Source organism: Enterococcus malodoratus (genome assembly GCF_027659535.1).
GTDB lineage: Bacteria > Bacillota > Bacilli > Lactobacillales > Enterococcaceae > Enterococcus_A > Enterococcus_A malodoratus.
The window spans coordinates 1-57,671 of record NZ_JAQDPG010000003.1; the positions used below are offsets into that span (position 1 = coordinate 1).

A 57,671-nucleotide genomic window follows, 5' to 3' on the forward strand; every position below is an offset into this window, starting at 1 on the left:
TTTAACTTAAATAATAGAATGGACTTTCTCATTTACACAAAATATTTTACACTCTCAACCATAACAACCAGTATGAATAATCATTTCTCTTACAATAATTAACCTAGATATAGATCCCACCAATCTTGAAATTTTAACAATTCCCTATTTTGTTGTACAGTCCCTCACACCTTCTGCGAAATGTAAATTTGAAGTTTCCTTAAAGACCATATTTCTCGAAATAGAATTCTTAGATAAAGGGAGGTTCCCATGCTAAACAAAGAAAGTATTTATCAAAGCTCACTGCCTAAGATTCATGAGAACAGCATTATTGTTGCCCCGCATCAGTTGCTGCGCTCTTACATCGCGACTTATATGTTTACCAATCCTAGCACCATGCCCGATCAGCAAACGATCCTGCCAACTATCAGCTCGACCTTGGTTTGCACGTTTCAAAACGGTCAGTTCACTGCAGGATTGCGAGGTGTCAATACTCGACCTACAATGATCGCGGATTATGCGCGGCAATTTGATTTTATGTTTCTGGTAGAATTTCACGCTGCCGGACTCTTTCCCTTTATCAGGATTGATCAAAACCATTTGATGAATGAAGGGTTCTTACTTGCCGACTTAAATCAAGCGCTATATACAGAAATCGCCGAGGCCTACTACACTGCGGTAGACATTCCTGATTTGGCTGATAAATTGGATGCAATCTTTTTGACGCATTTATCGGAAAATGAAATCAATTCGACCTTTTCCTTGGCCTTTGAAAAACTGCTTGCGGCAAACGGCGCTATTCGCGTGAAGGACTTGGCTACTGAGACCTACTACAGCGAAAAACATCTGAATCGTTTGTTCATGAAATATGCTGGAACCAAAATTAAAACTTGTTCTCGGATCATTCGCATGAAAAACGCCGCTGATTTATTGAAGGCCAATTATCCGGCTGGTCACCTTTTTGAACAAACCGGACACCATGACTATGCTCATTTTGTTCATGACTTTACGACTATCTATGGCATCACGCCGAAGGAATATTTGACTAAAATGTCCCTTTTTTACAATGACCCCTATAAGCTGTGAGTGTATACTTTTCAAGTGTAGAAACGAAATCAGAAAAGGAGGTTTGATGATATGTTGATGCCTTATATTAGATTCAACGGGGATTGCGAAGAAGCTTTTTTGTGGTATGCTCGAATCTTTGGTGGTGAGATCAAGCACTTGGCGAAGTATGGCGACATCCCAGAAAATCCGGATATGCCCATGAGTGATGAACTGAAAAGAAAAGTTATGCATGCGCAAATAGTGCTACTGAATCTGGGCGAAATGAGCGGCGCTGATAGTCTTGAAACAGTTCCAAAAAGTGGGAATATTTCAATCCAAGCCCATATGCCAAAAGAAGACTTGGCCAGAAAAATATTTTCGGAATTAGCCGTTGGCGGAAATGTCCTAGGTGAACTGGCTACGAATCCCCCACCAGATGATAGCGGTATTAGCGGGTGTGTGGCAGATAAATATGGTGTAACGTGGATTGTCTCTGCGATGAAATCAGTCTAAATCAAAAGATTTCCAAAAAGATAGTTGCTAGTAAAATTTGCTGGCGGCTATCTTTTTTGCGTTCAATTGACCTATCAGGTAAATCCTGTTACACTTTTATTGACCTAATAGGTAAAGGAGTGATGACGTTGTCTGAAATCAATACGAATGACCCGAAAATCCAAAGAATCATTAATGCGGCGTTGCAGGAATTTTCTTCGCGAGGATACGATGAAGCTTCAACGAATCGAATCGCTAAGTCGGCAGGAATATCGAAGGCGCTGATGTTTCACTACGTCAAAAGCAAAGAGGATCTGTTTTTATTCTTACTGAACTATTGCAGAAAAACGATTGATAACGACTATTTAAAAAAGATGGATTTGCAGGAAAAAGATCTCTTTAAACGGCTGCTGCAATCATATTCCTTACAAATCGAATTGATGAAAAAGAATCCTTGGATTTTTGATTTTACTAACTTGTCGTTCGCAACAAAATCGGAAACGATCAATCAGAAACTAGCAGAAATGGCTGCACAAGAGCAATCAGTTTGTGCGGAGGACCTATTTCGATCAATCGATTCTACAAAGTTTCGTACAGGACTCAATGTTGAACGATGCAAACAATTGATTCTTTGGGGAAATATCGGTTTTACGAATGAAATTTTGGAGGAATTGAAGCATACGGATTATGAACAGATCGACTATCAAGCGATCAGCGATAGATTATCCCAGTATCTCGAGGATCTTCAGATGGTTTTTTATGGTGAATAATTGGGGGAACCAGTATGAAAAGAGTTCTGATTTTAGTTGGTGGTCTCCTGCTTCTATTGATTGTTATTTCGACAAATGTACACGAAAATAAGCCACAACAGAAAGAAGGTTCTGTGATGGAAAAAGCAGCAACGACGATCGCGTTTCCTCTACGCGGTGAATGGTATACGGAAACAAGCCCGGCCGATCGAGTTCCGAGTCATGGTACCGATCGCTTTGGGTTGCGCTATGCGTTTGATTTTATTCAAAAAGATCAAAACGAAGCCTCCCATACGGAACGTTCGGTTGATTATCTCTTTGGCGGAATTCCATTGGAAAAATATTATTGTTTTGGTCAACCCGTTTATGCGCCCTTTGCCGGCGAGGTGGTGACAGTGAAAAACAATACTTCTGATGGTGAGAAGGCTTCTTGGGTTCACGATCAGACAACTGCGATTCGGCATTCGCTTTTTTTCGATCAGGAACGAGATGGCTTTGAGGCGATCGCCGGAAATTATGTCGTCATCAAACAAGCCGTGGGTCTTTACGCAGCTTTTGCTCATCTGCAAAAGGATTCTTTAGCAGTTAATGAAGGCGAACATATTTCGCAGGGAACCTACCTTGGCAATGTCGGGCATTCAGGCAACTCGACTGAGCCTCATCTGCATTTCCAGCTAATGGATTCTGCTATAATCGAATCAGCAAATGGGCTGCCCTTCGTTTTTTCGGCCTATGAAAAATACAATGGGCAAACATGGGAGATCGTCAGCAACCAAATTCCCGCCGTGGGTGAACGCATCCGCTCTTTGAAAGAAAATCAGACAGAAACTAGGTGAATCCCTTGAAGATGAACAACTTATTCAAGCCGCAAGATCGTCAAGCTTTACGATTATGGCTGGCTGAAAATGCTGCAACTACAAAAGATTGCTGGGTTGTAATCGATCGCGACCAGTCAAATCTGACCTATTTAGACATCGTTGAAGAAGCCCTTTGTTTTGGTTGGATTGACAGCACCAAAAAGAAGCTTTCTGAAACGGAGGTTGCGCAGCGTCTATCGCCCAGATCAAAAAAGAGTCAATGGACCGAGTTGAATAAGGAGCGTGCACGCCGCCTGATCTACTTGGATTTAATGACTGAATTGGGACATGCCACCTTGCCGGACCTATCACCTGAAAGTTTTGTGATTGATAACCGGATTCTGAACGAAATCGAGTCTGATCAAGAAATTCAGAAAAACTTTGCGGACTTTCCTGAGCTCTATCAGCGAATCAGAATCGACAATATCCAGCGCTATGGTGCGGATGCGGAACTCTTTGAACGCCGATTGAAAAAATTGCTGCTCAACACCAAAGCCAATAAGCTTTATGGCGCTTGGGATGATGGCGGACGTCTAAGCCATTATAAAAAAGATGAATGATTGCTATTTCGGAAGTGAATCCTATTTGCTTCCTTTTTTAATTGCTTTCAGTCGCCCCTTCTTTTGTCACTCACCGTCAAGATCCGACCAGCCCTTCTAAGGGTTCTTTGATGAATTTCGTATATAATTGCTCAAGCTTTTCAGCGATATAGGTTTTGATGGGAAATAGTCGTAGCGTAAGGAACTTCCATTCCTTCTTTTCAAAATAGTCTTTGAAATAGACGTAATAACGACGTAGTGCTCGAGTTATTTTGGTTTTCATAAATAGATGACGGACAAGATCCTGCATGAAGAATGAAAAATCGGATTCAGTCAGCTCATCTCTCACCTGAAGCGCTATCATAATTTTGACTGTCTGTGCTTCATCGTGGGTCTCTTTGTAATACTTCATCGTCCGTTTTTCAAGGGTAGTACGTTTTAGCGTAAATAATTGATTGGGAGTGAATAAAATTTCTGACATGCTGTTGGCTCCTTTCGTTTTTATTTTTCAGTCGGTCTGTGATCACGCCCTGACTATAATCCTAAAATTTGGGTCCTGTCAAACAGCTTTTTTCCTCAAATTGATTTTCACAAATGGGAAGCATCAGTACTAAAGGAATCCTTCGTTGAAACAATTCATTTTGCTTGTTTTCTTTAAAAAAAAAGTAAAAAGTCCATTATTGTCCTTTTACGTACCTTACTTTTTGTTTTATTCAATAAGTAGCGTAGAATGACTCTATACTGTGATTACACACTTTTGTTAAGGAGAACTGCAATGGAAAACTATGTCATTCGAATCGATATTCCTGAAGTAGAAGAATACTTGGCGTTGCGCAAGGATTGCGGCTTGTCTCCTCGAGGCAAAGAGGCTAGTAAAATAGGATTAAGCAACAGTATCTACTCGGTCATCATTAGACAAACCAAGAATCAGAAGCTGATTGGGATGGGACGAATCATCGGCGATGGCGGTACCGCTTATCAGATCGTCGATATTGCCGTCCATCCGTCAGAGCAAGGAAACGGTCTGGCAAAAAAGATCATGGAATTATTGATGACCCATATTCACAACGAGATCGATCCGCAGGCTTACGTCAATCTAATCGCTGATTGCCCTGCGGATAACCTTTATAAGCAGTTTGGTTTTGTTGAAACGGCACCGGAAAGCTTAGGTATGTACTTGAAAAGATAAGAATATTCAAAAAAGATCAGAAAGAAATGCTCGAAAGGCATCTCTTTCTGATCTTTTTTTGGTTACTGGTAAAAACTAGTCGACATCAAAATTAATTATCAGATTTTTTACAATCCAAAAAATTTTCGGCTTTATTCATATGGGTATTCGTTTTACAATTATATTAGGTAAACAATTGTATACTCTGAACTTTCGAAAAAAATAGAGAGTAGGACAGAAAATGAATATAAAAAAAATTAAACGTTTCTGTAATCTGTTAAGTATTTTTAGTCTAGTTATGCTAATAATTGAGCTTATACCAAATACTAATCCAATTTTTACAACTTTCTTTTGGATTAGTATGTTTGCACAACTACTCCTTAGATCGGCACTTTTTTTTAAAACAGAATGATAAAAATCTGATATCAGTTACTCACCAATTCCAAATAATATACTTTTTAGAGAATTTATATATTGACCTAGTCTTTTGTCTACGAAGTTAAAAAACGGGATTTCTATCGAAGAAATCCCGTTGATTTTTATTCATTTTTATTTCGTAAAGACTACAAATCCTGGCAATTCAGGATGATCGATCACGACTCCCGTGCGTACCGAGCGGGCTCCCCAAAAGATCAATAAATCACCCGCCGCCATGAAGATGTTAAAGGCCGAAAGCAGGATTAGCTCTGTGTTTGGATATAGCAGCGCTAGGAAAAAATACCCGCCCCCGAGTATCACTACCGGCGCTAATACACCAATCTTATAAGCCTTTGCTTCCAACGCTTCTTTGCAGTGACAATACGGCATCAGCTCTTTGACATTAAAGCCGAAGCTGATGCTTTTCAGTTTGCTTTTTGCATAATTCGCCCAAGCCAATCCATGAATCACTTCATGAATTGGGAGTGACGCCACAAAAAGAAAAGAAAACAGCGGAAAATTGATTTCCCATAGTGGTGAAGCATCCGCTCCCCAGCGCCAATAATAGCCGAACACCACTAATACAATAAATGGCAGCGGCAGCAGCATTCCCTGCGTCCCCGCTTCTTTAGCCGTAAATGTATGGTCCCGCTTATGATACTCTTTTTCCCGCATCTCTCGACAAAGTGCATCGAATTCTTGGTACTCCTTAGCCTTTTTACCCTGTTTATCTGTTTCCATAACTTAACCCCCATTCTCTATGTCCGCACATAGAATACCCTTTCATTTTTTAACACACCCTACTATCATAATAAAGGGTTTATCCCCGCCGCGTCAAAGGTTGAAGGAAAATGATCGTTTTAATAAAAAGAACAGCCCGAAACCTTCCTGTAATTAGGTCTCCAGCTGTTCCATTGATGCTGCTCTCTTGCAAAAAGGACTCCTACACTACCGATTAAGACTTAAGAGATCATTGTTAACGGCCAAAGATTTATGCATTGGCAAAACCAAGCAAGTCAATGATCCGGATTAGTGTACTGGATTATGACTTCATGGTTTTCATCTCTTTCCAGATGAACGCGGAACTACCTATCAATGGTTCAACTCGGCAACAAGAAAATGGTTTTAGTGACTGTTTCCAATGCTATATAAAAACCAATCTCCCCTTACTTATATTATATACGATTGCTCACTGTTTCACTTTTCCGTTTTTTTAGATATTTTACTAAAATATTGGTTTTAAGAGCTGATTTCAGTCTGGCAATCAAGAAAAAAAGCCAGCGGTACAAGCCGCTGGCTAAATAAATGGCTATTAGAAATAGAACAGGTCTTCAAACTTTACATCTAAAGCAATACATAAAATCAACGCCAATTTTGCTGTTGGGCTAAATTGTCCGGTCTCGATCGAGCTGATCGTCGTTCGCGAGACACCTACCAGCTTGGCTAATGCTGCTTGAGAAAGCTGCTTACTTTTTCGCGTTTCTTTTAAACGGTTTTTTAAGACTAATTTTTCTTCAGACATACGGCTCACCTAGACTACTTTGGTTCCGGAGACCAGCTGAGTGATGTGCAAGACGATCAGGACGATCGTAATCACTAAGTAGATCAAACCAAAAACCAGTTCTCTGCGTCGTCTCATGTAAAAATACCTAACGAGGAAATCCGTTGTTCCATAAGCAAAAGCCACTGCGTAAAGACCGAAATTGAATCCCTTATCCATGACCAGTTGAATCACGAACAAGATGGTCGATAATAAAACCACCACCACACCGCTGAAAGAACTGGAGCGTCGTTGAATCTCCGCTTGGTAAGGATCATTTTTTCGATTTTCTTCTCGGCTTTTAGCCAGTATCTCTTCTTTTTTCACAGGTGACCCCCACTTTCTAATTCACTATTATAGCGAACTTTCCGCAGAATGGACAGCTTTAGCCGACAAGCCATTAATCAGATTCCATGCCGCGCTTTTTGTAGGCTAAGATAAAAATCACGATTTCTAAAATGAACCAAATCGCAACAGTCACTAAATCGCGGCTATTTAGCGCATAGCCTTCTTTGCTGAAAATACCATCCACATAACTCGCGATCACACCAGAATAAGTATAACTTGAGACCTTCTCAATTGTAGAGCTGAAAAATCTGAGCTGCGGCAGCATGGTGAAAACTAAAAGGATCGGTGTACAAATCACACCCGATTGCGTCTGATCCTTCGTCAAAATCCCGATGACAAAGCCGATAATAATACTGATCAATGTCCCACTAGCAGTAATCAGAAGAAACGTTGGCAGATGGATCGCCGAATAAGAAATCCCGCTGGCTGGAATCAGCAATAGATTCACGATCATAATGATGCTGAAGGTAGGAATCAGCGACCCGATCAAATACTCATTACTTTTTACAGAAGAAGTCATCAAGACTCGCAACGTGTTCTTCTCCTTCTCTTCGGCGATAGAGGTACTGCTGATCAACAGACCGCCAGAGACGATATTCATGATCAGACCCAATCCTAGCAAAAAGGCATCCACCCGAAACGCACCACTGCCTGCGGCAGATTTGCCATTACTTTCCGAAAAACGATTACTAGAAACAAAGCGATCAGCGGATTGCTCATCATACTGAGATTGCTGATTATTGTTTGAAATTTTAACCCGGTGATCGCATTGATCCGTTTTACTGTGCTGCTCATACTAAGTTCCTCCCTGTCGCTTCCAAAAAGACTTTTTCTAAGGTTGGTTCACATGAATGGATCGTCTCCACCTGATCGGCGGCGATCCATTTTTCGATGAGTTTCGCTGAATCAACCGATTGCTCCAAGAAAACCTCCGTGTGATCCGTCAATTGAATCATGAACCGTTTTTGCTTATTAAATTTAAGCCGTAAATTTTCTGGTGTATCTAGTTCAGCGATCTGTCCCTCATTCAGTAAGGCCACACGATCACACAATTTATCGGCCTCCTCCATATTATGAGTTGTTAAGAAGATCGATGTTCCATCTGCCCGCAGTTCTTCCATCATCTTGTGAACCGAAAGTGCAGAGACCGGATCTAATCCGCTCGTCGGTTCATCTAAAAAGAGTAATTTAGGCCTATGCAAAATCGCCCGAATCAGGACTAGCCGCTGTTTCATTCCCTTTGAAAGTTTTTCAGCTGGCTTTTGACGATGCTCATATAAATCGAATCGTTTTAACAGTTCATCGATAGTCGCTGGATCAACGTCTAATAACTTCGCAAAAAATTTCAAGTTTTGATACACCGTTAATTTTTCATAAAAACCGCTCATATCAGAAACGATTCCAATTTTCTTATAAATATCTTCATCAACCTTTTCCACGGGAATCCCCAAAATACTCGCTTGTCCCGAGGTTTGTTTCAGCTGACCAGTTAATATCTTGATCGTAGTCGTCTTGCCTGCTCCTGATGGTCCTAGGAAGCCAAAGATTTCTCCTTCATAAACACTAAAATCCAATTTTTTGATTGCCTCATAGCCTTTAAACTGCTTGGATATGTCCTTTGCTTCAATTAAAACTTTTCGTTCCATACTCTGTCTCCTCTATTTTGATAAGTTTACTTGTCAACCGTATGTAAAAAAAATAGTCCTATTTTTCAGTATCTGCCAACATCGGTTTGCCATCCTGATCCACCAATACTGCCATGCCTGAACCCATATTCGGTACGATCGCCAATAGGTACTGCACACCTGAATGTTTGTCGGTCACAACCGTCGTGATCCCTGATCCGCTTGTTTCAATCGTCTTTACATCGAATCTTTTTTCCTTCGCCATTTCCATACACTCCCTTTTTGACAAGTTTTATTGTCAAACACAGTATAAGACTGACAAGTAAACTTGTCAACACAAAAATACTCACACCTACAAAAAAAGCCAGCAATCTAAATCACTGACTTCCCAATAAACCTATTCTAGCGCAGTTTTTGATTGATCTGCTGAATATCTCGTTTGTACTTTAAGTAATAAAAGATCCAAATGGCAAAGAAGATCAAGAAAAATGACAGAGAGGCGGACACGATCACCTGCCATTTGAAGGGGAACCAGTCATTCACTCCCGCCGTGATCAAGAAGGCGATGAAGCTGCCGCCCATATGAATCAGCGTTTGCGCCAACATCGGCAAACGTTTTACGCTATAAATCATTCCTAATAAACCAATTACTACCGATAGCAATACAAAGCTCGCGACGATTTTTCTTACATCGTTGTCCGCAAAGATAAAGGCAAACAACATGCAGATCGTACTGCCGATCCCGATCGCTTGTCCTAAACGCTTAATTACTTTTTTCATTTCAATTCCTCCTTTAATCATTCTAACGAAAAACTTTCCACGATTTTCCTATCCGACCATGCCTAAATGACGTTTCAACTGGTCGACGAATCGGCGAGAGACCGTGATCTTCTGGCCATTTTTCAAGTAAGCATATAAGCTGCCGGAAAAGGCGACCTCCAGCCTTTGAATTTCCCTGGTATTCACTAGTGCCGATTTTGAAACCTGTAAAAAAGCTTCGTCGGAAAGCTCTTCTTTTAACGCGATCAATGATTTGCGAAAAGAATACTGTTGATTAGCAGTGTAGAGCGTCACGATTTTATTGAATACTTCTAAATAAATAATTTCTGATTTTTTTAATAGGATAAACTCATCCTTCAGCTTAATAACTAATTGATCCTCTCGATCGTCTTCCAGCCGACTGGCGATTTGGTCGCCCAACAGTTCTTCCGCCGCCCGAATCCGAACCTCTGGCTTCGTCCACTTTTTCCCAATCTCCATTTGAATTTTCAACCCTTTAAACATCTGCCACGCCTCCATCTGTATCCTTATAGTAAGTCATTTCTCACTAAGAAAGTAGCCTTTTTTCCTTTCCGGTAAGCTGGGTGTCCTAAGCGGTTTTACCAATTGATCTCTTGTACGATTCCAGCAATACTGTTTTAGCGCAACAAAAAAAAGAGACCTTTTTAAAGGTCTCTGAGTTCACATTATTCTTGCACCATCTTAACACCAGCGGGTTCAGTTTCGTACTCGCACTCGCTGTCTGTTTCGATCGGTCTTTCTCTTAATTCAATGTCCAATTGGTGCTGCTGCATCGTACCAATCTTCTCTGTGATCAACACTAAGAGCTGTTTCAAGCTTTCTTCAGAGTTGATTTTATTCTCAACAATCGCCTGACACAGGTATTCGACTTGATGACTTTGTTCAAACAGTTCCAAATAGCTCTCACTGTAGCTGTCAACATCACGAATAATCTGCCAATCGGTATCATGATAATAGGTGTCATACATGATGAAATCCAACCGATATACCGCTAAAACAAATAGATCCCGCACTTTTTGATTTTCTTTCAATAACCTTGCCAGCTCAGTCGAGCCGTTTGCGATCTCTCCGCCTAAATCGATTAGAACCGAATAATTGTTTTCGTATTCCTTCTTCAACTTAGTGAATAGGCGTGCTGTTTTATGAACTTCCTTCTGCTTCTCACGATATTTCAAAAATTGAAACATCAAAAGCGCTGCTAAAAATGAAAAGAAGCAGCCAAAGAAAGCCGTCGATGCATTGACAAATGTTCGGATGATATCGAGGTGACTCCCGAAGAATTCTCGATTAAAATAAATCAGACCGATACTTATCACCGCAATAACTTCACCGACCAATAAAACGGACAAGGAAACAATCGCTAGTTTTTGTTTTTCTGAAATCATTTTTCACCACGCATTCAGAATGAATGCTTCTCCTTATATTTTTTCTCCCAAACCCCTAAAAATAAGTTCATTCGCCTCCTTAATCCACTTAATAAGCGTTTCAAACACTCTAAAAACTATTTTTTGTATATTTTCTCAACTAAATTAACATTTTTATAATAAATAATGTATTTTAGTTATTCGATAACGTGGTTTATTATATCATTTATTGATTCTTCAATAAAGAGTTCTCAAACATTTTGAATAAAAAATTACTTTATAAATTTTATTCAAAATGAATTTGAGACGTTCATTGCTGGGCGGCATCTATAAATAAGCATCATTAGTCGTTTCATAGATAATTTTCCCCGAGATAATATGCCGCAAAAAATCTACTCACGGAATCCATAAGTAGATAACCAATTCATAAAAAAACTCGAAACGTCGGACGATCAGCGTTTCGATCAAATATCTATTATTTTTCAACCAATCCTTCGACTTGCGGCAGCCCAATCCCTGCCGTATAAACTTCGACTAAGCCTGACGGCAGCTCAAGATCATCGGTATGACCTTTGACATTCATATGGATCGTATCCTCTTTGTCCGCCAAGATTTTTTCTTTAAAATCCGGATCGGACAATGCCGCCACACCCATTGAAGCAACATCGCCATATTTCAGCGCATCTAGTGCTTCATCGGCAGAACGAATCGTTCCTGAAATGACTACTGGAACTCTGCCAGCGACAAAATTCTTAATCACTAAGCTGACTGGTTCCGTATAGTTCCCTTTTTGCGGCATCGCTTTGTAGGCGTCTTTGCCAAAATTACCGCCGGCTGCTGAAGAAAGATCAAGGAAATCCAGATCTTGTTCTAATAGCTTATCGATCAGCTTCAACGAATCATCCAAGTCATAGCCAACCATTTCGCCATGAATTTCTTCTGGAGAGATCCGATAACCCACGATCGCTTCGGGATTTTCCACACGTGCGACTTTTAATACTTCCTTCGTCACCTCCATCGCAAAATTCATGCGCTTCTCAAACGATCCACCCCAATAATCCTCGCGCCGATTCGAATAGCTGGAGAAGAATTGCTGGATCAGATAATGATTCGCACCATGAATCTCGACACCATCAAAGCCAGCCTTCAAAAGACGCTGCGCCGCCAAACCGAAATCCTTCACGATTTGCCAGACTTCATCTTCGGTCAATTCCGTCACCTTGTATTGTAAAAACGGAAACTCAATCGCACTCGGCGCATAAGCTTTCCCCGTCACATAACAGCCATAGGCCCCTTCACGACCGGGATGCTGAATCTGACCAACTGCTTTACTGCCGTTGCTCTTCATTGCCGCGGCCAACTTGCTATAAGCTTCGATCGCGTCATCATTGTAAAGCGCCAATTGTTTCGGGTGACCTTGGATATTTTCTTGAACCGTGATTGCTCCGGTTAAAAGTAAATCCGCAAACTTGCTGCGGCGTTCAAAATACTTGATGTCTTCCTCTGTCGGCTTTCCCGTTGCCGGATCAGCCGCAAATACCACCATCGGACACATGCCGAAACGATTTCTCAAACGCCCACCGTGCTTCAACTCGATCGGTTCAAATAATGGTGCATATTTTTCCTTCATTTCGATTCCTCCCTTTCGATTAAACTCTCGCGTGTGTCGTATACCAGCCGCCATCGATTGTGATCGTCGCACCAGTAATGAAGCTGGCTTTTGCTGAAGCTAGAAAGGCAAATAATTTTGCCGGCTCCCAATCCTCCCCGATTCGACGACTGGGGATCGCCTTCAATGCGGCTTCCGTTCCTAGCATTTCCCATGCTTGATCCGGCATCAAATTCGTGCGGATCAACCCCGGACAAACGGCATTTACCCGAATAAACGTGTTGTCGCCTTCATCGATTTCCGTCACTGCTTTTGGCCGGCCAAACATATCCGCTGGGTTATTATTTAGGAGTGCCGCCGCACTTTGTCGCGTATAATTCAGCAACGCCGCTTTTAATACATTGTAAGGAATCGAATCACCGATCATGAACGAAGCCACCGATGCCGTATGAGTGATACTCGGATTCTTTGACTTGCGCAAAAGCGGCACACAATACTTGGTAAACATCGCCGCATGCAATACATAGAGCTGAAACGCTCGTTCAAATTCGTCAGCATCAACAATTTCAACTGTTCCAACGATCGCGGAACCCGCATTACATATCAGACTGTCCAGTCTGCCAAATTTCTCTTGCGCAAAAGCCACCGCCGCTTTGATCTGCTCCTCATCCGTCACATCACATTTGAAAGGTAAAAAGTTTTCTCCTAAATCCTTCGTCCGACTAAAATTCCGCCCGATCCCGATCACCGTCGCGCCCTGATTCAGAAACTCCTTTGTCGTTGCCAAGCCGATGCCGGAAGTCGCGCCAGTAATCAATACGATATAATCCTTTAACATGTTTAATCCTCCTTATCTACCTCATTTTAGTGAGTTTTAGTTTCGTCTCGCATACCATTCCACTAAACGTTTTTCTTTAAAACAAACTGCGAAAAGTGGAACTGGCATCAGTTACTGACCGTCATCAAGCCGCCATCAATTAACACATCGGCGCCGTTGATATACTGTGCATCCGTCGAGGCTAGAAACGCGATCAAGTCGGCCACTTCTTCTGGTTTTCCTGTTCGCCCACAAGTGACCTTTGCCATCCGGTCATACATCGCCAACACATCAGCTTCTTCCATATTGACACCCTCACGCTGGAAAATCGGTGTCTGGATAAAGCCCGGCGACACACTATTGCAGCGCACACCAATAAAGCCCATAGCTTGCTGCTTGGTATACAGCACCACGGCGTTCTTCGCTAAATTATAAAGAGGATTTTCAGAGCTGACAGTTCGACTGGCTGCAGAAGCGGTGTTGATGATACTTGCGTTGTTTTTCGGAGCGTTTACTAAAAGAGGATACAATTCTTTGGCAAAAAGCATCGGTGCCCGCAGCAAAAGATTGAAACTACGATCAAATTGATCAACGGTCACATCTCGAATCGTGGTATTTTCACCAAAACCTGCATTGTTTACAAACACATCCAGCTCATTGTCAAAGGTTTCTTTGATAAATTCACAGGTCTTCACGATCTCATCGGCATCCCGCACATCACAGGTCCGAGGAATAAACCGATCGCCTAGATCCTTCGTCTTGCTAAAATTCCGTCCGATCCCAATGACCGTCGCACCTTCGTTGATAAACAGTCGAGCCGTGGCCAAACCAATACCCGAGGTCGCACCAGTAATAACGACTTTGTAATCTTGGAACATCGTTCTACCTCCTAAATTATTTTCAAAAATAGGCAGTCGAATTTGTTCAAATGAGTTGCAGTTTGTGGATTTTGATTGCATACAGGTGTCAGGATGACACAAATAAAGATTGAGGATTTTTCTACGATGCTAGGTTAATCATATCATTAAATCACCCAGTTAGAAAACGCCTTCACAAAAAAAAGCATATTTTGTATGAGATATATCAAACAATTCTTAACGCTAGCAAATGGCACCCACAAAAAAGCCAGTGACATAGGTCATTGGCTTTAAAAATAATGGGTTGGATTTTACATAACAATCACTTCGCTAATACTTTCAATCTATTCATAACTAATCTTAAATACGATTCTACCCTCATAACTCCCAGCCTGGATCTGCTTCGGCTCTTTCAAAGAAATGACCCCCGCTTCCTGAACGACTCCATTACCTGAAGGAATAAATAAAACTGGGGAATCAGGGTCTGAAGTAGATCCATTCCAGCTCAATTGGCTCAGGCTTTCAATTGAAGAGTCGCTCTTATGTTTTAGAATTAATTGATTATCATCGGAGATTGACGTTTCATTCTTATTGATCCTAACTGACAAATCTCCATTCCCACGATTTAATCCGCTGATCGCAACTTCAGTTTGACTGTTCAAAGAAATCCTCGCTGGAATGTTCACGGTGTAATTTTCAACCCATTTCGCATAAATAGTCCGCGAATCTGTTGCTGGCTGACTAAAATCAAAAGGTTCAGTACACTCTCTATCGATGTACCAGCCATCAAACTGAAAATTTGCCTTTGTGGGAGGAGCTGGTTTGGCCCAATGAGAATTGACCACTGCTTGTTGAGGCAATATCTCACTACCCCCATTTGTTTCAAAAGATAGATCGTAAACGGCTAATACATTGACTACTACATCTCTTACTAAGTTCTCGTAATAGTATCTGATATCCCAGCTCCCAGGTCTGGATGTATCTACCTCATCGTTTGATAGATAGACATGTTCGTGCTTATCGACAGAATTACCATACTTGTCCGTAACAAAAGAAATGTTTTCATAGAGGTCCAAATTAGTATACTGAGGAATTTCTATATAGTGTTCTTTTATTTCAAACGCCGTTTCATCCATATCATAATCTACAGAGTAGACTCCGCTATAATTAATTCTATTTCCGTCAATAATTGTAGTGAGTGCAAAATTAAATGTGAATGGCTCCCGTCTGCTCCCTATTGTAAAAATCCCAGTACTAGCATTGTAGGTAACATGACTACTCGAAATATTCGAAACAGCTATGGCCGAATTTCCTCCACCTGTGGACATCGCTGTTTGAACGACCTGATTATCACTAAACAAAGATTGCAGAGAGATCATCTCACTAGGGGAAAACTCTTTCGAAAACTTTTGATTTCTAAAAGCATTTATGTCTATACTGTCCAATGTCTTACCGAAAGAAAGGTTTTTGATTTGATTTCCTGAGAACGCGTCACTTTCTATTCTTAAAACATTTGCGCCTAAAATTTGCACTGAGGTAATTTCGTTATTCATAAAAATCGCTCTTCTATATCTGCGCATCAGTGATCCACCGCTAACAGAAGTAATCCCTTTATTGGCAAACACCATTTCATCAATATCTGCTAAAGCCATAGCATTAGCATACGTTGGTAAATTAATATCAGTCACTTTCCCTGGAGTAAAGGACGTAATTTTATAAGAAGACATATAAGTCATAGACATTCCGCTATCCTCAGCAGACACATACCCCCCGCTTGAATATCCGATTCCCGTATTCTGATCAACAAAGTCATAATATGGCGCCACGCTCTCAATACTGTCTTCACTAGCTTGGTTAATTAAATCCGCCCCATCATGTAATTTTACTTCATCGTCAATCAATTGGTCACTATCCAACTCATCTTCTTCAATAAGCTTAACGCTTTCTCTCACTTCGCTTGAATGATCAGCCACAGTTTTCACAGGTACCATCACCCCTAATAACATCATAGATAGTATACCTATCGATATCACTTTTCCAGTTCTCATGGAAACGCCCCCTCAAATGATTATTTAAAAAGCATAACAAAAATATCCTGCTTCATTTGTCGACTTATTTTAAATAATTAAAATCTTGGAACACTGCATCAGAGAGGTTGATCAAAAGGAATACAGTAAAAGAGTAAAAAGTCGAAGAATATGAAAAAAGCTAGAAACCTATACGTCAAGGTTTCTAGCTTATAAACAAGTATTACCCCACAGAACCTTCCATATTGGAATCGACTTCTCAATCAGTGTCATGCATTGTCAAATTAAACAATTAAGATGATTCATAGTAGTTCAATGAGTCAATAATTATAATTGATTGTCAAATTAAGATGGTCAAAATCTGGTCAATTTTGTATATGTTATTGGGAGCAATACTTAATGTAAAGTCAGTCTGCTAAGATTGACTTTTTTTATTAACTTGAAAATCTTTTCCCATGTAAATTTTTGGCGTAAAATTATTTTCCAATACAGTCAAAGTATTCTGTTAATATATCTGTCTGATAATCCAATACGCCCTTTATTTTCTTTTTCTTGTAGTCTTCATACATTTCTTGTGGGCTACTAAAAATAACTTCATCTTCATCTTCAAAAACAAAACCTTGGCATAAGACAACTCTTAACTTTTTATCAACATTTCTGTAATTAAACTATTTAATATTCTTAAATCAACTTATTCACTAGGATAAAATTATATTCTTAGTTAATAAATTTAACATTTTTTCTTGAGGTAAATTAGTTTCTCTATCAAATTCTTCTTTCAAAGAATTTAGAACATTGATAAAATCTTTGTCTTGCAAAGGAACAATCAAATTTTTATTGTCATCATAATAATCTGAACATCTTTTAAATAAAGCCTTTTCATTATTACAATCTCTAAATACCATGAATCCCATTTTTCCACGATTAGGTGAGAAACGTCCATTTAATTGATCAAGCTCTGGATTAGCAATGTCTTTCGTATAATTTTTACATTCTACAAATATATATCCTGAAGGAATATCCTTCACAGTAGAAAGGTTAAAGAAATAGCCATTTTCAGCAGCATTATCATAAACTAAATCTATGCGTTTTCTTCCATCATGAATTTCTAGCTCTTTTACTGGATTTATGAGGTTGGGATAAAAAAGAAAAGTCATTGTAGCAATTATATGTTCATGAAATCTGTTAGCATCTTTAGCTCCTTTTCCTATTTTACTAAAACCATCAATTAAATTATCGATTATCCGCAAGTAAAAATCGTCACTATAATTATTTATAATTTCTTCATTTGTTAATGAAGCTATTTTCATTTTTGTATTATTCTTAAAGTCATCATAAAACTCTGGATGATCACTGGTAAAATTTCTTAAAAATTCTTTTCTGTAAGCACCATATTTAGAGGCTACATCTTCTTTGTTTATTGTCCTTTTTATATTACCATCTTTCAATTTCTTCTCATTTACTAAACTTGTATTCATCCGAAGTTCTTCACTAACTAAAAAATTCAAAACAAAATGCCTTGCATATTGAGCAGAATCATATACATAGCCTTTTTTTCTGCATACCACAGATTTTGGAACTAACAAAATAGGTTTATCATTAATTACAAGCATATCTTCGTAACTGTTAACCCAATCTCTTTTCTGTATATCCCAGTATTCCCTAGTGGCTATTGACTTGGTGAGCTCTATTCCATGAAGAGTGCATTGATCTTGAGTGTACTGAATTAAATGCTTTCTAATAATATTGGTGGTTAAATCAGAAATTTTATCATGAGATATGTTGTCAACAAATATTTTTATGTCATTAACATGTGAGATAAGCCCGTTATCCATTGCTCCACTTTCAACAATATATTCAAACAGTTTTGTTGCATCATTGTCTCCAAGACTTTTTCCTAGTGTTCCAGATTTTGATAATCCTAAACATGTTTCATTTGGCTCTGAAAATCTAAAATTTCTCCTTGCTTCTTCTATTTTTTTATCTCTAAATAGATTCAACATATATTGGAAAAAGTTTTCAAGAGTTCTATGTGCTGATATAGACCATCTGTCTGTTTTGATTGAAAGGAAGTACGGATCTAAAAATAAAGGCATATCATTTTCAGTATCGATATCTACAAAATCAAGTTCATTTTGCGTTCTCCCTAGTCCATATATTTCACTTATCTTCATAAAACTACCTCTTCTCTAATTATTCTCTATCTAGGTTGATTGCAAAACATATGTTCATATATCAAACACATCCGTAAACTAATCTAGATAGCCCAACTTCTTACTCAATATTAAAATGAAGCCTTCATTCTTGTGATTTCAAAATAAAAAAACTATAACTGTTTTATGAAATAAAAACATTATTTTTTATATAACCGTTAATTAGTTTTGATTAATCATTGCTATTATCGGCTGAACCGCTGGAGCTATCGTAACTATAGCAGCTAGCAATTCTATAGCACTAATCCCTTTTTCTTTTATCACTTTTCCAAATCCTTTCTTCATTATTTTTTTATCTACCGAGCTTAATTCACTAATTTGAGCTTTCATATTTTCTACTAATTTGTCTTGACTTATGTTTTCATCTAATGAAATAACCAATTCAATAAAGTATTCCACTCTAATTTGTAGTAATTTAGAATTGAGTTGCCTCTCTATAAATAGTCCTCTTTGTTCAATATGATTTTCAATTTCAATTTGTAAATTAGGGTCTGGTATATTCATTATTATTTTTTTAGTTTGCTCATCATATTGAGCAAAACTTATTAAATTTAAAAATTGTTCTTTCCAATTATAATTCTGTTCAGGATACACAAGTTCTTTTTTTATTTTGAGATTTCTTACTCTGCTTTGCGTTATCCCCAACTCTTTACTTAAAAGATAATCTGAATCCGCATTGAAATCACCACTTTTTTTCTTTTAAGTTTATTTTGATAGAAAAATTTGAACATTAGTAAATCCATCTCAGATTTTGATGTTAAACCAAAATTTTTTCGATAGTACTTTTCGCATATCTCGTCAAAATACTTTATTTTTTCTTCTTCTGAAAATTCACTATTCATAATTATTCAACACTCCTCTTTTTATTAGTACCTTTACTCTTTTCTATAGTATACTTCTCACCATTCTTCTTAATCTTATTCTTTATAATCTCTTCAACACTCAGACCTAAATCATCAGCTAACATCAAGCAATAAATCATCACGTCAGCAATCTCATCTTTAATATTTTCTAAATCATCAGCTATTGCTTCTTCACTCGACTTCCATTGAAAGTTTTCCAGTAATTCTGAAGCTTCAAGAGAAACTGATAATGCTAGGTCTTTAGCATTATGAAATTGTCTCCAATCTCTGTCATCTCTAAATTGGTTAATTTCTTTTATTAAGTCTTCCATAATGCATTCCTCCTATAAGCCCACTCGTTCTTTAAATAGTTTTTCTACGTTCTTATCTTCAAAATAAACAGCACAACCATCAATCCCCCTTGAAAGTAGTACATAGTAAATATTTAATATATACTCTGTTAATTCAGATAAGTTAAACCCCTCTTTTAGAGGTGTACCGCCAATATCTTTGTAGTTTTCTGGCACCGCCACAATTTTTCCATCTTTGACTGTTAAATCATTACCAACAATAACTCCGGAATAGTTTAGATCATATCCTTGAATAGCATGAATAGAGCCGATTTCTTTATTTGAGTTTGTTTTTTTTACCCAATCTTCATATGTTGAGTTCCATCTTTTTCTAATGCTATCTATGTTCCAATCGTATGGTAATTCTTCAAATTTTTTACCTTTATTTTCTTTTTTCCCAGTATTTGATACCCACTCTCTGCAGTAACCAGCAATCAGTCTATTGGTTGTTTCTGGATAAGCGTGAGAATAATCATCAACATAGTCAATAACTTCTTTAAAAGTGGCTACAATTTTAAAATAGTCATCTTTAAAAACTTTAGAATTAAAACTTTTGTCATTACTTAATTGAAAACCGTATAATATGCCTTTTAAAAAATCTTCTCCTGAGAAATCTCTATCTCCTCCGATTCTAAACTGTTGCATTAAACGAACTTTTTTATAATCACTCGTAAGGCTTCTTATTTCTGCAGGTCTAATATTCTGAGGTTTAATACCTTGATATGGATCATATAACAGAACTAATCCATCTGTTAATTTTTCAAGAATAGTGATCTCATCATCACCTTCATCAAGATGTCTTCTTGCATTCGGATGTCCTTTTCTATAGTATTTTTTCAATTTATGAGCTTCATCTACAATAATAATATCGTATTTTTGCTCATTTTTCTTTGCATCCATTATTAGTTGAGAACCTGTTTTTACTATTAATCTATTGTTCAGACCGATCGACTTAAATATCAAATTAAATTGTTTAGTTAAATTTCCTGTTGTTATCAAACCTATTCTTAAATCAGGATATACTTCAGCTAAGGAAAAAGCTAAGTTTGTAAATAGAACTGACTTACCAGAACCTGCTGGTGCTTCAATTAAATATTTTTTTGTTATGTTTTTTTCAATTTCATTAACTATTTCTTTTTGCTTAAATGATAGCTGTTTAAAAGGAGAGTACTTAAACAGAAGTCTTTCTCTTAACTCTTCAAGATTAGGATTATCTACTAACCCCAGTGTATACAATTCATTATTCCATAATTTATTAAAAACTTCTGTTAATATTTCTTCCTTATTTTTATATACCAACTCAGTTTGTCCATTATTTCCATTAGCTAATACAAATTTTGTCATATCAGATTCAGCAATCATATAGTTCAATATTAATGATTCCAAATCCAGAATGGACGATTTATCAAATAGACTGGAGTATATGACTAAGCAATTTGTATAATCTCTATAATCCACTTTTGGATTGCTTTCAATCAGATGCTCATAGTGTCTTCTAATGAAGCCATTAGTCTCTCCAACATAAATTTTTTTAGTTTTAAGATTATAGTAAACATAGGTGACTGGATTATTCTCTAATACATTAACATGAATTTTTTCCAATTTATTCGATATTTCCCCATTTTTAAATATTAAATTCATGACTCTGTAACTTGACATTTTATTCACTCCAATTGTTAATTTCCTATCTATAATAAATAGTATCATACTAAGCATAAGATATATAATTAATTATTTAAGTGTATTAAATAAAAAAATAGAAGTGACCTATCTCTATATTAAAATATCTCCTAAAGCCCCAATTCATGAGTAGCTTATTCTGCATCTACTCAATCAATTAACAATAAAAACTTATAGATATTAAACATTGTACAAATATTTCATATGAGTATTACAACCTGAAATAATTGTAGGTCTATTTCATCTGCAATAACTGCCACAACTATGTAATACTTTTTAAGGATTTTTAACCAAAAACTATTTTTTGTTTCATTTACATATGAAACACAGAAACCCTAGTATATCAATGTCTATAAAGCCGTGTTTCATTTCGTTTCATGTATCAAAACTTATTAACCTTTTGCAAAAGCCAAAAAAAGAGTACCCCCAGTGAGCCATGTAGCTCATTTAAAGGGTACCCTTAGTACGGTCAAATAATAACGAGGTGGGGTTCTCTATCCTATTCATTCAATTCCTTGTATCATTCTACCAAAGGTATGATTAGCTTGAGTTGGTTGTCCATCAATTAGAGTAAGAGTGTACTCCGTTTCCAGTGGCTCTTTTAAACTTACTGTTATACCTTCTTCCACCTTCTGCTGAACAGATAGGCTAATTGTTTTCAGATGTTCAATTGCTTCTGATATAGCTTGCTTATCATTTGGAATAGACTCATCAACATAATAAGTAATCCTTGTGCCAGTGCCATCATTTTCAGTCGTTAGATAACCTTTATAAGGCAATTGACCATAGTTACTGATAAAGTAGCTGAGTTGCTCATCTTTGGTAAAATTTGATTTAACAGCATCAAAAGTTACACTACTATTCACAATATTATTAAAACCATCTCTAAGCTCTTTGTTCTCTGTTTCTTTAAAGTATAAGTAATTATTCGGATTCCCTTGATTCTGACTAGTTATTAACACTTTGGGTACTCCTGAATTAATAGTAAAAAAGTAAACATGCTTCGATAAATAATCTTGTGCCTCTGCATCCGAATAAACAGCTACTAAAGAATAACCTGATTCTTCTTCACCACTTTCTGACCAGTTTAAAACTATTGGCGTATTACCAATAACCGCCTGCCACTTATTGCTATTCAGAACCGAGTCAGGGAGTTGCAAACCGTATAAATCAACATTATTATTCGGACTGTATTGTTTATACGCCTGATTCATGGTTTGTCCCCAAGTATTCATGAAGTCATTAAGCTTTTTATCCTTATCAGCACTCCATAACATTTCATCAACTAGCTTATCTTCTGTCGAAGAATTACTGACAGAGCTCTCTTTTACAAAACTAAGTCTGTCAGTAGTTTCACTACAGGTAGATGAGTTAGGTTGTTCTTTTTTATTTTGACAGGATGCCATCAAAATAGTGGGTAGTAGAGCTAATAACACCAATGCTTTTTTCATTCTGTTACTCCTTATTAAACTTATCTGGATTTTTATCTATATAATCATTGTAAAGCACAGTTGTCATAGAAACAATCGTTTGCCCTGCTTGAATTTTTTCGATATCCTGCTCCAATATCCCTGTTCTTATTTTATCTACGCCCTCATAAAGAGTTTCATGAGTATCCTTAATCTCTTTAGGTAAAGCACTTGGAGGTTTGATGTCCTTCAATTTTTTCATTTGTTTACCTAAATAGTCTGCTGTATCCTGCATATCTTCATCAGAATAGACATCTGTCTGCTTGATTTTCACATCACTATCAACGACTATGTTCACAACTTCTTTTACGTATTCTTTTTCTGATAGACCATCCGAACTAAATAGCATTGAAAAACAACTCAATAATAGCAAGCCCCCCACTATCAGTATTATTCTTCTATCTTTGGGATGATGATGCGTTTTGAGAAGCTTTCTTATTGCAATTGCGAAAAAAATAAGACCTATTCCACCTAATATTTTTGTCATCTCTTGACCTCCTCAGTATCCAGATGATAAGCCCAGAAGTGTTCCGAGAATACCACCTGCTACTCCTGCAATCATTAAAATAGTCCCATGCTTTTCATCATACTCTCTATACAAATATCCCATAATAACTCCAATAGCACCAAATAACACAGGAATAAATAGGAGTGAGATGGCAACTGAAACCCACCCAGCAATCTTATAAAGATTTCCACTTTGCTTTCCCTTACTAATCTGGGTTTTAACTTCACTGAGCGATTTTTCTATCTTAGGGCTTATTTGTTCTGTGTATAACTCCTTATTTTCCTGAGATGCGCCACAAGATGGGCAAAACTTTGCTGATTCCTCCATTTGACTTCCACAATTTCTACAATACATTTGTTTTTTCCTCCCTATTTACATTAAAAATATCATAAAAGAGCTCATCCATATCAACTTCTAACACTTGCGATAATAGCTTCATTTGGTGAGGTTTAGGTACTGTCCTACCAGTTTCCCATGAACTAATTGACTGCTGAGTGACAGACATTTTCTCAGCTATTTCAATTTGAGAATACCCTTTTGCTTCTCTGTACAAACTAAGTCTTCTTTTCTCTTTCATAATCTTCCTCCTCCTCACAAACATTATATACATCATTTTGTAGTATTTCAACAATTTTATGTGATTAAACACCATTTTTAACAGGAATAAACAACAGTTCGTTGTATAGTATAAGTATCGGAGGGATAGACCAAATGAAACAATATGCTAAAACCATACGAGAAAGCAGAAAAAAACTAGGTTGGACTCAAAAACAACTTGCTCAGAAAATCCATGCCTCTCAGCAAGCTATTGCTCGTTGGGAAAACGAAGTTACTGAACCTAGAACTGAAAATTTACAAGCACTCTCAGAGGCTCTAGGAGTCCCCCTAAGCCATTTTATTGACAGGCAAACAGAGATAGCAGATGACGATTTCAACGCTTTGTATCGCTCCTTATCATCCGAAGATAAGGTTAAAACCTTAGAATATATGATGTTATTAAAGAGGCAAGAAATGGAACGTAATGAGTTCAAATAGAAACACCCCTCCGATTAGGAAGGGTGTTTTTTGTTCTCTATATTAAACTGGTAAATAAACCTATCACCAGTAGTTTCAATTTTAGTTAACTCTTCTTTACTATATAGATCATTCATTACCTTCACTAGATTAAGAGGCTCATCAGAATTGTATGCAATCCCCTTACCCTCAACAATATCCAGTTCTCCTAAAGTCATCTTATAGTAATTAGGAAGCCAATTTCCTCCCTTAAATACTCTGGAAGATATCACTTTAACAAAGCCCATTTTCTCTAGTGATCTGATGTTCTTAGCACTTCTTCCAGTATTACTATCATTGCCCATGTCAGCTAAAGTTGCGTGAGTACAATAAAATACTCCATCACTGCCACTATATTTTTTAGAATGACACAGTAAACTAAAGAGAAGATATCTTAGATTTTTTCTTTGAATAGATAAGATAATATCTAACTCTTGTCTATAGAAAGTAACGTCACTAGACTTCATGCTAAACGAATAATCACCATCATAAACTGTCTCAATTACACGCTGTGTTTCATCTTTCAATTCTCGCAAGTTCCATCTCTGATCTAAGAATTTTCTTGTCTCAGAGTTTTCAAACGTATTTTGGATTACATTGAAGACCATTTGGTATGTAGCCTCTATGTCATTTCCCTGATACTTTAAGATGCGAGATGCGTGAAACGTAAAATAATTTCTACTACTTGGTTCTGACAAGCATCCATCTTCAAGAATTTTTTTTACGTAAGTATAAACACTTTGGTTATTTTGCTCCTTAGCACTGATATTTTTACGATTTACGTTCTTTTTCTTCTCAGTTGTTAACCGATGTTTAGTCATAGCTGAACAATCTTTCAAGACATTTTCTTTGAACTCATTCAAAGACTGGGGTTCTATAGACAAAAAATAATCAATAGGCAATGGTTCTAACGTCCGATTGTCAACATAGTAACAAAATTCTTCTGTTTTCAAATGAATACCCAAAGGTAATTTGACTCCAAGTCCAGTAGTGGGTCTTCTTTCAATGCGATGAATTGTTTCTCCCATCTGGGAAAGGACTTCATAATAGAAGTTTTCAAGTTCTTGTTCTCGAATAAATCCATCAAAATAAAGATCAACATGATATCCCTTTAATCCTGAATACCAAACATGAATGTCTTTCATAGGAATGCCATAATAAGAATGGAGTGTGTCTATCAATTCTATAGTTGTCCACCTTCTATCTCCCTCATCTATAATATCGACATCAAAACACATAAATTTAGTCAAGCCACCAGAACCTAATTTTATTCCTAATGTGTATTCTCCATTTAAATGTTTTCTAACTCTCCATTCGTTTAACTGAACCTTTTTATCAGTAGTTGTCCGAAATACAACATCTTCTCCTTCTCTCACTTGGAAAAGATATTCCTTTCTATAACTAATTAACAGTCTATCCATTTGCTTTACTACTTTATCCTCTATCTGCTTTCTATATTTAGTTTCCATACTTATCCTCCTATAATTTTTAATAGTTTTGTTTTAATTTATCTTACTAGTAATAAATAAAGATACTTGTAAGACATAGTCAACATTGCCTACTAAGCATAAATTCATCTAAATCTGATTTTTTTATACGCTTAGTGCCTTCTATTATTGTTATAGGTAAATCATACTCGTTGATGTATTTAGCTAGAGTATTTCTAGATACTGACAGATAGTCACAAGCATCTTTCATAGTTAAATAACCTGAGAAATGATTGTTAGGATTAGATAAAGTAGCTAACAGACTTTTTAATTCTATAAGCTCTCTATTTAAAACTTCTTGGATTGTTCTCTCAAGCAGACTATCCAGAGTAATTTCTTCTATACTATTCATGGAATGTCCTCCCTTCTATCGTTTGATCATAGTTATCACCGCCTCTCTTAATTGATATACGTAGTATAGCATATACTCACAAAAAAACAACACTCAATTGTGATTTTTTTAAATAAATATTTATTTAGGTATTTACAAAATCACAAATAAGTGATATTATATTTTTAGAAAGAGGTGATGGCTATGGAAGAAAATAGTAACTTGAAGGTTGGATTTGCTCTTAAGCGTATTAGACAGATGAAATCTATTGAAGGAAAAAAATATACTCAAGCGATGATGGCTAAAGACTTAGGAGTCGGACAGTCATATATCGGAGGTCTTGAAAACAACACACGAACTCCATCATTCAAGACTTTGATAAAGATTTCAGATGCTTTGGGTATCAGTCTCCGAAATTTAATTGATCTATGTGAATACCAACGTCTTACAGAACTATATTGCCAACCAAGTAAAGATGGAACGCACGACCTATTATCTTCAGAAGAATTATCCAACATAGGTACACCTGAAGCATTTGCCTTTAGAGATGTTAGTAAATCTTTCGATTACGAAAATCTTAATTTTAAATTAGGAGAATTTTTAGATAATGTTGATGTTAAAAAGAAGATTTATGAAGGAGAAAACGTTCCTTATATAGACTCAACTAATTTATCAGATATCATATCTAAGGGAATTAATAAACAAAAGAACATTTTCTTTAATAATCAAAAATTGACCGATGGACAGATACTAGGTCTTAATCAATATTTAGAAGCAATTACAAATCAGAATAATGGAGGTGTATAAGATGGAGCGATACTAAGCGTAACATCTTAAAATAAACAGAAACAAAATCTTAGATTTACTCCTACTATTGCTCCCAATAGACTATATCTATTGACCGATATCTAGGAGGAAAGAAAATGGCAAAAATATCAAAGTACAAGAAGAATAACGGTCAAGTAGCATGGATGTTCAAAGGACATGTAGCCACTGATCCACGAACTGGAGAAAAAGTAAATACCACACGTAGAGGCTTTAAAACTAGGCAAGATGCAAAAAAATCACTTGATGAACTAGCATACGAGATAAAGTACGGGGTCAAGAAGAAAGCTTCTGATATGACTTTCGAGGACTTGTATGAAGAATGGATAACCCATCAACGATCAAGTGTTAAACCTTCGACAGTAGCTATATCTGTTAGGTTTGCTAAAAATCAAATACTACCTGAGTTTGGTAAGTTGAAGTTAACGGATATTTCTGTCCCATACTGCCAGAAAGTCTTAAGCAAATGGCATGCAAAATATAAGATGTGGGATTCTATTCGAAAACAGACTGGACAGATTTTAGCCTATGGCGTTTCTATGGAATATATTGATAGTAACCCTATGAGAAAAACAATGCGTCCTAAGCATAAAGAGTATGAGGAAAAACGAAAGTTCTATACTAAGGATGAATTGAATACCTTGCTAAATGCATTCAAGGACTTTGGAAACACTAAGCAATATGCTTTCTTCAGATTACTAGCATATACTGGGATGAGAAAAAGCGAAGTTCTTGCATTACAGTGGAAAGATATTGATATGTTTAATAAAGAACTGTATGTTAACAAAACAGTTGCGATTGATGAACATAAGAATATCATAATCCAAACGCCTAAAACCAAAGCCTCAAGAAGAACGATTTCTCTTGATAAAGGGACTTTAGCAATCTTAAACGACTGGAAGATGCAACAAAGAGCTGAATATCTTAAACTAGGCTATAATACGAGCTCAGAAGAGCAATATGTTTTTACAACACTTAAAAACACTCTATACATTCCAAATACTGTGAATGATTGGTTAAGATATATTTTGAAAAAGTATAACTTACCTCGTATTACGCCTCATGGGTTCAGACATACCCATGCTAGTTTGTTATTAGAAGCTGGAGAATCTGTTAAGGTAGTTCAACAACGATTAGGGCATGAAAATAGTAAAGTAACATTAGACATCTATGCACACATTACAAACAACGCACCTAAGAAAACTGGTCAAGAGTTTGCTGATATGATGGCTCATCAGTAAAAAAGCTGGTCAAAAGCTGGTCATTTCTACTATCAAGGCAAAATAAAAAAGCTAGAATCCTTATATATCAAGGGTTCTAGCTCCTATAACAGGTTTATCCAACACTGCCTTCCATCTCATACTGAATCAGACGGTTCAATTCCACAGCGTATTCCATTGGTAATTCCTTCGTAAATGGTTCCACAAATCCCATAACGATCATCTCAGTCGCTTCTTGTTCGGAGATACCGCGACTCATTAGATAGTAGAGTTGTTCTTCAGAGATTTTTGAAACTTTCGCTTCGTGCTCTAAAGAAACATTCCCATTCAAAATTTCGTTGTACGGGATCGTATCTGAACTTGATTGATCATCCATGATGATCGTGTCGCACTCGATGTGGCTGAATGATCCGGCACTGTTCCGTCCGAAGCGTACAGTACCGCGGTAGTCTACCGCGCCGCCATCTTTAGCGATGGATTTTGAAACGATCGAGCTGGATGTGTTTGGTGCGTTATGAATCATACGGGCACCGTTATCTAGCACGATGTTTTTGCCGGCTACAGCGATCGATAGCATTGTACCGCGTGCGCCTTTGCCTTCCATGTAAACACTTGGGTATTTCATGGTTACTTTTGAACCTAAGTTTCCGTCGACCCATTCCATTGTCGCGTTTTCTTGGGCTTGCCCACGTTTCGTTTCCAAACTGTAAACGTTGTTTGACCAGTTTTGAATCGTGGTGTAACGGCAATAGCCGTCTTTTTTAACGAAAACTTCTACGACTGCGGCATGCAAACTATCAGAAGAATACGTTGGAGCTGTACAGCCTTCTACATAGTTGATACTTGCGCCTTCGTCTACGATGATCAACGTACGTTCGAATTGTCCCGTATTCGCTGAGTTGATTCGGAAGTAAGACTGGATCGGAATTTCCGTTTGTACACCTTTTGGTACATAGATGAAGGTTCCGCCTGACCAAGCAGCTGAATTCAGTGCTGCCAATTTGTTATCTGATGGTGGCACCAATGTTCCAAAGTATTCTTTAAATAATTCAGGATATTCTTTCAACGCTGAGTCGGTATCAGTAAAGACGATTCCTAGTTTGGTAAACTCGTCTTTCATGTTGTGGTACACCACTTCTGATTCGTATTGGGCAGAAGCACCGGCTAAGTAAGCCCGTTCTGCTTCGGGAATTCCTAAGCGTTCAAAAGTCGTTTTGATTTCTTCTGGTACATCCTCCCAATCGCGGGCTGGTTTGTCGCTTGAACGGATGAAGTAGTTGATTTTATCGTAATCCAGTTCGGCCAAATCTGGTCCGTAACCGGGCATGTCTAATTTTCTGAATGTTTCTAGGGACTTCAAACGGAAATCCAACATCCATTCTGGTTCTCCTTTTGCGCGGGAGATTTCGCGAATGACTTCTTCCGATAGACCTTCGCCAGTCGTAAAGACGGGTTCGATGTCATCGTGGAAGCCAAATTGATATTCCTCTTGCATTTCAGGTACACTCATGTAATCCCGCTCCTTATTCGTCTTAATGTATTCATTTTTCAAGAGTGAAAAATGAGTCTGATTCTCATGCCGTATATCATTCTACTAAATCTGCTAAAGCAGAAAGTAGAACTGACATCCTTAATCATACTAATGTATTTATTTTTCTTTTCAGAAAAATATTTTGATGTTCATGCCGTATGCAATCAGTAAAATTCGCAACGGACATTTTTAATCTTTATGATACTGTCCCTCGCGTGCTTTGCCTTGTTCGTTGGTCAAGGCTTTGCCTAATGCTTTCCATGCTAATGTGGAGCATTTGATGCGAGCTGGGAATTTTGCGACACCGCTGAGCATCGCCGCGTCTCCCAAGGCTTCTTCATCTTTTTCAGGGATCTCATTACCTTGCACCATTTGGGCAAAAATCACTGCTAAATGTTCTGCTTCAGAGACTGGCTTGCCGACGACAGCGTCCGTCATCATGGATGCACTCGCTGTTGAGATCGAACAGCCGCTGCCGGAAAACGCGATATCTGTGATTATGTCGTCTTTGACGATCAATTCAAGTTCGATCACGTCGCCACAGGTCGGATTGTTCATCTCGATCGTTTGCGTGGAATCACTCAACTTGCCCCGATGATGCGGATGAGAGGAATGATCCAAGATCACTTGCCGATATAAATTGTCTAATTTAGATAGCGCCATCTTTGAAAAACTCCTTCGTCGCCTGAATTGCTTCGATCAAACGGTCCGCGTCTTCTTTCGTATTATAGAAATAGAAGCTGGCCCGCGCCGTCGCTGGCAGATTCAAATAATTCATTAATGGTTGTGCACAATGATGTCCTGCTCGCACAGCGACACCTTCCATATCTAAAGCGGTCGCCACATCATGCGGATGGATCGCATCCAGATTAAAGGCAATTACGCCGGTATGATGTTCAGGATCTTGTGGTCCGTAAGTGGTGATCCCGCCGATTTCATGTAATTTCGGTAAGACGTAAGCAACTAATTCTTGTTCGTAACGGTGGATGTTCTCCATGCCGATCTCGTTCAAGTAATCGATCGCGCCGCCCAAAGCAATCGCACCTGCGATGTTTGGTGTGCCAGCTTCGAATTTCCATGGCAATTCTTTCCATGTACTATCGTAGAGATTCACGAAATCGATCATCTCGCCGCCGAATTCGACTGGTTCCATCTGCTCTAGCCATTTACGTTTTCCATATAATACACCGATTCCTGTTGGTCCGCACATCTTATGCCCGCTAAAGGCGAAGAAGTCCGCATCCAACGCTTGGACATCGACCACCATATGCGGTGCTGCTTGTGCACCATCCACGATCATTACCGCATCATTGGCATGAGCCATTTCCGCGAATTCTTTTATCGGATTGATAACCCCAAGGACATTAGAGACATACGCCAATGAGACGATCGCTGTTTTTTCGTTGATGATCTCTTTTGCGGCAGTCATATCAATGAAGCCTTCATCCGTTAATGGCAAATAACGCAGTGTTGCACCTTTACGCTCGGCAAGCTGCTGCCACGGAATGATATTGGAATGATGCTCCATATAAGAAATCACAATCTCGTCGCCTTCCTTAATAAAAGCATCGCCATAGCTGCGGGCTAACCAGTTCAACCCAGTTGTTGTTCCGCGAGTAAACAGAACTTCAGCCGTTTCTTTGGCATTGATGAATACACGGACTTTTTCGCGACTATTTTCATAATCTTCGGTCGCCCGTTCAGCCAACGTATGCACACCGCGATGAACGTTGGCATTATCGTTTTCATAGTAATGGCGCAGCACGTCCAAGACTTGCGTCGGTTTTTGTGTTGTCGCCGCATTATCTAAATAAACAAGTGGTTCATCATTTACTTCTTGGAAAAGAATCGGAAAATCTTTTCTAATAGTAGAAAAATCCCTCATTATTTACTCAACTTCCCTTCGATCGTTGCGATCAATTGCTCTTGGGTGGCTTTGACTGGAATTGCCGTAATCACTGGCCCTAAGAATCCGCGGATAACCAAACGTTCAGCAGCCGCTCTTTCTAACCCGCGACTCATCAAGTAGAAGAGTTCATCAGGATCGACCCGGCCAACACTGGCCGCGTGTCCGGCAGTTACTTCGTTTTCATCGATCAATAGAATCGGATTGGCATCTCCGCGCGATTTTTCAGACAGCATCAATACACGACTTTCTTGTTGTGCATCGGCCCCCTTCGCTCCTTTTAAGATATGCCCGATTCCGTTGAAGGTCAAGGTTGATTTTTCAAGAATAACACCATGCTGCAAAATGTGTCCGATCGTATGAGGGGCTTTATTGGTTACCCGGGTATCGATTCCTTGAATTTGTTTGCCATCGCTGATCGCCACGATCTTCACTTCTGAATGCGAGCCTTCGCCAACTAAGTCAGAATCAAAATCTGCGATCACATTACCGTCGTTCATGATACCGATCGCCCAATCAATCATGGAGTCACGCATCAAGTAGCCGCGGCGGTTCATGTAAGTCGCGATGTTCGCACCTAATGAATCGACCGCTGAGAATTTCACGCGAGCACCTGGTTTGGTGATCACTTCGACAACCACGTTACCAGAAAGTTTCTTCGCCGCATCGCCGTGTGATTCAAAGCGTTCCAAGTATGAAAATTCACTATTATCCTCCGCCACGATCAAGACGTGTTTGAAGAAATGTGCATCGTCATCGCCATTATGCAAGAACAGACTTTCAAGCGGTTCTTCGATCACGACATTTTTTGGTACATATAAGAAGACCCCGTTGTTCATGAAGGCCGCATGCAGTGCCGTCAATGAATTTTCTTCAACTGGTACGGCTTTTTGCATGTAATATTCTTTGACTAGTTCAGGATGTTCTTGCATCGCTGTGACTAAGTCTGTGAAGATCACGCCTTGGTCAGCTAGTTTTGGTGAAATTTGTTCGAACACCGTTGTTTCACCAGCTTGCACAACCATCGGATTGTCTTTCATTTGATCAAAGCTGGGAATCGTTCCCACTGCTTCTTGATGTTCAGGTTTTACATTATAGAGATTCCAACGAGCAAATTTTACTTTTTCAATCACTGGTAACGGCAGCTCGTCGATCTTGTTTAGCGCATTAATACGCAAATCAGTCATCCATTGAGGTTCGGCCCATTCGGCTGAGTAAGCTTTGACGGCCTCAAGATATTCTGTCCATTTTTTCATCTATCTTGCCCTCCTAAACTTCTTCTTTGTAATCGATACCTAATTCAGCAGAAATCCCTGCGTAGCCTTCAGCTTCTAAACGTTTCGCTAGTTCTGCGTCACCAGTCAAGACTACACGACCATCCATCATAATATGCACCACATCTGGAACGATGTAGTTCAATAGACGTTGGTAGTGAGTGATGATCAAGGCACCGAAGCCTTCGCCGCGCATTTCATTGATCCCTTTTGCTACGACTTTCAACGCGTCGATATCTAAACCTGAGTCGATTTCATCTAAGATCGCGAAAGTTGGTTCGATCATTAATAATTGCAGGATTTCATTGCGTTTCTTTTCCCCGCCTGAGAAGCCTTCATTCAAATAGCGTTCAGCCATTTCTTCCGGCATGTTCAATAGATCCATTTTCTTATCTAATTTTTTCAAGAATTGCATCACAGAAATTTTTTCATCTTCTTCACGACGAGCGTTGATTGCCGCGCGCATGAATTCTGCATTACTGATCCCTGGAATTTCACTTGGATATTGCATCGCTAGGAACAAGCCTAGACGTGCACGTTCGTCGACTTCCAAGTCTAAAATATTTTTACCATCAAAAAGAACTTCGCCTTTAGTGACTTCATAGTTTGGGTTGCCCATGATCGCTGCGGACAAGGTGGATTTACCTGTACCGTTTGGCCCCATGATGGCATGGATTTCTCCCGTCTTCATTACTAAATTGACGCCCTTTAGGATTTCTTTATCTTCAATGGCAACGTGTAAGTCTTTAACTTCTAAAACTGACATGAAAGTACCTCCAAATATTTTTTCTCGTTCTCACATATTTTAATCTAAATGAGAATGGAATACAAACCGATTCACCGAATTTCTTCTAAGAAACAACCCTTTATTTAGAATAATTATAAATTTGTTCGGTCGTACCGCCTTACTCTGAATCATTAAAAAGTTTTTGTAAAAAGGCTTCTTCCGTTAATTTTTCCGTCGCTTCCTGATAATGGAAGAACGCCGGCTTCTGATCATAAAATATTTCTCCTACTAATTTTGCTTGGTCGATCTCATCAAACAAGCCCGCAGGAAAATAATATTCATCATCCGCCAAGCTATGATAGAACAAACTGCTGCCGCAGGTCTTGCATGAACCACGCTCCGCCCATTCAGAAGACATGAAGCGTTGAATTTGTTCTTCTCCGCGCAAAGAGAAATCTTTTGGTAAAACACCCGCTAATGACAAAAATGGCCCGCCGAAAAACTTTTGACACATATGGCAATGACAGACGGTAATTTCTTCTGCTATCTGAGGAATATTAATTTTTACCGCTCCGCATAAACAGCTTCCTTTTACTTTCATATAAAAACTTCCTTCCTATATAATGACGTTTTTTGGGAAAACATTACGTTCGTTCAGTCTATTTTCTACTCTTCTAGTTTAGCAATAAAACTATTCTTAGGATATTTGTTTTTCAAATAGACAAAAAAAACGTTGAAAGGAACGACCCCTCCAACGTCGCAGATAGCTTCAATACAAACATTTGATATGATGATGATTTAACTTAGCCATTTTTTCAGCTGACACAGGATTTTCGGTGATCAGGTAATCGATCTCGTGACAAGCAATGGCCTGATACATGTATTTATGATCCAGCTTATCTTCCGTAGCCAATACGACTAAATGATTGGCTTGTCTGCGAAAGGCTTTTTTGATCAACGCTTCGCCTTCATGTGTCTCGGTAACACCATGATTGAAGTCCAATCCGCGACAGCCGATAAACGCAATATCCGCATTATAGGTTAGGATATCGTTATAGGCCTTTGAGCCATTGATCGTTGCTCGTTTTGGAACGATCGAACCGCCTAATATCGAGACATGAGCTGTAGTAAACTCACTCAACATCGCCGCTGTGAGGACGCCATTCGTAATCACTTGTAACCCATCAAATTTGCTTAAATTCTTGATCAGGTGCAAACTCGTTGTACTGGAATCTAAAAAGATAACCATATCGTCCTTTACTAACGTTTCGGCGACGTCAGCAATATATTGTTTATTGTCCTCTTCATTCAAACGAGTGACTTTCATCAAGTATGGTACATCAATCTTTTTATTATCAATGATCATTGCGCCGCCGCGCGTTCTCCGAATCAGTCCATTTTCCTCAAGCAAAACCAAATCTCTTTTGACTGTGGCTTCACTATAATTAACCAGATCAATCAAATCCGCGACAGTCGCAAACTGATTGACCTTTAAATAATTGACAATCTGCTGTTGCCGATCTTCAATCGCACTTAGCATCTCTTCCCCTACTTTCCTCTGCATTTTATCTAATTATAACTTTTCTAAAGGAAAAGAAGACAGCCCTTCCAAAGAATTTGAAAGTTCTGCCTTTTTTCATTAATATAACTCAGCTTTTCCGATCGTATTTAGCACACTCAACTTATGTCTGACAACCTCTTTTACCTTGTTGTTAGCCTCTGGAAAAACATCTCCCGGCTCATACATTTCGGGATTTTTATTTAGAATATCACGTAGAGCATCAAAGAACACACTCTTGAGGTCGGAGCTCAAATTGACCTTTGCAACCCCGTATTTAACTGCTTCGCTCACTTCAGAATCTGGATTTCCCGAACCGCCATGTAATACAAATGGGATGTCGAGCCGCTCATTCAATTCTTTCAGTAATTCGATATTTAATTTTGGCGTCATATCTTTAGGATACAGTCCATGAGCTGTCCCAATCGCTACAGCAAGTGTATCGATACCTGTTTCCTTCACAAATTCTTCTGCTTGGTTTGGATCGGTGTAAATGATATTGGCTGAACCATTGTTTCCGATTGTGCCTAACTCAGCTTCAACGGACACATTCACGTCATGAGCTAACGTAACGACTTCTTTGGTCAGCTTCATATTATCCTCATAACTCTGTGTCGAAGCATCGATCATTACAGAAGTATAACCATTACGAATCGCTCGCATCACATCTTTCACCGAACCGCCATGATCCATATGAATCACGACAGGAACTTTGCTATTGTGGGCATATTCCTTGGCCGCCGCCACGAATTCGTCATTTAAATACGCGATCTCATCAGGATGTATTTCTAAAATCACCGGAGCGTTTTGTGTTTCAACTTCTTCCATAATGGCTTTCATCATATCGTAACTGCAAATGTTGAAGGCTGGTACGGCAAATTTGTTTTCTTTAGCGACTTTCAATAAATCCTTCATTGTATATAACATTATGCTTCCACCTCATTGATCATTTTTTTATCTTCAACAGTAATCGGTTTTTTTAACAACCCAACTGCTATTGCTGTAACTAACGTACCTGCGACGATCGCTAAGAGATACATCGGCAAGTTGTTCATAACATTTGGAATGAGCATCACCCAGATACCGCCATGAGGAGCCATGGAAGTAACGCCCGCTGCCATTGATATTCCCGCTGCGGTAGCCGAGCCAAGCATCAAACTAGGAATCACTCGAATCGGGTCTGCCACTGCAAACGGAATGGCCCCTTCAGTAATGTAGGAAGCCCCTAAGATCCAACAAGATTGTCCTGATGTTCGTTCTTCTTTAGTAAATTTATTTTTAAATAGAAGCGTTGCTAAGGCCAAGCCCAATGGCGGCGTCATTCCTGCCGCCATACAAGCAGCAATTGGTGCATTGACACCCGCAGACATTAAACCGATTGAAAAAGTCGAAATCGATTTGTTTATCGGTCCGCCCATATCAGCGGCCATCATAATACCGATCAATAATCCAAACATCAGCCCAGAAGTATTCCCCAAGCCGTTCAACCAGCCAGTCAGCGCATCCAATACCCAAGCAATCGGCTTATCTATTAAGAAAACCATCGCTAGCCCAATGATTAAAATGGAAACCAATGGAACGACGATCAATTGATAAATTGCTGCAAGTTGCTGCTTAACATTGATTTTATTGGCTAAAATATCAGTCAAATATCCTGCTAACAGTCCCCCGATCATCCCGCCTAAGAAACCTGAACCACCATTCGCTGCCAACAGTCCGGCAACGATTCCTGGAGCAAAACCGGCTTTTCCGGCAATCGAACTAGCAATCCCTGCACCTAATGCTGGTACCATCATTGCAAAAGCAGTTCCGCCGCCAATCGTTGATAGAGCTCCCGCAAGCGCATTGTAATCATCTGATTTGGGATCAGATGCTGTTATTCCGAAGGCAAAACTTAAAGCGATAATAATCCCGCCTGCGATAACAAATGGCAGCATATAATTGACGCCGTTCATAAAATGATTGTAGATGCCGCTTTTACGTTCCTGTGAATCATTTTTCTTATCTGCTGAAATTTCAATTGTACCTACATTTGCCAGAGTTTCTTCAATTACCTTCTCCGGTTCTTTAATCGCTCTACTAGTCGAAACACGTTTAATCTTCCGACCAGCAAAGCGGCTGGTATCAATATCCTTATCGACAGCTAGAATGATCGCATCCGCCGACTTGATTTCTTCAGCCGTTAATACATTTTCCGTTCTTGCGCCTTGGGTCTCGAACTTGGCTTCATAACCTAAATCTCTGGCCGTTACCTCCAGCTTTTCAGCAGACATATACGTATGGGCGATCCCAGTGGGACAGGCGGTGATTCCGATTATTTTCATGATGATTCCTCCTTGCTTATGATTTCCAATACTTCTATCGCATTGTCAGCTTCTTTCAACTGACTTCTAAACGTCTGATTCATTAATCTTCGTGACAAATTACTCAATATTTCCAAATGGATATTTGAAGTCTTTTTAGGTACTAAAATTGCAAAAACCCATTCAATCATTTGACCGTCTATTCCGACATAATCGGAAATTTTACCTGTGCGTACGAAACAAATGGTCGGTTGTAAAACAGCTTTGCTTTGTGCATGAGGGATTCCAAAACCATCCTCTATTCCGGTTGAAGTCTCCGCTTCTCTTTGATATAAATCTTTGATTACTTTCTTTGCTTTCGTTACCCGTTGCTTTTCTTCAAGTAATTGACCAAGTGTTTCAAACAGTGCCTCTTTTGAACGTATTGACTCATCAAATATAACTAAATCGTTCATCATTAAATCAATTAGCTTCACTCTAAAAACCTACTTTCACAACTAGGATAGCGCTTTCCTGTTTATGGTGATACTATAGCATCGCTATCCAAACCGTTCAATATTTTGACTGATTTTCGGTTTAAAACTCTTTTATCACTAAAAAAGTTCACTAATCATGAGCTATACAGATCATAATTAGTAAACCTTTTAGGATTTCATACAAAAAAATCCTCAATACAAATGTATTGAGGATAAACGCTAAAATTTATTTATCAACGGGTTTTACTGAACCGTCCCATTTTTTCAAGATCCAGTCTTGAACGTCTTTTTCGTGTAATACTTTAACTAATTTCTTGATGCGTGCATCGTCTTTATCTGCTGTACGAACGGCAAGGATGTTCGCGTAAGGTGATGTGTCTTTTTCAAGCAGAACAGCATCTTTGACTGGATTCAAGCCAGCACCATAAGCAAAGTTGGCATTGATCGCTACTAGATCGCCTTCGTTATTGTTATAAGTCGTTGCTAACAAGGCTGGATCGATTGAATGTTCGAATTTCAATTTCTTAGGATTTTCTGCAATGTCATCAAATGTCGCAGTTTCTAAATCAACACCGTCTTTGACTTTAACTAAGCCAGCGTCTTGCAAGATTGTGATGATACGGCCCCAGTCTGATTCAGAGCTTGAAGTAATCACTGTCGCGCCTTCTTTTAAATCCTTAACATCTTTGATTTTCTTAGAGTATAAGCCCATTGGTTCGATATGGATCGCACCGGCATCGGTAAATTTGTAGTCATTTTCTTTGACTGCCTTTTCAAAGAACGGTTTGTGTTGGAAGTAATTGGCATCGATATCTTTATCTGCTAACGCTTTGTTAGGCAATACGTAGTCATCGAATTTTTTGATTTCCAGCTTCACGCCTTCTTTTTCAAGCAATGGTTTTACGTGCTCCAAGATCTCAGCATGAGGTGTTGGTGACGCGCCTACCACTAATGTATCGCTTTTTTCTTTACTGCTGCTGTCAGAAGATCCTGAACTGCTGCTTCCGCAAGCTGCCAATCCTACTGTTAATAATGCCACTGCCGCAAAACCTAAAATTTTCTTTTTCATTGATGGTTCCCCCTAAATAATTTTAATGGATGTATTTTTAAGAATAATAGATATTCTGTTGCTAACGTTTGTCTGTACGTTTCGTCAAGAAATCGCCGACGCCTTGAACGATGAAAACAATGATCAAGATAATAACTGTGGCTACTAAAGTCACGGTGTAATTGCCGCGTTGATAGCCTTCTTGCCAAGCTAAGGCTCCAAGACCACCTGCTCCGATCGCACCAGCCATTGCGGTGAAACCGATCATCGAAACTGAGGTAACCGTCAAACCTGAAATCAATGCTGGCAAACTTTCTGGAATCAACACTTTATAGATTGTTTGGAAATAGCTGGCCCCCATTGAATCAGCTGCCTCCAATACTCCTGAATCGACTTCACGAAAGGCGATTTCAACCAGCCGCGCATAAAACGGTGCCGCTGATAATACCAAGGCGGGAATCGCCGCTTTGGCTCCCAGCATCGTTCCGACTAAAGCTTTCGTAAACGGAATGATCAAAACCATCAAGATCATAAATGGTGTTGATCGGAAGATGTTGCTGAGAATGGAGACTAATCCGTACAAAATGCTGCGGGCTGCGGAATGCTTGCGTCCCAATGAATAGAGCAGCAGACCCAGCAATAATCCTAAAACAAATACGATCAACATTGAAATAATCGTCATGAACAAGGTATCATTAATGGCCTCTTTCAAGGTATCCCAAGTTACTTGTTGAAAATTTAAGTATGTCTCTGAAAAACTCTTATCCACGGTGCAGCACCTCCACTCCAACTTGTTGGCTTTCAATAAAGCTGATAGCCTGATCAACTTCCCGCGGATCGCCGGTCAACTGAACGGTCAGAGTTCCAAACGAGCTGCCTGTCGCCCGCTCAATATTGCCGTATACGATACTGATGTTGACTGGGAATTTGCGAATCGCTTGTGAGACCACTGGCTCATTGGCATTGTTTTCCAAGAAATGCAACGTGGCCAATGTTCCAGTTGGATTCTCCTTAACAAACTCTTCCAATAATTCAGAAGGATCTGCTTTTGGTTCGAGATCCTGTTGAACGAAAATCTTAGTCACTTCCTGTTGTGGATGGCGGAAGACTTCGCGGACAGAACCTTCTTCCACGATTTTTCCTAATTCCATCACAGCGACCTTGTTGCAGATTTTGCGGATCACATTCATCTCATGGGTGATCAGTACGATCGTCAAACCAAGCTGTTGATTGATATTTGCTAATAACTCTAAAACTTCCTCGGTCGTTTGCGGGTCCAGCGCGCTGGTCGCTTCATCACAAAGCAGGATATCTGGATCATTCGCTAATGCCCGTGCAATGCCGACTCGTTGTTTTTGTCCGCCGGATAATTGAGAAGGATACGCATCCCCTCGGCCATCCAGACCAACTAAGTGCAGTAATTCTTCCGCCTTCTTGCGGCGCTGCTCTTTTGCCACACCTGCTAATTCCAATGGCAATTGAATATTTTCGATCACTGTCCGTGACCATAATAGATTGAAATGTTGGAAGATCATTCCAACTTTTTTACGAAATGTACGTAATGCCGCGCCTTGAAGCTTCGCAACATCCTCTCCGTTCACAAGGACCTGTCCATTCGTTGGTGCCTCTAATCCATTTAATAAACGAACCAATGTACTCTTCCCTGCGCCTGAATAACCGACGATGCCATAGACATCCTTTTCTTCGATTGCTAAGTTGATTCCATTGACTGCGTGGATCGGTCCCGTTTTGCCGGCAAAACTTTTCCCCACTTGATTTAACTCAATCAATGCCATGCTTCTTACTCCCTTTCTGACTAACTTCCTTGATCGGTTCTTTTACAAACCTGTAACAGCTGAAGTTTTTTCAAACAAAAAAAGCTTCCGTCCATAAAATGTACAACTGTACACTTAGGACGAAAGCTTTGACTTCCGTGTTACCACCTAAAATTTGTTACGACCTTGCGATCATAACCTCTGCCAGTACTTGCAATGCTGCGTATACTGAGGTGCTGTAACGGGCACTCCCGTGATAGACTTGACTATGCTTTTCTGCCATCTCGTCTATCCCGCTCAAAGACCATTTTCCATCTCATTGCCATAACTCCTTTTCAGCGTACCGGAGCTCTCTTTGTACTTTAATCAGATGTACTTTTCTTTTCATCGCTTTCTCATGTGTATGAAAGGATTATATCAGGCTGATTTTATCCTGTCAAACAACAAGTGAAAATTTCTTTATAACTTTTCAAACTCGTCTACATCGACCTCGCGTAATGATAAGATCCATGCATCTAATTCTTCCTTCACGTTCAATGCCGCAGGATCAGCTGCAACTTTTTCGCTGACTGAAGAAACAACACCGCTCAATGGACTTTTGAATTCTTGGACTGCCTTTTCTGCTTCGATCTCCACCAAGGGTTCGCCTGCTTTGACGACTTGGCCGATTTTCGGTAATGAGATAAAGGTCACTTCTCCTAATGTTTCCGCCATCTCTGCTGTCAGACCCATGCAATAATCTTTATCGTTGTGTAAAATCCATAGGCCGTCATTTTTTTTCAAGTAACTCATTTATTTAAAACGCTCCTTCGTAAGTTGTCTCTTTAAAACCATTCATTAAAAATTGATCATTTTTGATCAGTAATGGGCGCTTCACCAGCATCCCGTCACTTGCTAATAATTCGCTGGCTTCCTTCACTGATAGATCCGCCATTTTGTCCTTCAATCCCAGATCACGATACTTCATACCGCTCGTGTTGAAAAATTTGCGTACAGGCTGTTCACTAGCTGTCAGCCACTTTTCAAAAGTGGCTGCTGAAGGTGTCTCTTGAATCAAATCAATTGTTTCATAGTCCACCCCCGCTTGATCTAACCAAGCTTTGGCTTTCCGACAAGTCGAACATTTTGGGTACCAATAAAATTTAAGCACTACGGGTCCTCCTAATAGGTTTCTTATTCGCACTTTGATAACGCATAGATAGGATCAAGCCGATTCCGATCATATTTCCTAAGATCGATGAACCCCCTTGACTGATAAACGGCAGCGGAATCCCGGTCAATGGCAACAGTCCAATGTTCGCACCAATGTTTTCGAAAACATGGAACAGCATCATCATGACGATTCCCGATGCGATATAGGCATAAAATTCATTATTCATTTCAAAGCATAACCGAATCATTCGATAAATCAAAATAAAATAGAGCAAAACCACAAATGCGCCGCCGACAAAACCAAAGTTCTCACCGATAACCGTAAAGATCATATCCGATTCACGTACTGGCACATAGACATTGCTGACATTGTAGCCCGTTCCCAGCATGCCGCCAGAGCCGATTGCCATTAAGGCGTGAGCCAACTGGAAGCTTTTTCCTTGAGGATCATGGAACGGTTCCAGCCAAGAGTCAATCCGAGCAAATTGATAATTCTTAAAGCCGATATGGGTAAGCAGTTCTCGTCCTGTATCTGTCGTGACTAAGAAAATCAACGTACCGCCTAGAACGGCTGCCACTATCAGTGCCGGAATCAAAATCAACCATGAGATTCCCGACATCAAAAACATTCCCGCAAAAATGGCTAAGAAGACTAGCATCGTCCCAAAATCCTTTTGCGCTAAAACTAAACCAATTACTGGAATCGTAACTAACAACATCTTGCCGATCATAAAGGCATCCGTCTTTAACGTATGAACCTTATTGGCTACATTATGTTTGGTAATAATCAGCGCCATCATCAAAATATAGGCGATCTTCATGAGCTCAGAAGGCTGAAAGGTCAAGGTACCAAATTTGAACCAGTTTTTCGAACCCGTTGAGGCCGCGAGCGTTGGATCATAGAATTTGAGTAAGGCCAGCATAACCGCCAAACCGATCACATATAAAAACGGCGTCAAGCGCCATAAGAGCTTCGCATCAAAATGAATGATGATCACAACAGCTAATGCGCCCACCACATACCACACCGATTGCATCGCAAGACCGCGAAAAACATTCGGATTCCTTGGATCTTGAGTCAATGCGACATACAGGGACAACAGCCCTATCAAACATAATATAAAAACAGGTAAAATAACGCCGTAATCAATCCGGCTGTCATCATTATTATTTTTTAATCTATCCATTGTTCATCTCTTTTCCACCAGTATACTCGCTTTATTATAGACGCTTCTTTGCTTAATGAAAAGCAGGCATCGCTGACTTTGCAAAAACTTTATTCTTCTCCGGCATCCTGCTGCAAAAAATAAATCAAGCCCCAAATCCCCAGCTGTAAAATACTGAACATCAGAACAAATTGAACTTTCCCTGCACTCCAGTTTCCTACCAATAATTCTAACACACGCCACGGATGGACCAATAATTCAATCGAATGAACACGATCAAAACGGCCAATGTAGACGGCAATACTAGAAAGAATCGCTAAAATAGCCAAGCCGCCAATCTTTTGCGGCAACCGCCATTTCCATTTGACTGCGGAAAATAACTTGAATACTTGGGCCATCCCGATAAATACCATCAACAATGCCGGCAGTAACAATAAAAGATACGACCACCAGCCGCTGGAATTGTTTAAGAAATGTCCGCCCCTGCGATAGATATCCAAGCTTGCGAAATGAAACAAATCGGTCATCAAATAAGGAACATTGGGAAAAAACAGCAGCCACAGCGGTGCAAAAAGCCATTGCCATTTACTTCTCAATTTCAGAAAAAGCTGCGCAAAAAGAATCGGCAGCCATGCCAAAAAGACATTCAGCCCCATAAAGGAAAACGTCGTTTGGGTAAAATGCATGAATAAAATATAAATCAAAACACTAAAATGGAACACATAGATTTTTTTCATATTTCTCCTATGATTAACTTTATTACGTACTAATTATAACTAAAGAAAACACCACCGCATTCTTAGCCTAGGCTTTGAAACGATGGTGTTTTCATAAATGATGCCAGCTGCAGGATTTGAACCTGTGACCTACGCGTTACGAGTGCGTTGCTCTACCAACTGAGCTAAGCTGGCGAATCGTACAAATGAAATTATAGAAAACTTCTGCGAAAAAGTAAAGTAAGATTCCTCTTAAAAAGCGATTACATGAAAAAAACTTGAAAATATGCTAAAATAGAGACAGTGATAAAAGGAGGCGTTTGATACAAATGGCTACATTTGGCAAAATAGAGACACACGTTGATCCTTCCGAAGCTGGGAAAGACTTCCCCGTAAAGACACACGTCATGTTCACTATTCGCGGTCAATCCCAAACTGGGATCATCGCTAAACAATTGAAGAACGCAGCAGTCATTGAAATTGATGAGAAGCAAGACAACGAAGACTTGATCAATCATTCCAATGGTGTTGTCGTCATCAATTATAAACAAATGCGAAAGATTTAGTTTCCAAAATAAAAAGCGAACCGCTCAACGCGGCTCGCTTTTTTTATTTTGTTCCGAATAAACGGTCGCCTGCGTCTCCTAGACCAGGAACGATGTAACCAAGTTCATTCAATTGTTCATCAAGTGCAGCAGTATAGATGTCAACATCTGGATGCGCTTCTTGTAAAGCCTTCACGCCTTCAGGTGCCGCAACTAAGCAAACAAATTTCATGTTTGACGCGCCGCGTTTTTTCAATGAATCAATCGCCATGATTGCTGAACCGCCGGTTGCTAACATTGGGTCAACGATGAATAATTGACGGCTGTCGATATCTTCTGGCATTTTGAAGAAGTATTCATGTGGTTCCAATGTTTCTTCATCACGGAACATCCCGATATGTCCGACTTTTGCAGCCGGGATCAATTCTAAAATACCATCTACCATGCCGATACCAGCGCGTAGAATCGGTACGATCGCAACTTTCTTCCCAGATAACGTTTTTTGCGTTGATAAAGTGATCGGTGTTTCGATCTCGATATCTTCTAATGGCATATCGCGAGAAACTTCGTACGCCATCAACATCGCGATTTCATTCACGACTTCACGGAAAACTTTTGTTCCACAATTTTTATCACGAATAATCGTTAATTTGTGTTGGATCAGTGGATGATCAATTACTTGAAACTTGCCCATAATAAATTGCTCCTTATTCATTTTAAAGTATTCATTTTTCTAAACGAAAAATGCGTTCGGTCAGCATGCCGTCTGCCACTTCTCAAAATCCCATACTGGAAACTGCTTTTTCGTTGGATTTCCTGCGAAACAAGCAGTTAGAATATGACAGTCTTTATTCTGCATTTCTCCTAATTATAAGACAACTGCAGAAAGAAAACTAGTCTAATTCTGCTTGAATTGGATGAGATTCTGTTAATTCTAATACAGCTTTGCGAATCTCCGCCAATCGCTCGTCGTCTCCTTTAGAACGTAAGGTCTCGATGATCAATTCAGCTACTCGTTTAGCATCTTCTTCTTTGAACCCGCGACTGGTGATGGCCGGCGTTCCGATTCGAATCCCACTGGTTTCTTTGAAGCTCTTTGACTCGAAAGGAATCGAATTTTTATTGACCGTAATATGCACCGTATCCAATAATTCTTCCGCTTCACGTCCAGTCACATCAAAGCCGGTCACTTCTAATAGAAGCAGATGATTGTCGCTGGCACCAGAGATTACTCGCGTTTCTGGCGCTTGGTTGAAGGCTTTAACCATTGCTTGAGCATTCTTCAGCACTTGTTCACTGTAAACTTTAAACTCTGGCGCCAAGGCTTCCTTGAAGGCTACGGCTTTCCCCGCAATCACGTGTTCCAATGGTCCACCTTGCAAGCCTGGGAAAACTGCGCTATTAATTTTTTTCGCCAAGTCCGCATCGTTGGTCAAAATCAGACCGCCGCGAGGACCGCGCAACGTTTTATGTGTCGTTGACGTAACGACATCTGCATAAGGTACTGGGTTAGGATGTAAACCCGTGGCTACAAGTCCGGCGATATGAGCCATATCAACCATTAATTTTGCGTCAACTTCATCCGCAATTTCACGGAAACGGGCAAAATCGATTGTCCGACTGTAGGCACTTGCGCCTGCCACGATCAATTTAGGCTGATGTTTCCTCGCCAAAATACGAACGACTTCATAGTCGATCGTCTCTGTATGAGGATCAACGCCATAGCTGACAAAGTTGTATAATTTGCCGCTGACATTTACTGGTGAGCCATGAGTTAAATGGCCACCCGCTGATAGATCCATTCCTAAAACGGTATCGCCAGGATTGATTAATGAAAAGTAAGCTGCTTGATTGGCCTGTGAGCCCGAATGCGCTTGGACATTTGCAAATTTTGCATCAAATAATTCTTTTGCGCGATCAATTGCCAAATTTTCTACCACATCGACAAATTCACAACCGCCGTAATAACGTCGCCCAGGATAGCCTTCCGCGTATTTATTCGTCAAGACGCTCCCTTGTGCCATCTGTACTGCTGCTGATACGATGTTTTCTGAGGCGATCAACTCGATATTCTGCTCTTGCCGCTCCGCCTCATTTTCAATTGCTCCCCATAGTTCGGGATCTAGTGCTTTGTAATCCATCCCAACGCCACCTTTCAAATTTTCTGTTTTAAGTATACGAAAGATTCAGCAGATAATCGAATCTTTTGTTTACTTTTCTGCAAAATAGTTTTGTGCCGCCGCTTTCTTCAAACGATTCATATAAGCCAAGCCTAAATGATCATCAGGAAAGACCTCCGCAAAAATGATATCTGCCTTTTGGGCTTCATCCAGCGCACGTAACCCGCTGAATAGACCGCGTGTCGCAGCTTCAATCGTATCGTCCGCAAAAACAAAACGATCTGCTGAACGATATTGATCCGCAATTTTCGGGGTCGTTAACAAGCCGACTTTCTTGTTGTTCATTTCGGCCCAAGCGATTGCTTGCTTCCAATCAGCCGGTTTGATCATTAATACCGGTGTATCCGGTGAATAATGTTTATACTTCATGCCAGGAGCTTTCGGTGTCTCGCTCTCTGTGACTAAATGCTTGTCCAGCGGAACCTCGATACCTAGAACTTCTTCCAATTTCTCTTTAGTGACCGCTCCAGGACGCAAAATCGTTGGCACCTCGCCGCTCAAATCCAAGACCGTTGACTCCACTCCGATTTGAGTTGCGCCATCATCTAAAATCCCCGCGATTTTGCCTTTTAAATCATGATAAACATGCAATGCGGTCGTCGGACTTGGTTTGCCTGAGGTATTGGCACTAGGACCAACCAACGGCGCACCGGTTTCTTCAATTAAAGATAATGTTTTTTTATTATCTGGCATTCGAAATGCCGCTGTGGATAAGCCCCCCGTCACAACTGGGCTCAAACTTCCTGTTTTGATTGAAAAGATCAATGTTAGTGGGCCCGGCCAGAAATGCTGCACGATTTTTTCGGTCAGCGGATGATAGCTTTCCACATACTCTTTAGTCATCGAAAAGTCCGTGACATGGACGATCAGCGGATTATCGCTGGGACGTCCTTTGACCGAAAAAACTTGCTTCACTGACTCTGGCAAAAGCGCATTAGCGCCTAATCCGTAGACTGTCTCCGTAGGAAATGCCACCAATTCTCCTTGACGTAATAACGCCGCCGCCTGATTTATTTGATCCGATTGAAAAATTTTCGTTTCCACAGCTTCTCCACAGCTCCTTTTTTCGTTTTTCCTAATATAAAAACTTTTGTTTCCGAGTTATCCTCAACTTGTTGATATCTCTGTTGTCAAGTGTGTATAACTATGTTGATAACTTTTTGACGTTTTAAACATTGCTGTATCAGTGTTCTTTTATTATTTTTAAAGCTAAAAATAATTTTCAACTAATGACGACCATCCGATCATTTCCCGACATGTCCTGGTGAACAGTCACTTTTTTTTCTGGAAAGACTGTGCTGAAAATTTCTTGTACTTTACGCCCCTGCTGAAATCCGATCTCTAAAAAAATCATGCCATTTGGTTGTAAAAGCGCTTGGCTTTCTGCCGCAATTTTTTGGTAGACAGCTAGTCCGTCGTTATCAGCAAATAATGCTGTCTTTGGTTCATAGGTTCGTACGCTCTCATCCATCAAGTCCCATTCACTTTGACTGATGTATGGCGGATTACTGATAATGATATCCTGTTTTTCGGTGATTGCTGACAGCACATCGCTTTGTTTAAAACAAATCTCTGCCTTTAAGTCGGCCGCATTTTTCTCGGCAACTTTCAGTGCTTCCGCCGATATATCGACCGCGGTCACTTGCCAGTTTGGACGTTTCAGCTTCAGACTGATAGCGATAGCACCTGTGCCAGTCCCAATATCGACCACCTTTTTAGGCTCAGTATCATTCAGCGACAAACACAGCGCGACGAGCTCTTCCGTTTCTGGACGAGGAATCAAGGTGTCTTCCGTTACTTTAAAACGGTGCTCAAAGAAATATTCATAGCCTAATAAATATTGCGGCGGGATATTCTCCATTAAGCTCGCCAAATCCTTTTCGATCACAGTTTCGTCTTCCGGCGAAATTTCTTCTCGCATGTGCAACAGCCATTGCGTTTTATCCCAATGCTTGCGCGCGAGAAAAAGATATTCGATCGCATAACCTTCTTTGCCAGCTGCTTCTAAAAAAGAAGAAGCCCCTGACAGGACTTCTACATAAGTTTTAGCCATTTTGCATATCTTCCAATTTCTTGGTTTGATCATACATAATCAAGGCATCGATAATCTCATCCAGCTTACCTGCTAGGATCTGATCTAATTTTTGAATCGTTAAGCCGATTCGGTGATCGGTCACACGATTTTGCGGGAAGTTGTATGTCCGGATGCGTTCAGAGCGATCCCCAGTTCCCACCGCCGATTTACGACTCGCATCGTATTCGCTTTGGGCTTCTTGTTGAATCTTATCATACACTCGAGCACGCAAGATCTTCATCGCTTTTTCGCGGTTCTTGATCTGCGAACGTTCATCCTGCATCGCTACTGCAATACCCGTTGGAATATGCGTCAAACGGACAGCAGACGCTGTCTTGTTGACGTGCTGTCCACCAGCACCTGATGCGTGGTAGATATCTGTCCGAATGTCTTTGTCGGCTAAATCAATTTCAACTTCTTCAGCTTCGGGCATGACTACGACCGTCGCTGTTGAAGTGTGAATGCGGCCTTGTGATTCCGTTGAAGGCACACGTTGTACGCGGTGCGCGCCGCTTTCATATTTTAGTTTTGAATAGACGTTATCACCAGTGATCATCATGATGACTTCTTTGTATCCGCCGATACCTGTTACGTTGGCTTCCATGACTTCTGTCTTCCAGCCTTGAGCTTCCGCATATTTCTGATACATAGTAAAAAGATCGCCAGCAAATAACGCTGCTTCATCGCCACCTGCGGCTCCGCGAATTTCCATGATGATGTTTTTATCATCGTTCGGGTCTTTTGGTAATAGCAGAATCTTGATTTCATCTTCTAAAGCTTCTTTTTCTTTTTTGAGATCTGACAATTCTTCTTTGGCCATTTCCGCCATTTCCGCGTCTAAGTTTTCACCTAATAATTCTTCCGCGTCACTGATACCTTCCACCACTTTTTTATAGCGGCGATACGTTGCGACTGTATCACGAGTACTAGCCTCTTCTTTTGACAGCTGCATGAAGCGCTGCGTATCAGTGATGACTTCCGGGTCACTCAATAATTCGCCAAGCTCCTCATAACGATCTTCGATAGCTTGCAGTTGATCGTACATTGGTTAAATTCCTCCTAATTTCGTTATTCCTTCTACATTTAAAGTACTCATCTTTCTATAGAAAAATGGGTCATTTTCATTACGCCTATCATTCCGTTAAAGCGTTAATTAGCGGAATGGTCAATTTCTGGATGTAAGTAATGCTTGCGACAAACAGGATAATAAGCTTCATTGCCCCCGATTTGCACTTGATCGCCTTCATAAACAGGGCGGCCATTAATATAATGCAGGTTCATCGTAGCCTTTTTATGGCAAAACCAGCAGATCGTTTTTAACTCTTCTAATTTGTCCGCATAAAGCAGCAAATATTTTGAGCCTTCGAACATTTCATTTCGAAAATCATTTTTCAAACCAAACGCCATCACTGGAATATCTAAGTCATCCACGACTTGCGCCAATTGCACAACATGAGCCTTTGATAAAAATTGCGATTCATCGATCAATATACAATAAGGTTTGTAATCGAGACCTTCAATAAAATCAAAAATATTCGTTTCCGAAAAAATTGGCACGGCAGGCCGGCTCAATCCGATCCGACTGGAGATCGTCCCCACACCTTCGCGTGTATCTAATCCGCTAGTCATCAAGACCACCGGTTTATTCTGTTCCTCATAGTTATGGGCGACTTTCAAAATCTCGATCGTCTTCCCGCTGTTCATTGCACCGTATTTAAAAAAAAGCTGGGCCATTTCATGTCACCTTTCCCTTTTGTTCCTATCGTATTATAGCGGAAAAGCCAGATTATTTACAGTAATAATTTTCATAGAATCACCTTCTTAGAAGAATCAATGACTATTTTCAACAAAGTCACAGGCTAATTTTTTAAGAATATAAGCCTCGGATGCTAAACTTTAGCAGTAATTATTTTAAATTTTTATTAATAGGGGGCTTTCTCATGGAACAATCAGTTAAAAAGAAACGACGTAGTTTTCCATCCGCGTACACCGTCATCATTATCGTCCTGATTCTCGTTCAAGCATTGACCTTTTTCATCCCTTCAGGCAAGTACAGCACGTTATCGTATGACAGCGGAAAAGATCAATTCGCCATCACTGATGCACATGACAAAACAATCATGGAGCCGGCAACGCAAAAAACATTAGATAAATATGACATTCATATCAAAGTCGGCAAGTTTCGCGATGGCACGATTTACCGCCCAGCCGCGATTCCGAACTCGTATGAAGCAATCAAAAAACCGAAACGCGGCATTACAGGTACGATTACTCAGTTTTTGAGATCTCAGGTTCAAGGGATTACTGAGAGTGTCGATATCATGATCTTTATTTTGATCTTAGGGGGCGTGATCGGTATCGTAAATGCTACAGGCGCGATGGATGCTGGTATGATGCGTCTCTCAGAAAAATTGAAAGGCAAACAAAAATGGCTGATCGTCATCGTGACAACGTTAATCGCGATTGGCGGAACGACCTTTGGCTTGGCGGAAGAAACCATTGCCTTCTATCCAATCTTGATTCCGATTTTCTTGCTAGCGGGGTATGATACGCTGACGGCGGTCGCCACGATCTATCTCGGGACCGCGATCGGAACGATGAGTTCCACGATCAATCCGTTCTCGACAGTCATTGCTTCCAATGCTGCGGGCATCAGTTTTACCGACGGCATGCCGCTGCGCATCTTGATGTGGATCACCGCAGTCGGTATCTCCATTCTTTATACGATTCGCTATGCGGAAAAGGTTCGGTTAAATCCAGCCGCTTCGCTCGTTGCTGATCAAGCAGAAAGTGACCGCGAGCGTTTCTTAGGCAGCCACGATCGCGAGAAAAATGCGAACTTCAGCAAACGACAAAAATTCTCGTTGATCGTCTTCGCTTTGGGTTTTGTGGTAATGATTTATGGCGTTCAACAACTCGGCTGGTACTTCACCGAAATCGCCGTTGTATTCTTAGCTGTAACCTATGTACTGGCTTTTGTCTCTGGTTTAGGTGAAAAGAAATTCATCGACAGCTTCGTTACCGGAGCGGCCGATCTTTTAGGTGTCGCCTTAATCGTCGGATTGGCCCGTTCTGTTGGGATCGTTATGGAGAATAGTTTTATCAGCGATACCATCATGAATTTCTTTAGTAATGCCATCAGCGGGATGAACAATGTCATCTTCATTTGGTTCATGTTCCTGGTTTATGTCATTTTAGGATTCTTTATTCAATCCTCCTCTGGTTTGGCTGTGCTGTCCATGCCTATCATGGCACCACTAGCTGACGTTGTGGGCATCGACCGTGCACTGATTGTTGATGCTTATAACTGGGGCCAAGGCTTGATTGGATTAGTCGCCCCAACAGGTTTGATCCTCGTTTCGCTGTCAGTAGTAAACGTTGGCTTTGATAAATGGATCAAGTTCGTTACCAAATTACTGGTTACCATTATCATCTTGATCCTCGCCTTCTTAGCGGTAGGCGTATTGATTTCTTAACAAAAAACAGGAGACACCCTCAGAATTTGAAGGTGTCTCCTGTTTTTTATCGATAGTAATGCACTGAAAAATTACTCGCTTACTTTATTTTCTTTCCTTTTTCCTTTGTTACTAAATCCTTTTCCAAATCAATCACGACAGGTATAGGGTCGGCAATGACTACCATGACTTCTTGATCATACTTGTTCTTGCCCATTTTAACTTCGATATTTTATCGCTGCTGATCCTCTATCGAAGTCTTTTGAGCCGCCTGTTGAGTACTAGTGACCGGGTCAATAAAATCAGCAGGTTGGAGCGGCGGGACAATCTCCTCTTCCAGCACTGTGATTCCCTCCAAAAGTGTTTTATAAAAACAACTTTACACGCCTTTCTTTCATCTATCAATCCAATTTTTTGCACGTAAGAAATCCCGTAATTTGTGCAGAACAAATAAACCTTCGTGCTGAGGCCATTTCAATTGCTGGCCGCACCAAAGAAACGTTTCAAATTATTGTAAATTCAGACTTATTTTTTCTTCCTTTTCCGCGAATCACTTTTGCCCTTCTTGGTTTTTTTCAGCAGGCTTTCCTCATATTCCCGCTCCTTTTGCTTCTTACTTTTCGGCTTTTGATAATTTACATAGGGTCTTTTCTTTGCTGCGGAAAGTGCCATCGGTTTCTGTACAGCGGGTTTCTTGGCTTCGGTTTTTGGCGGTTCTTTGACAGCGGAGGCTGTTGATCCGCTAGTTGATTCAGCTTTTGGGGCTGTAGCGGTAATGGACTGTTCTGGCGTACTATTACTACTCACCTTTTTAGCTGAAACGTCATCCTTTAATTCTTCCATGCGAGTATCGGTTAAAACAATGCCTTCAGGTAGAAGGTATTTTACTAATTCCAGTTTTTCTTCCTCACTTAGATCATCCAAATCAGCTTCTGGCGACATTCCTGTTCCAGGTTGACCTTCATCGACTGGATCAGTATTCTCCACGATTTCTCCATTTCTGATTTTGATATCACGAGTACAGTTATCGATCTCAGAATTCACTACTTTGACAAACCGTCGAACATCATCCTTTTCAAAAATGGTCAAAGTGGACATCAGCTCTAGTACAGAATCTATTTTTATTGCCGAGGATTTCGGGTCGGCATCCCGTAAACTCCATGTATGCACTTTGCCAATCGCATCTTCAAAGGTCGAGACAATTTTATATTGCTGACCTTCTAATTCTTCAACTGGGGTGGTTTTTTCGCGTAAATATCGCTTGCTTTCACCTAAACGATTGTTGTAGCGATGGTATTGTTTCGTATTTTTATATAAACGTTTAAGAACTTGGTCCCACTCTTTGCCGCTTTTAAAGGCATGGCGAAACAGCGGGCAAAATTTGCGCATCACCTCTGTCGGCTCCGCAAATAGAAAGATTTCTCTGATTAAATCGCTGCAGATTCCCGCAAAGTCGCTTACGCATAAACATTGGCGAATCAGCACAGCCACAAGGTATTGAACGATGATATCTGGATCGGGCGTTTCTGTTTGCGCTTTCAAAATACGTTTCTCAAGATTTGTTTTTCCCATGGTAAAAAGTGTGATTTGCGTCAAAATTTTTGGCATAAGTGTACTCTCCTTTTATTCAAAAAATGGGCCCCATCTTTTGGTTTATTGTTTTTGGCTATACTTTAATATACTCCAAAAATAAGCGAATAATTTACTCTGTTTTTTTCATTTTTATTAAAAGATCAAATATAACATGCCATTAAATCGACCCTCCTTTAGAAAATAAAAGAACTTGAATCCGCTTAAGATTCAAGTTCTTTTGCCTCTAAATACTTTTGGTGCCACTTATCATCGACTTGGCGGGTACCTTCTTTAAAGAAGATTTTTTCCGTTTGCGCCTCATTGGCTGTTTGATAATACCACTTTTTCCATCGTAGAAAATCGAGCTGCGCTTGCAAATCATGAATTTTTCTCTCCAAAACGGCTTCTTGTTCCACCATAAAGGCGTAGCGCTGAGGCAATGATTTGTCACCCTCGACACACCAATCCATGAATTTTGCGATTTCTTTGACTGGAATCCCTGAGCGTTTCAAACAATCGATCACTTCGATATAGCCCAGATCATCCTCCGTGAAGACTCTGCGTCCTGCCTGATTTTTTTTAACAAACGGCAGCAACCCCGCTTTATCATAGTACCTCAAGGTATCCTGCGAGATACCGTACATCTCTGTAATATCACCGATCAAAAATTTTTTCATCTTTTCCAAACTTCTCTCTTGACTTGGAGTTAGCTCCAGGTAGTACAGTTAGTTTATCATAAATTTGAAAGAAGGCAATTTAAATGGAAAAATCTTTAGTCGTAATTACAGGTGCAAGTTCAGGTTTTGGTGCGGAGATCGCCAAACTTTTTAATCAAGCAGGGTTCCCATTACTTTTGTTAGGACGGCGTGTGGAAAAAATCGAGGCCTTGCCTTTAAACTTTGACAATGTCATGATCGAAAAAGTCGACGTGACAGATCAAAAAGTCTTTGCGGCAAGTATCAAAAAAGCCGAAGCCGTTTATGGCCCGGTCGATTTATTAGTCAACAATGCTGGTGTAATGTTGTTAGGAAATGTTTTGACTCAAGATCCAGCAGAATGGCAAACTATGATGAATACCAACGTGATGGGTGTATTGAATGGTATGCAAATCGTGCTGCCTGGCATGAAAGAACGTAATCATGGAACTGTCATCAACATGTCTTCACTTGCAGGTAAGAAAACCTTCACCAACCACGCAGCTTATGTGGCTTCAAAATTTGGTGTACATGGCTTGAGCGAAACAATCCGTGAAGAAGTTTCTGGTTCAAACGTCCGAGTTTCATTAGTTGCACCAGGGGCTGCTGAAACAGAATTATTAACGCACGTTACTGATCAAAGCGCGTTGACTGACTATGAAGCTTGGAAGGAAAGCATGGGCGGCATCACGCTGAACCCTGTTCATGTTGCAGAAAGTGTCAAATTCATCTACGACATGCCTCAAGAAGTAAATATTCGTGAAATCGATATTGCCGCGACTGCCCAAGATGCTTAATCATTAGCGAAAATCAGCCTGTTAACTCCTGCCAGAACGGTGGGAGTTTTTTTTATGGAAGCATGCTATACTATCTCTATTGTTAAAAATTTTCGTACAGACATTTGAAGGAGTCTTCCATGAATTTTGATCGACGGATAAGTTTCTTTAGAAAAAATTGGCGCAAATTAAATAATCGCTTCTCTTCGATTCAGATCATCGTCTTCTATTATTTAGCTATGACGATTCTCTCATTGATTTTATTCAGTTTGCCGATCTTTCGGGAACCAGGTTCGCATGTTTCCTTTCTTGATCTGGTCTTTATGGCTATTTCAACAATTTCAGTGACTGGTTTAACTACTTTTGACATCAACTCGGTCTTCAATGATGCGGGTGTGTTGATGCTGGAAGTTCTATTCCACATCGGCGGTTTGGGGATCATGATGATCACTACCTTCTTTTTTATTGTCTCCAAACGACGGATTACCTTAAAGCAACGACAACTAATCATGACAGATATGAATCAGCCGCGGCTCAGCGGGATCGTCAATTTGATTCGGATCACCTTTACGATGCTGCTGGCGATTGAAGTCCTCTTTGGGACGATTTTCTCAATTTATTTCTATCTGGCAGGCTACTATCACAAGATCTCTGAAGCCGTCTTTTTTGGATTTTATCAAGCGATCTCGGCGGTGACCAACTCCGGCTTTGATGTCACCGGAGAATCGATCATTCCGTTTTCTCATGATATCTTTTTCCTCACCACGATCATGGTGCTAATTTTTATCGGCGGAATCGGGTTTCCAGTCTTGATGGACTTTCACGGTTGGATCTATCATAAAAAAGCGAAAGCACGGCTGCCCTTTCGGTTTAGTCTCTTTTCTAAAATAGCGTTACTGGCCTTTTTCGTGCTTTTTATCGGCGGTGCAGTAGCGATTTGGTTATTAGAGAAAGATCATAGTTTCGGCGATATGAACCTCTTTGATCAGTGGTTCAACTCCGCCTTTTACTCCATGACCACACGGAATGCCGGCCTGCAAATCCATGATTTGAATATCTTTCAAAATACGACCCTGATCATCTTCTCTTTGTTGATGTTCATTGGGTGTTCGCCTAGTTCGGTCGGCGGCGGGATTCGAACCACGACTATCGCAATCATAGGTTTGTACTTGTACTCTTTCTTGAAAAATGAGAATGACATCAATATTTTTGGCCGTAAAATCGCGCCAGAAGATGTCCGAAAATCAGTAGTCGTCTTTATGCTCTCCGCTGGAATGTGTCTGTTTAGTATTCTCTTTTTGACCGCAACAGAGGATCATTCCTTGATTTCGATCATCGTCGAAGTCACCTCGGCCTTCGGAACAACCGGACTTTCTTTGGGTATCACCGATGACCTCTCTAGTACTGGTAAAATCATGATCGCTATCTTGATGTTCATCGGTCGTGTCGGCATGCTGTATACCTTGATGCTCTTCGTACCGAAAGAAACCCAAGACTTAGGCTATGAATTTCCTGAAGAAAAGATTATTATTGGCTAGGAGCGAAACTTTGCTCCAGTCTTTTTTTGTGAGATTTTTCAGCAGGTTTAGTGGCATCAGCTGCGAAAAATCTTAAGAAAAAGGAAACCTGTTTAAACTTTTTTTTCAAGTGTGATAAGATAAATTAAATTTGTTACAGACATGGAGGATGGATGATGGGGTTACGAAGTCAACTGGCAATCTCTGCCGGCAAGACCGCCCAATGGGTATTAAAAACGTTCTTTAAAGGTGGATCAAGCTATCCCGGTCAACTGGCCTTGAAGCTGGATCCAAAAATTTTAGACACATTAGTCAAAGACTATAAAGTGGTCGTAGTGACAGGAACCAATGGGAAAACATTGACGACTGCCTTGACCGTTAATATTTTGAAGCAGGAGTTTGATTACGTCCTAACGAATCCTACGGGCGCCAATATGGTCCAAGGGATCGTGTCGACTTTCTTGAATGCTAAAGGAAAAAAGGGCGGCAAAAAGATCGCTGTTTTAGAAATCGATGAAGCCAGCTTAAGTAAAGTAACAGAGTATATCAAGCCGGAGCTTTTCCTATTTACCAATATTTTCCGCGATCAAATGGATCGTTATGGTGAAATCTATACGACTTACAAATTGATCGTTGACGGTGCAGCGAAATCACCGAGTGCACCGATTCTGTGCAACGGCGACTCACCAATTTTTAATTCCTTAGAAACGGTCAATCCGCGAAAATATTACGGCTTCGATCATTTACCGGATAAAGAACAAGACGCGCACTACAATACAGACGGTCTGCTTTGTCCAAACTGTCAGCACATTTTAAAATACAAGATGATCACTTATGCCAATCTTGGAAAATATTACTGTCCAAACTGCGGTTTCCACCGTCCTGAATTGGATTATAAATTAACCGAAATGAAGGCCATGGACAATAAATCTTCTGAATTTGTCATTGATGGGCAAGATTATAAAATTGAAGTCGGCGGCATGTACAATGTTTACAATGCACTGGCTGCAA

Annotated in this window: 63 protein-coding genes, 1 tRNA gene and 1 other annotated feature (1 of these 65 running past the window's edge); of the genes, 14 read left to right on the top strand and 50 right to left on the bottom strand. The window is 39.8% G+C overall.

The annotated features are described in order from the left end of the window. The first annotated feature begins 249 nt into the window (after positions 1–249). The 5 genes from PGP85_RS05845 (at position 250) to PGP85_RS05865 (ending at position 3,684) form a co-directional block, all read left to right on the top strand. Complete coding sequence (locus tag PGP85_RS05845; RefSeq protein ID WP_270326502.1) at positions 250–1,065, top strand: helix-turn-helix domain-containing protein; 816 nt, start codon at positions 250–252, stop codon at positions 1,063–1,065. A gap of 51 nt (positions 1,066–1,116) precedes the next feature. Further along, positions 1,117–1,539 (top strand): VOC family protein, encoded by a 423-nt coding sequence (locus PGP85_RS05850; RefSeq protein WP_270326505.1) that lies wholly within the window; start codon positions 1,117–1,119, stop codon positions 1,537–1,539. Positions 1,540–1,661: 122 nt separating this feature from the next. Beyond that, on the top strand, positions 1,662–2,288 hold the full coding sequence (locus PGP85_RS05855; RefSeq protein WP_270326507.1) for a TetR/AcrR family transcriptional regulator: 627 nt from the start codon (positions 1,662–1,664) through the stop codon (positions 2,286–2,288). A gap of 14 nt (positions 2,289–2,302) precedes the next feature. Further along, on the top strand, positions 2,303–3,103 hold the full coding sequence (locus PGP85_RS05860) for a M23 family metallopeptidase (RefSeq protein ID WP_270326509.1): 801 nt from the start codon (positions 2,303–2,305) through the stop codon (positions 3,101–3,103). A gap of 11 nt (positions 3,104–3,114) precedes the next feature. Next, positions 3,115–3,684: a YdeI/OmpD-associated family protein gene (locus PGP85_RS05865; protein ID WP_270326512.1), complete on the top strand. Its 570-nt coding sequence runs from the start codon at positions 3,115–3,117 to the stop codon at positions 3,682–3,684. 76 nt (positions 3,685–3,760) lie between these two features. Here PGP85_RS05865 and PGP85_RS05870 read toward each other — a convergent pair whose 3' ends face one another. Further along, a complete protein-coding gene (locus tag PGP85_RS05870) occupies positions 3,761–4,144 on the bottom strand; it encodes a hypothetical protein (protein WP_010740536.1) in 384 nt (127 codons plus the stop codon). A gap of 294 nt (positions 4,145–4,438) precedes the next feature. On the opposite strand from PGP85_RS05870, the gene PGP85_RS05875 reads away from it, so the two are divergent. Then, complete coding sequence (locus PGP85_RS05875) at positions 4,439–4,852, top strand: GNAT family N-acetyltransferase (protein WP_270326515.1); 414 nt, start codon at positions 4,439–4,441, stop codon at positions 4,850–4,852. 528 nt (positions 4,853–5,380) lie between these two features. On the opposite strand, the gene PGP85_RS05880 is transcribed toward PGP85_RS05875, so the two are convergent. The 21 genes from PGP85_RS05880 to PGP85_RS05980 all read right to left on the bottom strand — a co-directional run bounded on the left by PGP85_RS05880 (position 5,381) and on the right by PGP85_RS05980 (position 23,875). Next, positions 5,381–5,989, bottom strand: a complete 609-nt coding sequence (locus PGP85_RS05880; protein WP_270326518.1) for a DUF3267 domain-containing protein — start codon at positions 5,987–5,989, stop codon at positions 5,381–5,383. Positions 5,990–6,560: 571 nt separating this feature from the next. Then, a complete protein-coding gene (locus tag PGP85_RS05885) occupies positions 6,561–6,770 on the bottom strand; it encodes a helix-turn-helix transcriptional regulator (RefSeq protein ID WP_010740540.1) in 210 nt (69 codons plus the stop codon). Between the two features lie 9 nt (positions 6,771–6,779). Further along, positions 6,780–7,115: a DUF6442 family protein gene (locus PGP85_RS05890; RefSeq protein ID WP_010740541.1), complete on the bottom strand. Its 336-nt coding sequence runs from the start codon at positions 7,113–7,115 to the stop codon at positions 6,780–6,782. 73 nt (positions 7,116–7,188) lie between these two features. Beyond that, on the bottom strand, positions 7,189–7,887 hold the full coding sequence (locus tag PGP85_RS05895) for an ABC transporter permease (protein WP_270326876.1): 699 nt from the start codon (positions 7,885–7,887) through the stop codon (positions 7,189–7,191). Between the two features lie 40 nt (positions 7,888–7,927). After that, complete coding sequence (locus PGP85_RS05900) at positions 7,928–8,782, bottom strand: ABC transporter ATP-binding protein (protein ID WP_270326522.1); 855 nt, start codon at positions 8,780–8,782, stop codon at positions 7,928–7,930. Positions 8,783–8,840: 58 nt separating this feature from the next. Further along, the gene (locus tag PGP85_RS05905) at positions 8,841–9,026 is read right to left on the bottom strand and encodes a DUF6440 family protein (RefSeq protein ID WP_010740544.1); all 186 of its coding nucleotides are present in this window, start codon (positions 9,024–9,026) and stop codon (positions 8,841–8,843) included. A 137-nt stretch (positions 9,027–9,163) separates the two neighbouring features. Then, on the bottom strand, positions 9,164–9,541 hold the full coding sequence (locus tag PGP85_RS05910; RefSeq protein ID WP_270326526.1) for a DUF3021 domain-containing protein: 378 nt from the start codon (positions 9,539–9,541) through the stop codon (positions 9,164–9,166). A 48-nt stretch (positions 9,542–9,589) separates the two neighbouring features. After that, positions 9,590–10,045, bottom strand: a complete 456-nt coding sequence (locus PGP85_RS05915) for a LytTR family DNA-binding domain-containing protein (RefSeq protein WP_270326527.1) — start codon at positions 10,043–10,045, stop codon at positions 9,590–9,592. A 182-nt stretch (positions 10,046–10,227) separates the two neighbouring features. Then, positions 10,228–10,947, bottom strand: coding sequence for a hypothetical protein (locus tag PGP85_RS05920; protein ID WP_090401927.1), 720 nt, complete (start codon positions 10,945–10,947; stop codon positions 10,228–10,230). A 454-nt stretch (positions 10,948–11,401) separates the two neighbouring features. Beyond that, positions 11,402–12,556, bottom strand: coding sequence for an oxidoreductase (locus PGP85_RS05925; protein WP_270326531.1), 1,155 nt, complete (start codon positions 12,554–12,556; stop codon positions 11,402–11,404). A 19-nt stretch (positions 12,557–12,575) separates the two neighbouring features. Continuing rightward, positions 12,576–13,373 (bottom strand): SDR family NAD(P)-dependent oxidoreductase, encoded by a 798-nt coding sequence (locus PGP85_RS05930; RefSeq protein WP_270326532.1) that lies wholly within the window; start codon positions 13,371–13,373, stop codon positions 12,576–12,578. A 107-nt stretch (positions 13,374–13,480) separates the two neighbouring features. Next, positions 13,481–14,230: an SDR family NAD(P)-dependent oxidoreductase gene (locus PGP85_RS05935; protein ID WP_178981832.1), complete on the bottom strand. Its 750-nt coding sequence runs from the start codon at positions 14,228–14,230 to the stop codon at positions 13,481–13,483. A gap of 323 nt (positions 14,231–14,553) precedes the next feature. Continuing rightward, positions 14,554–16,257 carry an InlB B-repeat-containing protein gene (locus tag PGP85_RS05940; protein WP_270326533.1) on the bottom strand — a complete coding sequence of 568 codons (1,704 nt, stop codon included), beginning with the start codon at positions 16,255–16,257 and terminating at the stop codon, positions 14,554–14,556. A gap of 677 nt (positions 16,258–16,934) precedes the next feature. Then, positions 16,935–18,410: a hypothetical protein gene (locus PGP85_RS05945; protein ID WP_270326534.1), complete on the bottom strand. Its 1,476-nt coding sequence runs from the start codon at positions 18,408–18,410 to the stop codon at positions 16,935–16,937. A gap of 201 nt (positions 18,411–18,611) precedes the next feature. After that, entirely contained in the window at positions 18,612–19,094 is a 483-nt protein-coding gene (locus tag PGP85_RS05950; protein WP_270326535.1) for a hypothetical protein, read from the bottom strand. A gap of 199 nt (positions 19,095–19,293) precedes the next feature. Continuing rightward, positions 19,294–19,623, bottom strand: a complete 330-nt coding sequence (locus PGP85_RS05955; RefSeq protein ID WP_070702946.1) for a nucleotide pyrophosphohydrolase — start codon at positions 19,621–19,623, stop codon at positions 19,294–19,296. Positions 19,624–19,635: 12 nt separating this feature from the next. Then, positions 19,636–21,300, bottom strand: a complete 1,665-nt coding sequence (locus tag PGP85_RS05960) for a DNA/RNA helicase domain-containing protein (RefSeq protein ID WP_270326538.1) — start codon at positions 21,298–21,300, stop codon at positions 19,636–19,638. 524 nt (positions 21,301–21,824) lie between these two features. Then, positions 21,825–22,772 (bottom strand): DUF4767 domain-containing protein, encoded by a 948-nt coding sequence (locus PGP85_RS05965; protein ID WP_270326540.1) that lies wholly within the window; start codon positions 22,770–22,772, stop codon positions 21,825–21,827. A gap of 4 nt (positions 22,773–22,776) precedes the next feature. Beyond that, positions 22,777–23,277 carry a hypothetical protein gene (locus PGP85_RS05970; RefSeq protein ID WP_270326541.1) on the bottom strand — a complete coding sequence of 167 codons (501 nt, stop codon included), beginning with the start codon at positions 23,275–23,277 and terminating at the stop codon, positions 22,777–22,779. Positions 23,278–23,289: 12 nt separating this feature from the next. Continuing rightward, positions 23,290–23,652, bottom strand: coding sequence for a zinc-ribbon domain-containing protein (locus tag PGP85_RS05975; protein ID WP_270326542.1), 363 nt, complete (start codon positions 23,650–23,652; stop codon positions 23,290–23,292). Beyond that, a complete protein-coding gene (locus tag PGP85_RS05980; protein WP_101698822.1) occupies positions 23,642–23,875 on the bottom strand; it encodes a helix-turn-helix transcriptional regulator in 234 nt (77 codons plus the stop codon). The genes PGP85_RS05975 and PGP85_RS05980 overlap by 11 nt, the downstream gene beginning before the upstream one ends. A gap of 134 nt (positions 23,876–24,009) precedes the next feature. Here PGP85_RS05980 and PGP85_RS05985 point away from each other — a divergent pair, with 134 nt between their 5' ends. Beyond that, positions 24,010–24,333, top strand: a complete 324-nt coding sequence (locus tag PGP85_RS05985) for a helix-turn-helix domain-containing protein (protein ID WP_270326543.1) — start codon at positions 24,010–24,012, stop codon at positions 24,331–24,333. A gap of 14 nt (positions 24,334–24,347) precedes the next feature. Here PGP85_RS05985 and PGP85_RS05990 read toward each other — a convergent pair whose 3' ends face one another. Both PGP85_RS05990 and PGP85_RS05995 read right to left on the bottom strand, forming a co-directional pair. After that, a complete protein-coding gene (locus PGP85_RS05990; RefSeq protein WP_270326544.1) occupies positions 24,348–25,820 on the bottom strand; it encodes a TOTE conflict system archaeo-eukaryotic primase domain-containing protein in 1,473 nt (490 codons plus the stop codon). Between the two features lie 79 nt (positions 25,821–25,899). Beyond that, positions 25,900–26,190 carry a helix-turn-helix domain-containing protein gene (locus tag PGP85_RS05995; RefSeq protein ID WP_172702565.1) on the bottom strand — a complete coding sequence of 97 codons (291 nt, stop codon included), beginning with the start codon at positions 26,188–26,190 and terminating at the stop codon, positions 25,900–25,902. Positions 26,191–26,373: 183 nt separating this feature from the next. Between PGP85_RS05995 and PGP85_RS06000 the strand changes: the two genes are divergently transcribed. Together PGP85_RS06000 and PGP85_RS06005 are read left to right on the top strand one after the other, a co-directional pair. Further along, positions 26,374–26,976, top strand: a complete 603-nt coding sequence (locus PGP85_RS06000) for a helix-turn-helix domain-containing protein (RefSeq protein ID WP_270326548.1) — start codon at positions 26,374–26,376, stop codon at positions 26,974–26,976. Positions 26,977–27,092: 116 nt separating this feature from the next. After that, positions 27,093–28,235: a site-specific integrase gene (locus PGP85_RS06005; protein WP_270326549.1), complete on the top strand. Its 1,143-nt coding sequence runs from the start codon at positions 27,093–27,095 to the stop codon at positions 28,233–28,235. A gap of 94 nt (positions 28,236–28,329) precedes the next feature. Here the strand turns inward: PGP85_RS06005 and sufB are convergent, their stop codons facing one another. The 18 genes from sufB to PGP85_RS06095 form a co-directional block, all read right to left on the bottom strand. Continuing rightward, entirely contained in the window at positions 28,330–29,724 is a 1,395-nt protein-coding gene (gene sufB, locus PGP85_RS06010) for a Fe-S cluster assembly protein SufB (protein ID WP_010740563.1), read from the bottom strand. 210 nt (positions 29,725–29,934) lie between these two features. Continuing rightward, the gene (sufU, locus tag PGP85_RS06015; RefSeq protein WP_010740564.1) at positions 29,935–30,408 is read right to left on the bottom strand and encodes a Fe-S cluster assembly sulfur transfer protein SufU; all 474 of its coding nucleotides are present in this window, start codon (positions 30,406–30,408) and stop codon (positions 29,935–29,937) included. Next, positions 30,395–31,630: a cysteine desulfurase gene (locus tag PGP85_RS06020; protein WP_270326550.1), complete on the bottom strand. Its 1,236-nt coding sequence runs from the start codon at positions 31,628–31,630 to the stop codon at positions 30,395–30,397. The genes sufU and PGP85_RS06020 overlap by 14 nt, the downstream gene beginning before the upstream one ends. Continuing rightward, a complete protein-coding gene (sufD, locus tag PGP85_RS06025) occupies positions 31,630–32,907 on the bottom strand; it encodes a Fe-S cluster assembly protein SufD (protein WP_270326552.1) in 1,278 nt (425 codons plus the stop codon). Before sufD ends, PGP85_RS06020 begins: the two co-directional genes overlap by 1 nt. A gap of 13 nt (positions 32,908–32,920) precedes the next feature. Continuing rightward, positions 32,921–33,691, bottom strand: coding sequence for a Fe-S cluster assembly ATPase SufC (sufC, locus tag PGP85_RS06030; protein WP_010740567.1), 771 nt, complete (start codon positions 33,689–33,691; stop codon positions 32,921–32,923). Positions 33,692–33,830: 139 nt separating this feature from the next. After that, positions 33,831–34,253, bottom strand: coding sequence for a GFA family protein (locus PGP85_RS06035; protein WP_010740568.1), 423 nt, complete (start codon positions 34,251–34,253; stop codon positions 33,831–33,833). A 168-nt stretch (positions 34,254–34,421) separates the two neighbouring features. After that, a complete protein-coding gene (locus tag PGP85_RS06040) occupies positions 34,422–35,192 on the bottom strand; it encodes a DeoR/GlpR family DNA-binding transcription regulator (protein WP_010740569.1) in 771 nt (256 codons plus the stop codon). Positions 35,193–35,291: 99 nt separating this feature from the next. Then, a complete protein-coding gene (locus tag PGP85_RS06045) occupies positions 35,292–36,137 on the bottom strand; it encodes a ketose-bisphosphate aldolase (RefSeq protein ID WP_270326554.1) in 846 nt (281 codons plus the stop codon). After that, positions 36,137–37,534, bottom strand: coding sequence for a PTS fructose transporter subunit IIC (locus PGP85_RS06050; RefSeq protein WP_270326555.1), 1,398 nt, complete (start codon positions 37,532–37,534; stop codon positions 36,137–36,139). The genes PGP85_RS06045 and PGP85_RS06050 overlap by 1 nt, the downstream gene beginning before the upstream one ends. Beyond that, positions 37,531–37,989 (bottom strand): PTS sugar transporter subunit IIA, encoded by a 459-nt coding sequence (locus PGP85_RS06055; RefSeq protein WP_010740572.1) that lies wholly within the window; start codon positions 37,987–37,989, stop codon positions 37,531–37,533. The genes PGP85_RS06050 and PGP85_RS06055 overlap by 4 nt, the downstream gene beginning before the upstream one ends. Positions 37,990–38,215: 226 nt before the next feature. Beyond that, entirely contained in the window at positions 38,216–39,058 is an 843-nt protein-coding gene (locus PGP85_RS06060) for a MetQ/NlpA family ABC transporter substrate-binding protein (protein WP_270326558.1), read from the bottom strand. Positions 39,059–39,119: 61 nt separating this feature from the next. After that, positions 39,120–39,806 (bottom strand): methionine ABC transporter permease, encoded by a 687-nt coding sequence (locus PGP85_RS06065; RefSeq protein ID WP_010740574.1) that lies wholly within the window; start codon positions 39,804–39,806, stop codon positions 39,120–39,122. Further along, positions 39,799–40,833: a methionine ABC transporter ATP-binding protein gene (locus PGP85_RS06070; RefSeq protein WP_010740575.1), complete on the bottom strand. Its 1,035-nt coding sequence runs from the start codon at positions 40,831–40,833 to the stop codon at positions 39,799–39,801. Before PGP85_RS06070 ends, PGP85_RS06065 begins: the two co-directional genes overlap by 8 nt. A gap of 112 nt (positions 40,834–40,945) precedes the next feature. Further along, positions 40,946–41,209 (bottom strand) — a binding site (T-box leader). Between the two features lie 62 nt (positions 41,210–41,271). After that, entirely contained in the window at positions 41,272–41,604 is a 333-nt protein-coding gene (locus PGP85_RS06075) for a glycine cleavage system protein H (protein WP_010740576.1), read from the bottom strand. A 4-nt stretch (positions 41,605–41,608) separates the two neighbouring features. Further along, a complete protein-coding gene (locus PGP85_RS06080; protein ID WP_010740577.1) occupies positions 41,609–41,962 on the bottom strand; it encodes an arsenate reductase family protein in 354 nt (117 codons plus the stop codon). Continuing rightward, complete coding sequence (locus PGP85_RS06085; RefSeq protein ID WP_270326559.1) at positions 41,955–43,151, bottom strand: FtsW/RodA/SpoVE family cell cycle protein; 1,197 nt, start codon at positions 43,149–43,151, stop codon at positions 41,955–41,957. The genes PGP85_RS06080 and PGP85_RS06085 overlap by 8 nt, the downstream gene beginning before the upstream one ends. Positions 43,152–43,240: 89 nt before the next feature. Next, entirely contained in the window at positions 43,241–43,867 is a 627-nt protein-coding gene (locus PGP85_RS06090; RefSeq protein WP_010740579.1) for a DUF1361 domain-containing protein, read from the bottom strand. Positions 43,868–43,968: 101 nt separating this feature from the next. After that, positions 43,969–44,041: transfer RNA gene (locus tag PGP85_RS06095), tRNA-Thr, on the bottom strand. A gap of 134 nt (positions 44,042–44,175) precedes the next feature. Between PGP85_RS06095 and PGP85_RS06100 the strand changes: the two genes are divergently transcribed. Beyond that, positions 44,176–44,412, top strand: coding sequence for a hypothetical protein (locus PGP85_RS06100; RefSeq protein WP_010740580.1), 237 nt, complete (start codon positions 44,176–44,178; stop codon positions 44,410–44,412). Positions 44,413–44,455: 43 nt separating this feature from the next. Here the strand turns inward: PGP85_RS06100 and upp are convergent, their stop codons facing one another. The 6 genes from upp to PGP85_RS06130 form a co-directional block, all read right to left on the bottom strand. After that, the gene (gene upp, locus PGP85_RS06105) at positions 44,456–45,085 is read right to left on the bottom strand and encodes a uracil phosphoribosyltransferase (protein WP_010740581.1); all 630 of its coding nucleotides are present in this window, start codon (positions 45,083–45,085) and stop codon (positions 44,456–44,458) included. Positions 45,086–45,284: 199 nt separating this feature from the next. Further along, positions 45,285–46,532 carry a serine hydroxymethyltransferase gene (glyA, locus tag PGP85_RS06110; protein WP_010740582.1) on the bottom strand — a complete coding sequence of 416 codons (1,248 nt, stop codon included), beginning with the start codon at positions 46,530–46,532 and terminating at the stop codon, positions 45,285–45,287. 69 nt (positions 46,533–46,601) lie between these two features. Next, complete coding sequence (locus PGP85_RS06115; RefSeq protein ID WP_270326563.1) at positions 46,602–47,615, bottom strand: L-threonylcarbamoyladenylate synthase; 1,014 nt, start codon at positions 47,613–47,615, stop codon at positions 46,602–46,604. 178 nt (positions 47,616–47,793) lie between these two features. Further along, positions 47,794–48,624, bottom strand: coding sequence for a peptide chain release factor N(5)-glutamine methyltransferase (gene prmC / locus PGP85_RS06120; RefSeq protein WP_010740584.1), 831 nt, complete (start codon positions 48,622–48,624; stop codon positions 47,794–47,796). After that, the gene (prfA, locus tag PGP85_RS06125) at positions 48,617–49,690 is read right to left on the bottom strand and encodes a peptide chain release factor 1 (protein WP_010740585.1); all 1,074 of its coding nucleotides are present in this window, start codon (positions 49,688–49,690) and stop codon (positions 48,617–48,619) included. Before prfA ends, prmC begins: the two co-directional genes overlap by 8 nt. Before the next feature lie 104 nt (positions 49,691–49,794). Next, positions 49,795–50,379, bottom strand: coding sequence for a thymidine kinase (locus PGP85_RS06130; protein WP_010740586.1), 585 nt, complete (start codon positions 50,377–50,379; stop codon positions 49,795–49,797). A gap of 206 nt (positions 50,380–50,585) precedes the next feature. On the opposite strand from PGP85_RS06130, the gene PGP85_RS06135 reads away from it, so the two are divergent. Then, complete coding sequence (locus PGP85_RS06135) at positions 50,586–52,121, top strand: YfcC family protein (RefSeq protein ID WP_010740587.1); 1,536 nt, start codon at positions 50,586–50,588, stop codon at positions 52,119–52,121. Between the two features lie 504 nt (positions 52,122–52,625). On the opposite strand, the gene PGP85_RS06140 is transcribed toward PGP85_RS06135, so the two are convergent. Then, positions 52,626–53,708, bottom strand: a complete 1,083-nt coding sequence (locus PGP85_RS06140) for a hypothetical protein (RefSeq protein ID WP_010740588.1) — start codon at positions 53,706–53,708, stop codon at positions 52,626–52,628. A 185-nt stretch (positions 53,709–53,893) separates the two neighbouring features. Continuing rightward, positions 53,894–54,349, bottom strand: coding sequence for a MerR family transcriptional regulator (locus PGP85_RS06145; RefSeq protein ID WP_010740589.1), 456 nt, complete (start codon positions 54,347–54,349; stop codon positions 53,894–53,896). 83 nt (positions 54,350–54,432) lie between these two features. Between PGP85_RS06145 and PGP85_RS06150 the strand changes: the two genes are divergently transcribed. The 3 genes from PGP85_RS06150 to PGP85_RS06160 all read left to right on the top strand — a co-directional run. Continuing rightward, positions 54,433–55,164 (top strand): SDR family oxidoreductase, encoded by a 732-nt coding sequence (locus PGP85_RS06150; RefSeq protein ID WP_270326564.1) that lies wholly within the window; start codon positions 54,433–54,435, stop codon positions 55,162–55,164. A 119-nt stretch (positions 55,165–55,283) separates the two neighbouring features. Then, positions 55,284–56,681 (top strand): TrkH family potassium uptake protein, encoded by a 1,398-nt coding sequence (locus PGP85_RS06155; protein ID WP_010740591.1) that lies wholly within the window; start codon positions 55,284–55,286, stop codon positions 56,679–56,681. 155 nt (positions 56,682–56,836) lie between these two features. Further along, positions 56,837–57,671: the 5' portion of a Mur ligase family protein gene (locus PGP85_RS06160; protein ID WP_010740592.1), read on the top strand. Its footprint extends 518 nt past the window's final position; 835 of the gene's 1,353 nt are visible here — the first part of the coding sequence; its start codon is at positions 56,837–56,839; the stop codon falls past the right edge of the window.

Coding starts and splice junctions, on each gene's coding strand:
- PGP85_RS05845 (WP_270326502.1), top strand. CDS start 250: ATGCTAAACAAAGAAAGTATTTATCAAAGCTCACTGCCTAAGATTCAT.
- PGP85_RS05850 (WP_270326505.1), top strand. CDS start 1,117: ATGTTGATGCCTTATATTAGATTCAACGGGGATTGCGAAGAAGCTTTT.
- PGP85_RS05855 (WP_270326507.1), top strand. CDS start 1,662: ATGACGTTGTCTGAAATCAATACGAATGACCCGAAAATCCAAAGAATC.
- PGP85_RS05860 (WP_270326509.1), top strand. CDS start 2,303: ATGAAAAGAGTTCTGATTTTAGTTGGTGGTCTCCTGCTTCTATTGATT.
- PGP85_RS05865 (WP_270326512.1), top strand. CDS start 3,115: ATGAACAACTTATTCAAGCCGCAAGATCGTCAAGCTTTACGATTATGG.
- PGP85_RS05870 (WP_010740536.1), bottom strand. CDS start 4,144: ATGTCAGAAATTTTATTCACTCCCAATCAATTATTTACGCTAAAACGT.
- PGP85_RS05875 (WP_270326515.1), top strand. CDS start 4,439: ATGGAAAACTATGTCATTCGAATCGATATTCCTGAAGTAGAAGAATAC.
- PGP85_RS05880 (WP_270326518.1), bottom strand. CDS start 5,989: ATGGAAACAGATAAACAGGGTAAAAAGGCTAAGGAGTACCAAGAATTC.
- PGP85_RS05885 (WP_010740540.1), bottom strand. CDS start 6,770: ATGTCTGAAGAAAAATTAGTCTTAAAAAACCGTTTAAAAGAAACGCGA.
- PGP85_RS05900 (WP_270326522.1), bottom strand. CDS start 8,782: ATGGAACGAAAAGTTTTAATTGAAGCAAAGGACATATCCAAGCAGTTT.
- PGP85_RS05905 (WP_010740544.1), bottom strand. CDS start 9,026: ATGGCGAAGGAAAAAAGATTCGATGTAAAGACGATTGAAACAAGCGGA.
- PGP85_RS05910 (WP_270326526.1), bottom strand. CDS start 9,541: ATGAAAAAAGTAATTAAGCGTTTAGGACAAGCGATCGGGATCGGCAGT.
- PGP85_RS05915 (WP_270326527.1), bottom strand. CDS start 10,045: ATGTTTAAAGGGTTGAAAATTCAAATGGAGATTGGGAAAAAGTGGACG.
- PGP85_RS05920 (WP_090401927.1), bottom strand. CDS start 10,947: ATGATTTCAGAAAAACAAAAACTAGCGATTGTTTCCTTGTCCGTTTTA.
- PGP85_RS05925 (WP_270326531.1), bottom strand. CDS start 12,556: ATGAAGGAAAAATATGCACCATTATTTGAACCGATCGAGTTGAAGCAC.
- PGP85_RS05930 (WP_270326532.1), bottom strand. CDS start 13,373: ATGTTAAAGGATTATATCGTATTGATTACTGGCGCGACTTCCGGCATC.
- PGP85_RS05935 (WP_178981832.1), bottom strand. CDS start 14,230: ATGTTCCAAGATTACAAAGTCGTTATTACTGGTGCGACCTCGGGTATT.
- PGP85_RS05940 (WP_270326533.1), bottom strand. CDS start 16,257: ATGAGAACTGGAAAAGTGATATCGATAGGTATACTATCTATGATGTTA.
- PGP85_RS05945 (WP_270326534.1), bottom strand. CDS start 18,410: ATGAAGATAAGTGAAATATATGGACTAGGGAGAACGCAAAATGAACTT.
- PGP85_RS05955 (WP_070702946.1), bottom strand. CDS start 19,623: ATGGAAGACTTAATAAAAGAAATTAACCAATTTAGAGATGACAGAGAT.
- PGP85_RS05960 (WP_270326538.1), bottom strand. CDS start 21,300: ATGTCAAGTTACAGAGTCATGAATTTAATATTTAAAAATGGGGAAATA.
- PGP85_RS05965 (WP_270326540.1), bottom strand. CDS start 22,772: ATGAAAAAAGCATTGGTGTTATTAGCTCTACTACCCACTATTTTGATG.
- PGP85_RS05970 (WP_270326541.1), bottom strand. CDS start 23,277: ATGACAAAAATATTAGGTGGAATAGGTCTTATTTTTTTCGCAATTGCA.
- PGP85_RS05975 (WP_270326542.1), bottom strand. CDS start 23,652: ATGTATTGTAGAAATTGTGGAAGTCAAATGGAGGAATCAGCAAAGTTT.
- PGP85_RS05980 (WP_101698822.1), bottom strand. CDS start 23,875: ATGAAAGAGAAAAGAAGACTTAGTTTGTACAGAGAAGCAAAAGGGTAT.
- PGP85_RS05985 (WP_270326543.1), top strand. CDS start 24,010: ATGAAACAATATGCTAAAACCATACGAGAAAGCAGAAAAAAACTAGGT.
- PGP85_RS05990 (WP_270326544.1), bottom strand. CDS start 25,820: ATGGAAACTAAATATAGAAAGCAGATAGAGGATAAAGTAGTAAAGCAA.
- PGP85_RS05995 (WP_172702565.1), bottom strand. CDS start 26,190: ATGAATAGTATAGAAGAAATTACTCTGGATAGTCTGCTTGAGAGAACA.
- PGP85_RS06000 (WP_270326548.1), top strand. CDS start 26,374: ATGGAAGAAAATAGTAACTTGAAGGTTGGATTTGCTCTTAAGCGTATT.
- PGP85_RS06005 (WP_270326549.1), top strand. CDS start 27,093: ATGGCAAAAATATCAAAGTACAAGAAGAATAACGGTCAAGTAGCATGG.
- sufB (WP_010740563.1), bottom strand. CDS start 29,724: ATGAGTGTACCTGAAATGCAAGAGGAATATCAATTTGGCTTCCACGAT.
- sufU (WP_010740564.1), bottom strand. CDS start 30,408: ATGGCGCTATCTAAATTAGACAATTTATATCGGCAAGTGATCTTGGAT.
- PGP85_RS06020 (WP_270326550.1), bottom strand. CDS start 31,630: ATGAGGGATTTTTCTACTATTAGAAAAGATTTTCCGATTCTTTTCCAA.
- sufD (WP_270326552.1), bottom strand. CDS start 32,907: ATGAAAAAATGGACAGAATATCTTGAGGCCGTCAAAGCTTACTCAGCC.
- sufC (WP_010740567.1), bottom strand. CDS start 33,691: ATGTCAGTTTTAGAAGTTAAAGACTTACACGTTGCCATTGAAGATAAA.
- PGP85_RS06035 (WP_010740568.1), bottom strand. CDS start 34,253: ATGAAAGTAAAAGGAAGCTGTTTATGCGGAGCGGTAAAAATTAATATT.
- PGP85_RS06040 (WP_010740569.1), bottom strand. CDS start 35,192: ATGCTAAGTGCGATTGAAGATCGGCAACAGCAGATTGTCAATTATTTA.
- PGP85_RS06045 (WP_270326554.1), bottom strand. CDS start 36,137: ATGTTATATACAATGAAGGATTTATTGAAAGTCGCTAAAGAAAACAAA.
- PGP85_RS06050 (WP_270326555.1), bottom strand. CDS start 37,534: ATGAAAATAATCGGAATCACCGCCTGTCCCACTGGGATCGCCCATACG.
- PGP85_RS06060 (WP_270326558.1), bottom strand. CDS start 39,058: ATGAAAAAGAAAATTTTAGGTTTTGCGGCAGTGGCATTATTAACAGTA.
- PGP85_RS06070 (WP_010740575.1), bottom strand. CDS start 40,833: ATGGCATTGATTGAGTTAAATCAAGTGGGGAAAAGTTTTGCCGGCAAA.
- PGP85_RS06075 (WP_010740576.1), bottom strand. CDS start 41,604: ATGAGTTACTTGAAAAAAAATGACGGCCTATGGATTTTACACAACGAT.
- PGP85_RS06085 (WP_270326559.1), bottom strand. CDS start 43,151: ATGGATAGATTAAAAAATAATAATGATGACAGCCGGATTGATTACGGC.
- PGP85_RS06090 (WP_010740579.1), bottom strand. CDS start 43,867: ATGAAAAAAATCTATGTGTTCCATTTTAGTGTTTTGATTTATATTTTA.
- PGP85_RS06100 (WP_010740580.1), top strand. CDS start 44,176: ATGGCTACATTTGGCAAAATAGAGACACACGTTGATCCTTCCGAAGCT.
- upp (WP_010740581.1), bottom strand. CDS start 45,085: ATGGGCAAGTTTCAAGTAATTGATCATCCACTGATCCAACACAAATTA.
- glyA (WP_010740582.1), bottom strand. CDS start 46,532: ATGGATTACAAAGCACTAGATCCCGAACTATGGGGAGCAATTGAAAAT.
- prmC (WP_010740584.1), bottom strand. CDS start 48,624: ATGGCTAAAACTTATGTAGAAGTCCTGTCAGGGGCTTCTTCTTTTTTA.
- prfA (WP_010740585.1), bottom strand. CDS start 49,690: ATGTACGATCAACTGCAAGCTATCGAAGATCGTTATGAGGAGCTTGGC.
- PGP85_RS06130 (WP_010740586.1), bottom strand. CDS start 50,379: ATGGCCCAGCTTTTTTTTAAATACGGTGCAATGAACAGCGGGAAGACG.
- PGP85_RS06135 (WP_010740587.1), top strand. CDS start 50,586: ATGGAACAATCAGTTAAAAAGAAACGACGTAGTTTTCCATCCGCGTAC.
- PGP85_RS06140 (WP_010740588.1), bottom strand. CDS start 53,708: ATGCCAAAAATTTTGACGCAAATCACACTTTTTACCATGGGAAAAACA.
- PGP85_RS06145 (WP_010740589.1), bottom strand. CDS start 54,349: ATGAAAAAATTTTTGATCGGTGATATTACAGAGATGTACGGTATCTCG.
- PGP85_RS06150 (WP_270326564.1), top strand. CDS start 54,433: ATGGAAAAATCTTTAGTCGTAATTACAGGTGCAAGTTCAGGTTTTGGT.
- PGP85_RS06155 (WP_010740591.1), top strand. CDS start 55,284: ATGAATTTTGATCGACGGATAAGTTTCTTTAGAAAAAATTGGCGCAAA.